General features: G+C 62.6%; 40 protein-coding genes and 1 tRNA gene. 23 read left to right on the forward strand and 18 right to left on the reverse strand.

What is annotated here, in order from left to right; all coding sequences use genetic code 11:
- Nucleotides 1-365 precede the first annotated feature (365 nt).
- Nucleotides 366-2,255 carry an esterase EstP gene (gene estP / locus TZ03_RS05035; protein ID WP_051096144.1) on the forward strand — a complete coding sequence of 630 codons (1,890 nt, stop codon included), beginning with the start codon at nt 366-368 and terminating at the stop codon, nt 2,253-2,255.
- A 373-nt stretch (nt 2,256-2,628) separates the two neighbouring features.
- On the opposite strand, the gene trpE is transcribed toward estP, so the two are convergent.
- The 9 genes from trpE to TZ03_RS05080 all read right to left on the reverse strand — a co-directional run bounded on the left by trpE (nt 2,629) and on the right by TZ03_RS05080 (nt 13,758).
- Entirely contained in the window at nt 2,629-4,110 is a 1,482-nt protein-coding gene (gene trpE / locus TZ03_RS05040; RefSeq protein ID WP_051096145.1) for an anthranilate synthase component I, read from the reverse strand.
- A 69-nt stretch (nt 4,111-4,179) separates the two neighbouring features.
- Nucleotides 4,180-4,998 carry a phosphoglycolate phosphatase gene (locus TZ03_RS05045; protein WP_051096146.1) on the reverse strand — a complete coding sequence of 273 codons (819 nt, stop codon included), beginning with the start codon at nt 4,996-4,998 and terminating at the stop codon, nt 4,180-4,182.
- Complete coding sequence (gene rpe, locus TZ03_RS05050; RefSeq protein WP_027917448.1) at nt 4,995-5,669, reverse strand: ribulose-phosphate 3-epimerase; 675 nt, start codon at nt 5,667-5,669, stop codon at nt 4,995-4,997. The genes TZ03_RS05045 and rpe overlap by 4 nt, the downstream gene beginning before the upstream one ends.
- Nucleotides 5,670-5,889: 220 nt before the next feature.
- Entirely contained in the window at nt 5,890-6,717 is an 828-nt protein-coding gene (locus tag TZ03_RS05055) for an ABC transporter permease (protein WP_051096147.1), read from the reverse strand.
- Nucleotides 6,718-6,728: 11 nt separating this feature from the next.
- The gene (locus TZ03_RS05060) at nt 6,729-7,976 is read right to left on the reverse strand and encodes an ABC transporter permease (RefSeq protein ID WP_051096148.1); all 1,248 of its coding nucleotides are present in this window, start codon (nt 7,974-7,976) and stop codon (nt 6,729-6,731) included.
- A gap of 261 nt (nt 7,977-8,237) precedes the next feature.
- Nucleotides 8,238-9,272: an ABC transporter substrate-binding protein gene (locus tag TZ03_RS05065; RefSeq protein ID WP_051096150.1), complete on the reverse strand. Its 1,035-nt coding sequence runs from the start codon at nt 9,270-9,272 to the stop codon at nt 8,238-8,240.
- Nucleotides 9,273-9,312: 40 nt separating this feature from the next.
- Nucleotides 9,313-10,437: an ABC transporter ATP-binding protein gene (locus TZ03_RS05070; protein ID WP_051096152.1), complete on the reverse strand. Its 1,125-nt coding sequence runs from the start codon at nt 10,435-10,437 to the stop codon at nt 9,313-9,315.
- 293 nt (nt 10,438-10,730) lie between these two features.
- Nucleotides 10,731-11,363 (reverse strand): response regulator transcription factor, encoded by a 633-nt coding sequence (locus TZ03_RS05075; RefSeq protein WP_177328436.1) that lies wholly within the window; start codon nt 11,361-11,363, stop codon nt 10,731-10,733.
- 7 nt (nt 11,364-11,370) lie between these two features.
- Nucleotides 11,371-13,758, reverse strand: a complete 2,388-nt coding sequence (locus TZ03_RS05080) for a PAS domain S-box protein (protein ID WP_051096156.1) — start codon at nt 13,756-13,758, stop codon at nt 11,371-11,373.
- Nucleotides 13,759-13,853: 95 nt separating this feature from the next.
- Here TZ03_RS05080 and TZ03_RS05085 point away from each other — a divergent pair, with 95 nt between their 5' ends.
- Nucleotides 13,854-14,852: an alpha/beta hydrolase family protein gene (locus tag TZ03_RS05085; protein WP_051096157.1), complete on the forward strand. Its 999-nt coding sequence runs from the start codon at nt 13,854-13,856 to the stop codon at nt 14,850-14,852.
- A gap of 225 nt (nt 14,853-15,077) precedes the next feature.
- Here the strand turns inward: TZ03_RS05085 and TZ03_RS05090 are convergent, their stop codons facing one another.
- Genes TZ03_RS05090 through TZ03_RS05100 form a run of 3 tightly spaced genes read right to left on the reverse strand, consistent with a single transcriptional unit; the run spans nt 15,078 to nt 17,534 of the window.
- A complete protein-coding gene (locus TZ03_RS05090; protein ID WP_051096158.1) occupies nt 15,078-15,845 on the reverse strand; it encodes a TerB family tellurite resistance protein in 768 nt (255 codons plus the stop codon).
- Nucleotide 15,846: 1 nt separating this feature from the next.
- On the reverse strand, nt 15,847-16,518 hold the full coding sequence (gene murU / locus TZ03_RS05095; protein ID WP_051096159.1) for an N-acetylmuramate alpha-1-phosphate uridylyltransferase MurU: 672 nt from the start codon (nt 16,516-16,518) through the stop codon (nt 15,847-15,849).
- On the reverse strand, nt 16,515-17,534 hold the full coding sequence (locus TZ03_RS05100) for an aminoglycoside phosphotransferase family protein (RefSeq protein WP_051096161.1): 1,020 nt from the start codon (nt 17,532-17,534) through the stop codon (nt 16,515-16,517). The genes murU and TZ03_RS05100 overlap by 4 nt, the downstream gene beginning before the upstream one ends.
- Before the next feature lie 130 nt (nt 17,535-17,664).
- Between TZ03_RS05100 and TZ03_RS05105 the strand changes: the two genes are divergently transcribed.
- The 11 genes from TZ03_RS05105 to TZ03_RS05155 all read left to right on the forward strand — a co-directional run bounded on the left by TZ03_RS05105 (nt 17,665) and on the right by TZ03_RS05155 (nt 31,712).
- Nucleotides 17,665-20,472, forward strand: a complete 2,808-nt coding sequence (locus TZ03_RS05105) for an LPS-assembly protein LptD (RefSeq protein ID WP_051096163.1) — start codon at nt 17,665-17,667, stop codon at nt 20,470-20,472.
- Nucleotides 20,453-21,772 (forward strand): peptidylprolyl isomerase, encoded by a 1,320-nt coding sequence (locus TZ03_RS05110; protein WP_051096221.1) that lies wholly within the window; start codon nt 20,453-20,455, stop codon nt 21,770-21,772. Before TZ03_RS05105 ends, TZ03_RS05110 begins: the two co-directional genes overlap by 20 nt.
- Nucleotides 21,769-22,758 (forward strand): 4-hydroxythreonine-4-phosphate dehydrogenase PdxA, encoded by a 990-nt coding sequence (gene pdxA, locus TZ03_RS05115; protein ID WP_051096165.1) that lies wholly within the window; start codon nt 21,769-21,771, stop codon nt 22,756-22,758. Before TZ03_RS05110 ends, pdxA begins: the two co-directional genes overlap by 4 nt.
- On the forward strand, nt 22,755-23,555 hold the full coding sequence (gene rsmA, locus TZ03_RS05120; protein WP_051096167.1) for a 16S rRNA (adenine(1518)-N(6)/adenine(1519)-N(6))-dimethyltransferase RsmA: 801 nt from the start codon (nt 22,755-22,757) through the stop codon (nt 23,553-23,555). Before pdxA ends, rsmA begins: the two co-directional genes overlap by 4 nt.
- A 186-nt stretch (nt 23,556-23,741) precedes the next feature.
- Nucleotides 23,742-24,122, forward strand: a complete 381-nt coding sequence (gene apaG, locus TZ03_RS05125) for a Co2+/Mg2+ efflux protein ApaG (protein ID WP_051096169.1) — start codon at nt 23,742-23,744, stop codon at nt 24,120-24,122.
- Entirely contained in the window at nt 24,122-24,988 is an 867-nt protein-coding gene (locus TZ03_RS05130) for a symmetrical bis(5'-nucleosyl)-tetraphosphatase (protein ID WP_051096171.1), read from the forward strand. Before apaG ends, TZ03_RS05130 begins: the two co-directional genes overlap by 1 nt.
- Before the next feature lie 14 nt (nt 24,989-25,002).
- Complete coding sequence (gene glpE, locus TZ03_RS05135) at nt 25,003-25,332, forward strand: thiosulfate sulfurtransferase GlpE (protein WP_051096174.1); 330 nt, start codon at nt 25,003-25,005, stop codon at nt 25,330-25,332.
- Nucleotides 25,333-25,616: 284 nt separating this feature from the next.
- Nucleotides 25,617-27,539 (forward strand): PrkA family serine protein kinase, encoded by a 1,923-nt coding sequence (locus tag TZ03_RS05140; RefSeq protein ID WP_051096176.1) that lies wholly within the window; start codon nt 25,617-25,619, stop codon nt 27,537-27,539.
- A gap of 177 nt (nt 27,540-27,716) precedes the next feature.
- Entirely contained in the window at nt 27,717-28,988 is a 1,272-nt protein-coding gene (locus TZ03_RS05145; RefSeq protein ID WP_051096178.1) for a YeaH/YhbH family protein, read from the forward strand.
- The gene (locus TZ03_RS05150; protein ID WP_051096183.1) at nt 28,985-30,553 is read left to right on the forward strand and encodes a SpoVR family protein; all 1,569 of its coding nucleotides are present in this window, start codon (nt 28,985-28,987) and stop codon (nt 30,551-30,553) included. Before TZ03_RS05145 ends, TZ03_RS05150 begins: the two co-directional genes overlap by 4 nt.
- A gap of 52 nt (nt 30,554-30,605) precedes the next feature.
- A complete protein-coding gene (locus tag TZ03_RS05155; RefSeq protein WP_051096185.1) occupies nt 30,606-31,712 on the forward strand; it encodes a multifunctional CCA addition/repair protein in 1,107 nt (368 codons plus the stop codon).
- A 173-nt stretch (nt 31,713-31,885) separates the two neighbouring features.
- On the opposite strand, the gene folK is transcribed toward TZ03_RS05155, so the two are convergent.
- Nucleotides 31,886-32,395, reverse strand: coding sequence for a 2-amino-4-hydroxy-6-hydroxymethyldihydropteridine diphosphokinase (gene folK / locus TZ03_RS05160; protein WP_051096187.1), 510 nt, complete (start codon nt 32,393-32,395; stop codon nt 31,886-31,888).
- Nucleotides 32,386-32,742, reverse strand: a complete 357-nt coding sequence (gene folB, locus TZ03_RS05165) for a dihydroneopterin aldolase (RefSeq protein ID WP_051096189.1) — start codon at nt 32,740-32,742, stop codon at nt 32,386-32,388. Before folB ends, folK begins: the two co-directional genes overlap by 10 nt.
- Before the next feature lie 74 nt (nt 32,743-32,816).
- Here folB and plsY point away from each other — a divergent pair, with 74 nt between their 5' ends.
- A complete protein-coding gene (gene plsY / locus TZ03_RS05170) occupies nt 32,817-33,386 on the forward strand; it encodes a glycerol-3-phosphate 1-O-acyltransferase PlsY (RefSeq protein ID WP_051096192.1) in 570 nt (189 codons plus the stop codon).
- A gap of 16 nt (nt 33,387-33,402) precedes the next feature.
- Here plsY and tsaD read toward each other — a convergent pair whose 3' ends face one another.
- Entirely contained in the window at nt 33,403-34,428 is a 1,026-nt protein-coding gene (tsaD, locus tag TZ03_RS05175) for a tRNA (adenosine(37)-N6)-threonylcarbamoyltransferase complex transferase subunit TsaD (RefSeq protein ID WP_051096194.1), read from the reverse strand.
- Between the two features lie 204 nt (nt 34,429-34,632).
- On the opposite strand from tsaD, the gene rpsU reads away from it, so the two are divergent.
- The 7 genes from rpsU (at nt 34,633) to TZ03_RS05210 (ending at nt 44,014) form a co-directional block, all read left to right on the forward strand.
- Nucleotides 34,633-34,848 (forward strand): 30S ribosomal protein S21, encoded by a 216-nt coding sequence (gene rpsU, locus TZ03_RS05180; RefSeq protein ID WP_003255575.1) that lies wholly within the window; start codon nt 34,633-34,635, stop codon nt 34,846-34,848.
- 303 nt (nt 34,849-35,151) lie between these two features.
- Nucleotides 35,152-37,134, forward strand: a complete 1,983-nt coding sequence (gene dnaG / locus TZ03_RS05185; RefSeq protein ID WP_051096196.1) for a DNA primase — start codon at nt 35,152-35,154, stop codon at nt 37,132-37,134.
- 67 nt (nt 37,135-37,201) lie between these two features.
- Nucleotides 37,202-39,052, forward strand: coding sequence for an RNA polymerase sigma factor RpoD (gene rpoD / locus TZ03_RS05190; protein ID WP_051096199.1), 1,851 nt, complete (start codon nt 37,202-37,204; stop codon nt 39,050-39,052).
- Between the two features lie 291 nt (nt 39,053-39,343).
- Nucleotides 39,344-43,087: a bifunctional diguanylate cyclase/phosphodiesterase gene (locus tag TZ03_RS05195; RefSeq protein WP_051096202.1), complete on the forward strand. Its 3,744-nt coding sequence runs from the start codon at nt 39,344-39,346 to the stop codon at nt 43,085-43,087.
- A gap of 17 nt (nt 43,088-43,104) precedes the next feature.
- Nucleotides 43,105-43,181: transfer RNA gene (locus TZ03_RS05200), tRNA-Ile, on the forward strand.
- Nucleotides 43,182-43,449: 268 nt separating this feature from the next.
- Nucleotides 43,450-43,704, forward strand: coding sequence for a type II toxin-antitoxin system RelE family toxin (locus TZ03_RS05205; protein WP_051096204.1), 255 nt, complete (start codon nt 43,450-43,452; stop codon nt 43,702-43,704).
- Nucleotides 43,688-44,014: a helix-turn-helix domain-containing protein gene (locus TZ03_RS05210; protein WP_051096206.1), complete on the forward strand. Its 327-nt coding sequence runs from the start codon at nt 43,688-43,690 to the stop codon at nt 44,012-44,014. The genes TZ03_RS05205 and TZ03_RS05210 overlap by 17 nt, the downstream gene beginning before the upstream one ends.
- Nucleotides 44,015-44,430: 416 nt before the next feature.
- Here the strand turns inward: TZ03_RS05210 and TZ03_RS05220 are convergent, their stop codons facing one another.
- Together TZ03_RS05220 and TZ03_RS05230 are read right to left on the reverse strand one after the other, a co-directional pair.
- Nucleotides 44,431-45,114, reverse strand: a complete 684-nt coding sequence (locus tag TZ03_RS05220; RefSeq protein ID WP_051096209.1) for a glycosyltransferase family 25 protein — start codon at nt 45,112-45,114, stop codon at nt 44,431-44,433.
- Nucleotides 45,115-45,453: 339 nt separating this feature from the next.
- Nucleotides 45,454-46,032 carry a serine acetyltransferase gene (locus TZ03_RS05230; protein ID WP_051096213.1) on the reverse strand — a complete coding sequence of 193 codons (579 nt, stop codon included), beginning with the start codon at nt 46,030-46,032 and terminating at the stop codon, nt 45,454-45,456.
- A 273-nt stretch (nt 46,033-46,305) separates the two neighbouring features.
- Here TZ03_RS05230 and TZ03_RS05235 point away from each other — a divergent pair, with 273 nt between their 5' ends.
- Nucleotides 46,306-46,767 carry an Lrp/AsnC family transcriptional regulator gene (locus tag TZ03_RS05235; protein WP_051096215.1) on the forward strand — a complete coding sequence of 154 codons (462 nt, stop codon included), beginning with the start codon at nt 46,306-46,308 and terminating at the stop codon, nt 46,765-46,767.
- Between the two features lie 12 nt (nt 46,768-46,779).
- Here the strand turns inward: TZ03_RS05235 and TZ03_RS05240 are convergent, their stop codons facing one another.
- Nucleotides 46,780-47,070 (reverse strand): hypothetical protein, encoded by a 291-nt coding sequence (locus tag TZ03_RS05240; RefSeq protein WP_051096217.1) that lies wholly within the window; start codon nt 47,068-47,070, stop codon nt 46,780-46,782.
- A 623-nt stretch (nt 47,071-47,693) separates the two neighbouring features.
- Here TZ03_RS05240 and TZ03_RS05245 point away from each other — a divergent pair.
- Nucleotides 47,694-48,423, forward strand: a 730-nt coding sequence (locus TZ03_RS05245) for a flavin monoamine oxidase family protein (protein ID WP_051096219.1), incomplete at its 3' end; no start/stop codon positions are given.

Consider the following 48,423-nt stretch of genomic DNA (forward strand, 5'->3'; position numbering starts at 1 on the left):
GGTTAAACCTCTTGAATCTACTGACTTCAGAATTCGAACCTTCCTGTACCAGCCGCAGGCGTGGCTTTGCCACAAAGGGCGGTAAACGGGAAGGCAAACGGGGGCGGGCCGGGCGGGCCGGCAGGGGATAAAGTCAGGCGCGCCAACGCCAACGGGCGTGGGCCTTGATTACGCGCATCAAGAGTTTGCTGACGATCAACACAGGATAGGTCTCGCTCATACGTCCCGGCACAGTAGCCTACCGGCGCGGCGGGCGCAATATGCCCGTAAACACTGGGAAACGAATGGACTTGGAAGGGATGCCCTGCGATTTGCTAAGGTCGATCGGGTTGTCCTTATAAAAACAAAGAAAAGGATGTTCCCTGATGCGAAAAGCTCCGCTATTGCGCTTTACCCTCGCCTCATTGGCCCTCGCCTGCAGCCAGGCGTTCGCCGCACCGTCGCCCTACTCCACGCTGATCGTGTTTGGCGATAGCCTCGCCGATGCCGGGCAATTTCCCGACCTGACAGGCGGCACCCCTGGGGCAAGGTTCACCAACCGTGATGCCAACGGCAACTTTGCACCGGTGTCGCCGATGATCCTTGGCGGGCGGCTGGGCGTAGCCCCAAACGAGCTGAACCCATCTACCTCGGTGGGCATTCAGCCCGACGGCAACAACTGGGCAGTGGGCGGCTACACCACCCAGCAGATCCTGGATTCGATCACCAATACATCCAAGACCGTCATCCCGCCAGGCAACTCCAATGCCGGGCTGGTACTGCGAGAAAAGCCGGGCTACCTGGCCAACGGCCTGCGCGCCGACCCTAACGCGCTGTACTACCTGACTGGCGGCGGCAACGACTTCCTTCAAGGCCTGGTCAACAGCCCGGCCGACGCCCTGGCCGCCGGAGCCCGCCTGGCTGCCAGCGCCCAGGCCCTGCAGCAGGGTGGCGCCCGCTACATCATGGTCTGGCTGCTACCCGACCTCGGCCAAACACCGAACTTCAGCGGCACGCCGCAACAAAACCCCCTGTCATTGCTGTCCGGCGCGTTCAACCAGTCGCTGCTCAGCCAGTTGGGGCAGATCGATGCCGAGATCATTCCGTTGAACATCCCCGTACTACTGAGCGAGGCATTGGCCAGCCCCGGCCAGTTCGGCCTGGCCACTGACCAGAACCTGGTCGGTACCTGCTACAGCGGCGAAAGCTGCGTGGAAAACCCGGTATACGGCATCAACGGCGCCACGCCAGACCCGACCAAGCTGCTGTTCAACGACTCGGTGCACCCGACCATCGCTGGCCAGCAACTGATTGCCGACTACGCCTATTCGATCATCGCCGCCCCCTGGGAACTGACCCTGCTCCCGGAAATGGCCCACGCCAGCCTGCGCGCCCACCAGGATGAATTGCGCAACCAGTGGCAGACACCCTGGCAGGCGGTGGGCCAGTGGCAAGCCTTCGTCGCCAGCGGCGCCCAGGACCTGGACTTCGACGGCCAGCGCAGCGCAGCCAGCGGCGATGGCCACGGCTACAACCTGACCCTGGGCGGCAGCTATCGCCTGAACGACGCCTGGCGCGTGGGCCTGGCTGGCGGCATATACCGACAGAAACTGGAAGCCGGCCAGCAAGACTCGGACTACAAGCTGGACAACTACCTGGCCAGCGCCTTCGCCCAATACCGCCAGGACCGCTGGTGGGCCGATGCGGCGCTGACCGCCGGGCACCTGGACTACAGCGACCTCAAGCGCACCTTCGCCCTCGGTGCAGGCGAGCGCAGCGAAAAGGGCGACACCGATGGCGAGGCCTGGGCAATGTCCGCACGGCTGGGTTACAACCTGGCGGCCGATAGCAGCACCTGGCAGGTGGCGCCATTCATCAGTGCCGACTATGCGCGGGTCAAGGTGGATGGCTACGACGAGAAGAGCGGGCGCTCGACGGCGCTGGGCTTCGATGACCAGGAGCGCACTTCACGCCGCCTGGGCGTGGGGTTGCTGGGCAGCGTGCAGGTGCTGCCGAGCACCCGATTGTTCGCCGAGGTGGCGCAGGAGTATGAGTTCGAGGATGACCAGCAGGATGTGACCATGCACCTGACCAGCTTGCCGGCAAATGACTTCACCCTGACCGGGTATACGCCACACAGCGACCTGACCCGGGCGAGCCTGGGGGTGAGCCATGAAGTGGTGGCGGGGGTGCATTTGCGCGGGAACTACAACTGGCGCAAGAGTGATGAGTTGACGCAGCAGGGGGTGAGCCTGGGAATTAGCCTGGATTTCTGAGCCAGCCTGTACCGGCCCTATCGCCGGCAAGCCAGCTCCCACAGGACCACAGGCTTCAGGCCTTTGTGTGACATGCCAGTGGGAGCCAGCCCCCACAGGAGTACCACAGGCTTCAGGCCTTTGTGCGACATGCCAGTGGGAGCCAGCTCCCACAGGAGTACCACAGGCTTCAGGCCTTTGTGCGACATGCCAGTGGGAGCCAGCTCCCACAGGAGTACCACAGGCTTCAGGCCTTTGTGACATGCCTGTGGGAGCTGGCTTGCCGGCGATGAGGCCAGTCCAGGCAATACAAGACAGTTGCTCCCACGCCAATCCCCTGTGGGAGCGGCCTTGTGTCGCGATGGGCTGCAAAGCAGCCCCAGAGGCCCGCGATTTACTTGGCGGAAGTCTGCTCAGCCAACGCCACCGCACGGAACATCGCCCGGCGCTTGTTGATGGTTTCTTCCCACTCCAGCGCCGGCACCGAGTCGGCAACAATGCCGCCACCGGCCTGCACATGCAGCTCACCGTCCTTGATCACCGCCGTACGAATGGCAATCGCGGTATCCATGTTGCCGTTCCAGGCGAAGTAGCCCACGGCACCTCCGTAAACCCCACGCTTGACCGGCTCCAGCTCGTCGATGATCTCCATCGCGCGAATCTTCGGCGCCCCGGAAAGCGTACCGGCCGGCAGGATCGCCCGCAGTGCATCCATCGCCGTCAGCCCTTCACGCAGCTGGCCGGTGACGTTGGAGACGATGTGCATGACGTTGGAATAACGCTCGATCACCATCTTCTCGGTCAGGCGCACGCTGCCGGTCGAGGACACCCGGCCCACATCGTTGCGGCCCAGGTCGATCAGCATCAGGTGCTCGGCGATCTCCTTGTCGTCCGACAGCAGGTCGTCTTCCAGCGCGCGGTCGGCCTCTTCGGTGGCGCCACGCGGGCGGGTGCCGGCAATCGGGCGCACGGTGACCAGGTTGTCCTCGACCCGCACCAGTACTTCGGGCGAGCTACCGACCACGTGGAAGTCGCCAAAGTTGAAGAAGTACATGTACGGCGTCGGGTTGAAACAGCGCAGTGCACGGTACAGGTCGATGGGCGCGGCCTTGAAGTCGATCGACATGCGCTGCGACGGCACCACCTGCATGCAATCACCGGCCAGGATGTACTCCTTGATGCGGCCGACGGCGTTCTCGTAATCCTCGCGGGTATAGCTGGAGCGGAATTCCGGCTCGGCAGCCAGCGGGCCGCTCAGGTCCAGGCCACGGCGCGGGGTGATCGGCTGGCGCAAGGTTTCCAGCAGCCCTTGCAGGCGTGCCTGGCCCTGTTCGAAAGCCTGCTCTTGCGCCGGGTCGACCAGCACGATGGCGTGCATCTTGCCCGCCAGGTTGTCGAACACCACCACCGCATCGGACACCATCAGCAGGATGTCCGGCACACCCAGCGGGTCCGGGTTGGGGCTGGCACCCAGGCGCTTTTCCACATAGCGCACGCAGTCATAGCCGAAATAGCCCACCAGGCCACCGTTGAAGCGTGGCAGGCCGGGGATGTCGGCGACCTTGTAACGGTCCTTGAAGGTTTCGACGAAGGCCAGCGGGTCTTCGACATCATGGCGCTCCACCTCGACCCCATCCTGCAGGATGCTGACGTGGTAGCCATGCACACGCATCACGGTGCGCGACGGTAGGCCGATCATCGAGTAACGGCCCCACTTCTCGCCGCCCTGTACCGATTCGAGCAGGTACGAGTTGGGCTGGTCGGCCAGTTTCAGGTAGATCGACAGCGGCGTGTCGAAGTCGGCCAGGGTTTCGCAGGCCAAGGGAATGCGGTTGTAGCCGGCAGCGGCCAGGCGCAGGAATTCTTCGCGGGTCATGGGTAGCCTCGTGGCAAGCAGCAATAGGTCAGGCAAACGGACGGGCCGGCACGCGCCGGCAGGCAGAAGTCAGGCGCGCCAACGCCAACGGGCCAGGGCCTTGATGACTTTCATCCAGAATTTGCCGGTAACCGCCACGTTGGACTCTCTGTCTTGTGAGGCTTGAAGGTCCGCCAACGTTATCCCAGTGGCCGGGTCTGCGCAACCGGGCAACAACGCGCGCAGGTCGTCGATTACCAGGCTGGGCGATTCATCGTTGATCGGCCGGCCATGGTTGTAGCCGTAGGTCAGGCCCACGCACTGCACACCTGCCGCCTTGGCCGCCAACACGTCACTGCGTGAATCACCGACGAACAACGCCTGTTGCGGGGTGACGCCGGCCATCTGCATGACGAACAGCAGCGCCGCTGGGTCGGGCTTTTTCTGTGGCAGGGTGTCGCCACCGATGATCCAGCGGAAGTAATTGCCGATCTTCATCTGGTCCAGCAACGGGCCGACGAAGCGCTCGGGCTTGTTGGTGATCAGGGCCATCTCCACGCCCTGCTTGCGCAGCCAGCGCAAGGTGTCCCGTACACCCGGGTAGACCACGGTCAGCTCATGGCTTTCGGCATAGGCGTCCATGAACAGCGCCAGCGCCTGCTCGGCCAGCGCATCGTCCACGGCAGCGTGGTCTATGCCGCCCGCCAGCGCCCGGCGCACCAGCACCTGGGCGCCGTTGCCGACCCAGTGGCGTACTGCCTCCAGGCCAACGGGCGGGCGCCCCAGTTCGAGCAGCATGCGGTCCACGGCGGCGGCCAGGTCTGGCACGGAATCGATCAGGGTACCGTCCAGATCGAACATCACCAGCCTGGGCAGCGCCCCCGGGAACAGCTGCTCGAAGCCGCTCATGGGCGGGCCTGGGCCAGTTCGGCGCGCATCTTGGCGATGACTTCCTGGTAGTCCGGGGCGTTGAAGATCGCCGAGCCGGCCACGAAGGTGTCGGCACCAGCGGCAGCGATCTCGCGAATGTTGTTGACGTTGACGCCACCGTCGATTTCCAGGCGGATATCACGGCCACTGGCGTCGATCAATGCACGTGCCTCGCGCAGCTTGTCGAGGGTACCAGGGATGAACTTCTGCCCGCCGAAGCCTGGGTTGACGCTCATCAGCAGCACCATGTCGACCTTATCCATCACGTACTTCAGGGCATCCAGGCTGGTGGCCGGATTGAACACCAGGCCGGCCTTGCAACCGCCGTCCTTGATCAGTTGCAGCGAGCGATCGATATGCTGCGAGGCTTCCGGGTGGAAGGTGATGTAGGTGGCGCCGGCTTCGATGAAGTCGCCAATGATGCGGTCGACCGGGCTGACCATCAGGTGCACGTCGATCGGCGCGGTGACGCCATACTTGCGCAGTGCGGTGCAGACCATCGGGCCGATGGTCAGGTTGGGGACGTAGTGGTTGTCCATGACATCGAAGTGGACGATGTCGGCACCCGCCGCCAAGACCTTGTCGACGTCCTCGCCCAAGCGAGCGAAATCGGCGGAGAGAATGGAGGGGGCAATAGCGTAGGGCTGCATGGCGCACCTGTTGGCAGAATCACGGTGGCGCGCATTGTAACTCAGGGAAAGGGATGAGGGCTGATTGGTATCAATTGGTGTCGAGCGGTTGTTTCAACCTGTGCAGGCCTCTTCGCGGGCAAAGCCCGCTCCTACAACGGTTTGCGCACGGCCTGAATCCTGCGCTGTCGTTGTAGGAGCGGGCTTTAGCCGCGAAGAGGCCGGTACAGGCAACCCATCATCAGGCAGGCTGCTGGGTTCTCAGCTTCTCGCTACGCCCGCGCAACCACTCCAGGGTCAGCAGCAATACCACCGAGAAGGCAATCAGCAAGGTCGCCGCCGCGGCAATGGTCGGGCTCAGGTTCTCGCGAATACCACTGAACATCTGCCGCGGCAGGGTGGCTTGTTCCGGCCCGGCCAGGAACAGCGTGACCACCACTTCGTCGAACGAGGTGGCAAAGGCGAACAGTGCCCCCGAAATCACCCCGGGCGCGATCAGCGGCAGGGTCACCCGGCGGAAGGTCAGCAGCGGCGAAGCACCCAGGCTGGCAGCCGCCCGTACCAGGTTGTAGTTGAAGCCCTGCAGGGTCGCCGACACGGTAATGATGACGAACGGCACACCCAGCACCGCATGCACCAGAATCAGCGAGATGAAGCTGTTGCCCATGCCCAGCGGGGCAAAGAACAGGTAGCTGGCCACGCCAATGATCACCACCGGCACCACCATCGGCGAAATCACCAGGGCCATCACCAGCGACTTGCCGGGGAAGTCGCTGCGGGTCAGGCCGATGGCGGCCAGGGTGCCGAACACCATGGCCAGCACGGTGGCCGCCGGAGCGACGATGATGCTGTTCTTCAACGAACGCATCCATTCGGCAGATGCGAAGAAGTCCTCGTACCACTGCAATGAGAACCCTTGCAGCGGGTAAACCAGGAAACTGCCGCTGTTGAACGACAACGGCACGATCACCAGCACCGGCAATACCAGGAACAGCAGGACCAGGCCACAGAAGATTCGCAGCGTGTAGAACCAGGCCCGCTCCACGGGTGACATGTAAGGACTCAGCATGGCAAGGCTCCTCAGCTCAGGCGCAGGCGGCTGGCGCCGACCAGCCAGCTATAGATCAGGTACAACACTACGGTCGCCAGCAGCAACAGCCCGCCCAGCGCAGTGGCCATGCCCCAGTTGATGCTGGTGTTGGTATAGAAGGCAACGAAGTAGCTGACCATCTGGTCGTTCGGGCTGCCGAGCAGCGCCGGGGTGATGTAGTAGCCGATCGAGATGATGAACACCAGCAGGCAGCCTGCACCCACGCCGGCATAGGTCTGCGGGAAGTACACCCGCCAGAAGCTGGCGAATGGATGGCAACCCAGCGAGATCGCCGCACGCATGTAGCTGGGTGAAATGCCCTTCATCACGCTGTACAACGGTAGGATCATGAACGGCAACAGGATATGGACCATGGAGATGTATACACCGGTGCGGTTGAACACCAGTTCCAACGGTTGATCGATGATGCCGATGGCCATCAATGCACTGTTGATCAGCCCGCCCGACTGCAACAGCACGATCCACGCCGCCACCCGCACCAGGATCGAAGTCCAGAACGGCAGCAGCACCAGGATCATCAGCAAGTTGCTCTGCCGGGTCGGCAGGTTGGCCAGCAGGTAGGCCAGCGGGTAGGCCAGCACCAGGCAGATAGCGGTAATCACCACACCCATCCACAGGGTGCGGGCAAAGATGTCCAGGTAAATGGCCTGGTCCGGGGTGGCCTTGGCCAGTTCGCCAAGGTCGTCGATGCGGTGATCGAGCGATGCCAGCAGGTAGAACGAGGTCACCGTGCTGGTGTTGCGGCGGATCGCCTGCCAATAGGCCGGGTCGCCCCAACGCTCGTCGAGGGTCTGCAGGGCATCCTTATAGGAAGCGGGTTCGCTCTTGAACGGCAGCGCGCGTGCGGTCTTGGACAGCAGGCTGCGGTAGCCGGCCAGCTCCATGTTCAGGCGCTTGGACAGGTCGCCCAGGGTCTGGTTCTTGCGCGATTCGGCCAGGTCTTGGCTCAGGGCCTTGTACACATCTTCGCCCGGCAGGCTCTTGCCATCCCACTGGCTGATGACCTCGACCGTGCGCGGCAGGCCACCGACCACTTCCGGGTTGCCGACGCTCTTGTACAACAGCGCCGCGATCGGCACCAGGAACACCAGCAAAAGAAACAGCGCCAGCGGCGCGATCAACGCCTGCGCCTTCCAGCGGTTGACCCGCTCGGCGTGCTTGAGGCGCTGCTTGAGACTTGGACCTGCGCCTTCTTTGAGGGGCACTGCAATGGCCATGGCGAACTCCGCGATACGAACTGAAAATGGGGCTGCGGCGCAGCCCATCGCCGGCAAGCCAGCTCCCACAGGTACTGCGCTGGCTTCAGGCTTTCTAATCCCTGTGGCACCTGCACCCACCAGGTACTGCACAACCTCGGGACATCTGATCCCTGTGACAGCCACCCGGGTGGTGCACAGACCTCGGGGATGACGCGATCCCTGTGGGAGCTGGCTTGCCGGCGATGGGCCGCGAAGCGGCCCCCTTACGCTGCTGGCCGCTTACTTCTTCGCCGCCCAGGCGTTGAAGCGTTGCTCCAGCTGCTCGCTGTTGTCGGCCCAGAAGGCCACGTCGATCTGCACCTGGTTGGCGATGTTCTCAGGCGTGGTCGGCATGTCCTTCTTCACCTCGTCCGACAGCAGGCTTACAGCCTTGGAGTTGGCCGGGCCATAGGCAATGTTCTCGGAGTAGGTCTTCTGCTGCTCGGGCTGCACGCTGAAGGCGATGAATTTCTTCGCTTCGTCGGCATCCTTGGCGCCTTTCGGAATGGCCCAGGCATCGAAGTCGTAGATGCCACCGTTCCATACCACCTTGAGGTTGCTCTCTTTCTGCACCGCGGCGATGCGGCCGTTGTAGGCCGAGCTCATGACCACGTCACCCGAGGCCAGGTACTGTGGCGGCTGGGCGCCGGCTTCCCACCACTGGATGCTCGGCTTGAGCTCGTCGAGTTTCTTGAAGGCGCGATCCACACCCTCCTTGGTGCCCAGTACCTGATACACATCCTTCGGCGCCACGCCGTCGGCCATCAGGGCGAATTCAAGGGTGTACTTGGCGCCCTTGCGCAGGCCGCGCTTGCCCGGGAATTTCTTGGTGTCCCAGAAATCGGCCCAGCTGGTCGGTGCGCTCTTCAGCTTGTCGGCGTTGTAGGCCAACACCGTGGACCAGACGAAGAAGCCCACGCCGCATGGCTGGATAGCACCCGGCACGTAATCGGCCTCGTTGCCGAACAGCGCCGGGTCGAGCTCTTCGAACATGCCCTCGTCACAACCGCGGGCCAGTTCGGGCGACTCGACTTCCACCAGGTTCCACGAGACGCTCTTGGTGTCGACCATGGCTTTGACCTTGGCCATCTCACCGTTGTACTCGCCAGCGATGATCTTGCCCTTGCCGGCCTTTTCCCACGGATCGTAGAACGCCTTGACCTGGGCCGCCTTGTTGGCGCCGCCGAACGAGACCACGGTGAGGTCTGCGGCCATGGCCTGGCCAGCGGCGAACAGCCCCAGGGCCAGGGCGGTCAGTTTCAACTGCTTGCGCATTATTATTCTCTCCACAGTACAGGGTTGGTGAAGCAATCCATCAATGGGCTTCGGCAATCGGATCGAGCGCGCGGGCGTGCTCCACCTCCCAGCCCAGCGGTACCACATCGCCCACGGCCAGGGCCGGGTCGAGCTCGGCAATCGGCTGTTTCACGAAGAAGTCGCCCTTGCCGCAAACCTCCAGGCGCACCCGCACGTGGTCGCCCAGATAAATGAATTCGGCCACCCGCCCAGAGAAGCGGTTGACGCAGCTTTCGCTATGGCCATTCAGGCGTACGCGCTCGGGGCGGATCGACAGGGTTACCGGCTCGCCGGCCTGGCCGACATTCACCGCCAGCGCCTCGACCCGCTCACCGCGCGCCAGCTGCACCTGGCAGCGTTTACCATCGCTGGCCAGCAGGGTGCCGTTGATGCGGTTGTTCTCGCCGATGAAGTTGGCGACGAAGGTATTGCAAGGCTCTTCATACAGCGTGCGCGGGTCGGCGATCTGCTGGATCTCGCCCTGGTGGAACACCGCCACGCGGTCGGACATGGTCAACGCCTCGCCCTGGTCATGGGTCACGTACACCACGGTCACACCCAGGCGCTGGTGGATGTGCTTGATCTCCATCTGCATGTGTTCACGCAGTTGCTTGTCCAACGCGCCGAGCGGTTCGTCCATCAGCACCAGCTGCGGCTCGAACACCAGCGCCCGGGCCAGGGCCACGCGCTGCTGCTGGCCACCGGACAGCTGGCCGGGGTAGCGCTTGGCGAAGGCATCGAGCTGGACCATGTTCAGCACGCGCTTGACCCGCTCGCTGATATCGGTCTTGCTCAGGTTGCGCACAGTCAGCGGGAACGCCAGGTTCTCGGCCACGGTCATGTGCGGGAACAGCGCGTAGTTCTGGAACACCATGCCGATGTCGCGTTTGTGTGGCGGCACATTGTTGATAGAGCGCCCGGCCAGCTGGATCTCACCAGCGGTGGGGGTTTCGAAGCCGGCCAGCATCATCAGGCTGGTGGTCTTGCCCGAGCCGGACGGGCCAAGCAAGGTGAGGAACTCGCCCTTGCGGATATCCAGGTTGAGGTCTTTGACGATCAGCGACTCGCCGTCGTAGCTCTTCTGCACACCACGGAAGCTGACCAGCGTTTCGCTGGTTGCAGCGTTCGACTTCGCCTCGCTCATGCCTGCACCTTCTTGTTGGATGACTGCGTAGGCAAAGACTAGACAAGCGGCCAGCGCCGGGAAATCGGGGGTGCTGAGAGAATGCCATCATCCGGATGGAAGATTTGTTGTAGGGATTCCCCTACAACGATGGCGGGATTGGAATGCTCACCCAACCCACCCTCTGAACCTGTGGGAGCGGGCATGCCCGCGAAGAGGCCGGTTCAACCACAGTGTTCAGCAGGCCAGGCCCTTTCGCGGGCACGCCCGCTCCCACAAGGACCGCGACTGCCTCTGGATCACCTATGTCGCAATCAGAGCAACTTGTGCTCCATGGCATACTTCACCAGTTCCGCCAGCGAGTTCACCTTCAGCTTCTGCATCAGGCGCGCCTTGTGGGTGCTGATGGTCTTGCTCGACAGCGCCAGCTGCTGGGCGATGTCGTTGACGTTGGCGCCCTGGGCCAGGCGCTCGAACACCGAGAACTCGCGCTCCGATAGCAACGTGTGCAACGGCCGCGACTCGGTCAGGCCCACTTCGAACACCATGCGGTCGGCCAGCGCCGGGTCGATGTAGCGCCCGCCGCCTGCAACCCGGCGAATCGCGGTCAGCAACAGCGCCGGGTCGCTGTCCTTGGTGGCATAGCCGGCAGCACCGGCCTTCAGCGCCCGCGCCGCCATCTGCGCCTCATCGTGCATCGACAGCATCAGGATCGCCGGGGCATCGTGCAACGCGCGGATCCGCGGGATCGCCTCCAGGCCGTTCACGCCCGGCATCGAGATATCCAGCAGCACCACCTCGCATGGCGTATGGCGCAAGGTTTCCAGCAACTGCTCGCCATTACCGGCCTCCCCTACCACCTGCATGTCCTTGGCCAGGCCAATCAATTGCTTGATGCCTTCACGGACAATGGTGTGGTCTTCGGCCACCAGCACTCGAATCACGATCGCTCTCCTACTCCAACGGAATGGCCACGCTCAGGCTGGTGCCTTCGCCCGGCTCACTGTCCAACAGCATGCTGCCGCCCAACATCAGCACCCGCTCGCGCACCCCCACCAGGCCGAACGAGGTGGGCCGGGGCTGGTCGCGGCAAAAGCCCTGGCCATCATCGCTGACGGTCATGCGCAATTGCCCATCCTCATGCACCAGTTCAATCTCCACGCTGTGCGCCTGGGCATGGCGCATCACGTTGGTCAGCGCCTCCTGCAAGATACGAAACAGCCCGGTGGCCTTGGCATCGCTCAATGCTGGCAGATTATCCGGTACTTGTACCAGGCAGGGGATTTGCGTGCGCGCCTCGAAGCGCCGCGCCTGCCATTCGATGGCCGAGGCGATGCCGGCATCCAGGATCGGCGGGCGCAAGGCGGTGGCCACATCACGCACCAGTTGGAACAACTGGGCGATCAGGCGCTTCATGCTGCCCAGGCGCTCGTTCAGGCCCGGGTCCAGCTCGGCAAAGGCCAGCTCGCACATCGACACCTCCAGCTTGAGCACGGTCAGCATCTGCCCCAGTTCATCGTGCACTTCCCGGGCGATACGGGCCTTTTCTTCCTCACGCACGCTCTCCAGGTGGGCCGACAGCTCGCGCAACTGCTCCTGGGATTTGGCCAGCTCCAGCTCCGCCCGCTTGCCCTGGGTGATGTCCCATACCACGCCGTCCCACACTACCTGGCCGTTGGCCAGGCGCCGGGTACTGGCCTTGATGTCGGCCCAGCGCTGTTCGCCCTGGCGGGTCAGGATGCGCCCCTGCCAGGACCAGTCCTGGTCGCTGGCCAGGGCCAGGTCCTGCACCCGGTGGTAATCGGCACGGTCCTCGGGGTGGACCAGGTTGCGCAAGCCCATCTGCGGGTGCTGGATCTCGCTGGGCGCATAGCCCACCAAGGCCTCGCTGCCCTCGCTGATGTAGGGGAATTCCAGGTCGCCCTCGGCCGGGTCGCGTTCCAGGCGGAATACCAGCCCCGGCACGTTGCCGGCAATGCCCTTGAGCCGCGCCTCGCTTTCACGCAGGGCGGCCAGGGCGCGGTGGCGCTCGGTAACATCGGCGAGGTAGACCACCAGGTATTCGGCGTCACGAAAACGCAGAAAACTCAGCGACAGCTCCACCGGCAGCAGGCTGTGGTCGGCTCGTCGGCACTGCGTTTCGAACTGGGCGACGCCGCCGGCCCCGGTGCGCGCCCTCTTCCACAGTTCCAGCCAGCGGTCCATGCTCAGGCTCGGCTCGAAGTCGCTCAACGGCCGCTCCAGCAACTCGCCTTCGCCGTAGCCCAGCATGCGCTCGGCGGCGTGGTTGGCGTAGCGCACGTGGCTGTCCCAGTTGACCCAGAGGATGCCCACCGTGCTCTGGTCGATGGCGAACTGGCTCAGGCGCAGCGCTTCTTCGCGCACTTGCCGCTCCACCAGGCTTTCGCGCGTCGCCAGCAGGCTACGCTCCAGCTGGCGCTGCTGCCGACGCTGCCACACCAGGGTGGCCAGGGCGCACAACAGCAGCATGCCGCACAGCAACGCCAGGTTCCGCCAGAAGCCGGTCGAGTCGCTCAGGCGCGGGTACTTCGGCTGCAGCCAACGCTGGTGCAGTTGTTCCAGTTCCTTGGCCGGCAGCGCCTGCAGGCCGCGCTCGAGTACATCGGCCAGTAGCGGCCAGTCACGCCGCGAACCGATGCGCAGCAGTTGCGGCAGGCCGATATCGCCGACCACCGCCAGCTCACTGAACTCGCTCTCGCGCGACAGGCGGCTGAGTTGGGCTTCATCCAGCACCGCGAAACTGGCCTGGCCGCCCACCACCAGTTGCAGGGCCTCACGCTCGTCGGGCACCCCCTGCAGGTTGAGGTTGCTGTAGTTGCCACGCAAGTAGTCCGCCAGCTGGCTGGGCATGCGCACCACCACACGCTGCTCGGTTTCGAGCTTTTCCAGCTCCACGGCCATGGCTCCGGTGCGTGGCCCCACCACCAGTTGCGGCACGCGCATGTACGGGTCGCTGAACAACCACAGTCGCAGGCTGGCCGGTGTCTGGGTAAGGCCGGGGGCGAAATCGATCTCCCCCGCCTGCAGGGCATGTTCGAGGCTGGCCTGGTCGCTGAAGTTGCGCCAGGTAAGGTCCAGGCGCAGCGCTTGCGCCAGGCTGTTCACCAGTTCCACATTGGCCCCGTACAGTTGCTGCAAGCGCCGGTCGAACTGGGCATAGGGCGCCTGCAGCACCAGGCCGACGCGCAGGCTGCGATGGCTTTCGAGCCATTGCTGCTGGGCAGGCTCCAGCATCACCGTTGGCGGCACTTCCGGCCGTGCCAAGGCGATCAAGGGCAGGCACAACCAGCCGATAACCAACAGGCGACGCAATCGATTCATCTACACGCTCGTCTTGGCAAGGGCGGCCATGCCGCATGGCCGTCACGGGCAAATACCATTAGGCTGCCGGTATCATTCTGGCCCCGGGTTTACTCATGTCCACACTTTATCGCACGAAGCTGGCAATGTGCTGCCTGGCCTCGATCCTTCCACTCAGCGCCCTGGCCGCCGATGCCGAAAAACCACCCGCCACCACCGAGGCTCCTGCTGCCCAAGCCCCGCGCCCGCCACTGCTGGAGCGCAGCCAGGAGGATGCCCAGGCGCTCGAACGGCTGGTGCCCAAGGCCGAGCAGCAAACGTTACAGGCCGGTGCCGACAGCTTCCTGGCCTTGTGGAAGCCCGCCAACGACAGCGACCCGCAAGGGGCAGTCATCATCGTCCCGGGCGCTGGCGAAACGGCCGACTGGCCAAATGCCGTTGGCCCGCTGCGGCAGAAGTTTCCTGATATTGGCTGGCACAGCCTGAGCGTCAGCCTGCCCGACCTGCTCGCCGACAGCCCGCAGGCCCGGGTCGAGGCCACGCCGGCTGCCGAGCCAGAGAAAGACCAAGGTGAAAGCGCACCGGCCAAGGACGTGCCGGTCGATGCCAATGCCAACGTCGCCCAGGCCACCGCGGCCGATGCCGACACCGCGGAAAGCACCGACGCCGAACAGGCCAGCGAGCAGGCCGAGCCGGCCGATGCCGAGCGCATTTTCGCCCGCCTGGACGCCGCAGTGGCCTTTGCCCAGCAGCACAACGCCCGCAGCATCGTGCTGATCGGCCATGGCAGTGGCGCGTATTGGGCGGCCCGCTACCTGAGCGAAAAACAACCGCCGCAGGTGCAGAAGCTGGTGATGGTGGCTGCGCAGACACCGGCACGGGTGGAGCATGGCCTGGAAAGCCTGGCGCCGACCTTGAAGGTGCCGACGGCCGACATCTACTACGCCACTCGTAGCGCTGACCGCAACGCAGCCGAGCTGCGCCTGCAGACCAGCAAGCGGCAGAAAGACAGCCAGTACCGGCAGTTATCCTTGATTGCCATGCCGGGGAACAAGGCCGCCGAGCAGGAGCAACTGTTCCGCCGGGTGCGGGGGTGGATGAGCCCGCAAAGCTGAATGGCACCGGCAAAGCCGATGTCATCCACCGCGTCGCCTATTTCGCGGGCTCGCCCGCTCCCACAGGTACTGTGCTGGCTTCGAGTTAACGTTGTACCTGTGGGAGCAACTGTCTTGTATTGCCCGGACTGGCCCCATCGCCGGCAAGCCAGCTCCCACAGGTACTGCACAGGGCTTGAGGCCTATGCGGTCGAGGTGGGAGCGGCTTTAGCCGCGAAGAGGCCCTTATAGCCCCCGCCGCTTGCGGATCATGGCATAGGCCTGGTGCAACTCGCGGGTGCGCTCGGTCGCCTCACGCACCTGCGCCTCGCTGGCACCGGTGCCAGCCAGCTTGTCCGGGTGGTGCCGGCTGACCAGCCGACGATACGCCTGCTTGACCTTGTCGGCCTCGGTATCCGCCTCGACCGCCAGCAAGCGCAACGCTACCGCATAGGTCATGGCAACCCCTTCCGCTCCAGCAGCCTTGCGCGGCTCGTACTCCAGCGACATGGCCTGCAGTTGCCGCCGGCTCACGCCCAGCTTATGCCCCCAGTCCAGCAGCAGCTCACGCTCCTTGTTGCCCATCTTGCCGTCGGCCCAGACCATGCGCCAACACGCACGCAAGGTGCCTTCCGCCGCATGCGGCTGCTGGCGGATACGGCGCAAATGCGCGCCCAGCCGATCCTTGCCCGCCTTGCCGCGGTTGAACGCGGCAATCGCACGCAACCGGGCCGCCTCGGCCAGGTCCAGGCGCACCATTTCCTGGCGTGCCTGCTGGATATGCTGCTCGTCCACCCGGCCATCGCACTTGGCCAGGCGCCCGAGCATCACGAACAGCAACTCGTCGTCACGCAAGGCTGGGCGCCCTCCCAGGCGCTCGCGCATGTCTTCCCAGCCTCGCAAGCGCAAGCGGCGGTCCACGGCCTGGCCGAGCAGCGCACCGAGCAAGGCCCCCGGAATGCTGGCCACGGCAAACCCCGCACCCGCACCAATCACCGTGCCTGGCCACCACATGTCAGGCGCGCTCGCCAATCAGGCGCTCGGCTTGCGCCAGGCGCTCGAGCGTACCTACATCGACCCAGTGCCCGCGATAGTGCTCGCCACTGACCTTGCCCGCCGCCATGGCCTGGCGCAGCAGCGGCGCCAGCTTGAAGGCACCGGGCTGGCAGCCGTCGAACAGCGCGGGGTGCAGCACCGAAAGGCCGCTGAAGGTCAGCGTACCGGGCGCATCGTCGCCATCGACCACCTGCCCGTCCACCAGGCGGAAGTCCCCACGGCCGTGATGGCCAGGGTTGTCGACCAGCACCAGATGGGCCAAGCCTTGCAGGGGAGCCTGCAGGCGCGCGAAGTCGTAGTCGGTCCAGACATCGCCATTGACCAGCAGGAACGGCGCGTCACCCAGCAAGGGCAAGGCCTTGAAGATGCCGCCGCCGGTTTCCAGCGGTTCGCCTTCGGGCGAATAACGGATGCTCAGGCCAAAACGGCTGCCGTCGCCCAGGTGGTCCTCGATCTGCTGACCGAGCCAGGCATGGTTGATCACCACCTCGGTGACACCTGCTGCCGCCAGGGCGCGCAGGTGGTACTCGATCAGCGGCTGGCCGGCGACCGGTACCAACGGTTTGGGGGTATGCAGGGTCAACGGGCGCATGCGCTCGCCTTTGCCCGCCGCCAGGATCATTGCCTTCATGCACGCGCTCCGGCCTGCAACTCGGCAATCAGCTCACCCAGCTCCGCCAATTCGGGCCGGCGACCGATCACTTCTTCTATATAGGCGAAGAAACGTGGTACGTCGCCCAGGTAGCGGGGTTTGCCGTCGCGGTGGCAGATGCGGGCGAAGATGCCAATCACCTTCAAGTGGCGCTGCACGCCCATCAGGTCGCTGGCACGCTGGAACGCCTCGAAATCAGCCTGCACCGGAATGCCGGCAGCCTGCGCCTGCTGCCAGTAGTCACGCAGCCAGCCTTCGACCCGCGCCTGCGGCCAGCTGAGAAAGGCGTCCTTGAACAGGCAGGTGATGTCATAGGTGACCGGGCCGTAGACCGCGTCCTGGAAGTCCAGCACGCCGGGGTTGGGTGCGCTCTGCATCAGGTTGCGCGGCATGTAGTCGCGGTGTACCAGTACCTTGGGCTGGGCCAGGGCGCTGTCGATCAGCAGCTGGCTGACGCGCTGCCAGGTAGCTTTCTGGGCATCGGTGAAGGCCAGGCCAAGCTCGCGTCCCACATACCACTCGGGGAACAGCTCCACTTCGCGGCGCAACAGGGCGTCGTCGTAGCTGGGCAGTGGCGCGTCCATCGGCAGGCGCTGGAACGCCAGCAGGGCGTCGATGGCATCGGCGAACAGGCCGTCGGCGTTGTCGGGTTTGATGATATCAAGGTATGTCTGGTGGCCCAGGTCACCCAACATCAGGAAGCCACGCTCCACGTCCTGGGCGTGGATCAGCGGCACATGCACGCCGGCGCTGGCCAGCAGGTGGTCGATGGCGATGAACGGCCGGCAGTTTTCCTGCGGGGGTGGCGCATCCATGATGACGAAGCTGTGGCCGCCCCCCTGCCAGCGGAAATAACGGCGGAAGCTGGCATCGCTGCTGGCCGCGGTCAGGCTGCCTGCGGGCACTTCGCCCCAGGCGTTGTTCAGGAAAATATCATTGAGCTGCTCATCGAGCCAGACCGTCAGTTGTTGCAGGCGTACATCGTGTTCAGGCATTACAAGGGTCTCCGACGGCCCTAGCCGTCAAGCGGGTCATGCTTTATTATCCAGCATCTTTTTCAGACCATCGAGAGGCGTGCGGCCCCACACGCGGGCAGATGGCACGCAGGAAGCCCGGACTAATAAGATGGCATTGAAATCCCCCGCGTTTCGTAGAAAGTTTCCGTTGCTGGTAACCGGCGGTCTGCTGGCCCTGCAACCTCTGGCCACGTCGTACGTGGTGGCCGCCGAACAGTTCGACTGCCAAGTGTCCGCCTCCGGTGGTTGGGACTGCAAGCCCAAGGCCCCAGTCAACAACCTGCCACCGCGCCCGGTGCACGAGGGTGCTGCTGTCAGCTCCGGCACTGAAGCCGCGAGCGAAGGCGAAACCGCGGACCGGCCAATGCTGGTTACCGAGGCCAAGGGCCGTGGCCTGAAGTCGCGCAGCGAAGACTACAGCCACCTGGACTGGGTGCCGCGGGAAAAACTCACCGCCGCACAGCTGGCCGAAACCGGCCCGTACTGCGGTGGCGCGTATATCGAGCCAAGCCGCCCAGGCATGGCCGACACCACGCCGAAGGACGAGTCACCAACCTACATCAACGCCAAGGTGTCCAAGTACCAGCAGGAGCAGCAGATCGCTACCCTCGCCGGTGACGTGGTAATGCGCCAGGGCAGCATGCAGGCCGAAGCCGACGAGGCCAACCTGTACCAGGCCGAAAACCGGGGCGAGCTCAAGGGCAACGTCAAGATCCGTGACAACGGCTCGCTGGTGGTCGGTGACGAGGCACAGATTCAGCTCGACACAGGTGAAGCCCAGGTCGACAACGCCGAATACGTGATGCACAAGTCACATATCCGCGGCAACGCCCTGTACGCCAAGCGTGGCGAAAACGCCATCATCCGCCTCAAGGACGGTACGTACACCACCTGCGAACCGGGCAGCAACGCCTGGCAATTGAAGGGCAACAACATCACCCTGAACCCGGCCACCGGTTTCGGTACCGCGACCAACGTCACCCTGCGGGTCAAGGATTTCCCGGTGTTCTACACACCGTACATCTACTTCCCGATCGACGACCGTCGCCAGTCCGGCTTCCTGCCGCCGTCGTTCAGCACCAGCAGCGACACCGGCTTCATGCTGGTCACGCCGTACTACTTCAACCTGGCGCCCAACTACGACGCCACGTTGTACCCGCGTTACATGGCCAAGCGCGGCCTGCTGATGGAAGGCGAGTTCCGCTACCTGACCAAGTCCAGCGAAGGGCAGTTCGGTGGCGCGTACCTGAACGACAAGAACGACGACCGCAAAGACCAGACTGACTACAAAGATCAGCGCTGGATGGTCAACTGGCAGCACAAGGGCGGGCTGGACGAGCGCCTGATGGCAGAGGTGGACTACACCGACATCAGCGACCCGTTCTACTTCCAGGACCTGGAGTCCGACCAGATCGGCGTGGAAAGCCGCGACCTACTGAACCAGCAGGGGGCACTGACCTACCGTGGCGACAGTTACACCGCACGGTTGAATGTGCATGCTTACGAAATGGCGACTATCTCGCAGATCACGCCGTATGATCGCCTGCCGCAGATTACCTTCAACGGCATGCTTCCCTACCACCCGGGTGGCTTCGACTTCAGCTACAAAACCGAAGCAGTGCGCTTTGATCGTGATTTGAAGACAGGCCCCGTCTTCAACGAAGATGGGGAACTGGACACCACTGCCGGAGCCAACGGCCAACGTCTTGACGAGAACATTTTTGGTCTCGCAAGGGCCAACGGTACCCGTTTGAACCTCGCGCCGTCCATCAGCCTGCCGATGAACGCCAGCTACGGCTATGTCACGCCGAAGCTGACCTACATGTACACCAATTACGACCTGGACTTGGACAGCGAAGGCAAGGGCGACTTGGCCCGCGCCTCGCAAGCAACCCGCGACCTGCGTGGCGACTTCTCGAGCACCCAGAACCGCGATATCCCGATCTTCAGCGTCGACAGTGGCCTGTATTTCGACCGCAATACCTCCCTGTTCGGCACCAACTACCGCAATACCCTCGAGCCGCGTCTGTTCTACCTCTACGTTCCATACAAGGAGCAGACCGATATCCCGCTGTTCAACACGGGCGAAACACTGTTCAGCTATGACTCGCTGTTCCGCGACAACCGCTTCAGCGGCATCGACCGCATCGGCGACGAGAACAAGCTGTCGCTGGGCGTGACCACTCGCTGGATCGAAGAAAACGGCTTCGAGCGCCAGAACTTCAGCATTGGTCAGGCGTATTACTTCAAGGATCGCAAGGTCCAACTGCCGGGTATCGACTACCGCAACCGCGCCGACTCGCAGTCCGACGTGTCGCCGTACGCGCTGCTGTACAACTACTACTTCAACCGTGACTGGCGCTTCAATTCGACCTACAACTGGGACCCGGACAGCCGCAGCCCACGCTCGGGCAGCGCGATGTTCCACTACCAGCCTGAAGACAACCCGAACAAGGTGGTCAACCTCGGTTATCGCTACCGTAACGACACCATCGCCTACGACTCCACCACCGGTACCTGGAAAGTGGGCGGCGGCGACTATGGCACCCCGGGCAGCCCTAACTATGTGAAGGACTACTACAAGATCCAGCAGCACGACTTCTCGGTCATCTGGCCGATCGTCCCGCAGTGGAGCGTCATCGCTCGCTGGCAGCATGACTACAACCGCAACCGCACCCTGGAAGCCATGGGCGGTTTCGAGTACGACAACTGCTGCTGGAAGCTGCGCCTGATCAACCGCTACTGGATCGACTACGACGACTTCAGCCAAGCCCTTCCGCAGAACGAAAAAGGCGACCACGGTGTCTTCCTTCAGATCGTCCTCAAAGGCCTCGGTGGCGTAGTTGGCAACAAGGTCGAATCTTTCCTCGACCAAGGCATTCAAGGTTATCGTGAACGTGAAGACCAAGCTTATTGATCGTCTGCGCCCAGTGTTGCTGGGCGCCGCTTTGCTGAGTGGCGCGGTGCATGCCGCGGTGCAACCTCTGGATCGCGTGGTGGCCATCGTCGACAACGACGTGGTCATGCAAAGCCAGCTGGACCAGCGTGTCCACGAGGTCCAGCAAACCATCGCCAAGCGCGGCGGTGGCGTGCCACCAACTGGCGCCCTGGAGCAGCAGGTATTGGAACGCCTGATCGTCGAGAACCTGCAGTTGCAGATCGGCGAGCGCTCCGGCATCCGTATCACCGACGAAGAGCTGAACCAGGCCATCGGCACCATTGCCCAGCGCAATGGCATGTCGCTGGAGCAGTTCCGCGCAGCCCTGGCCCACGACGGCCTGTCGTTCGATGACGCCCGCGAGCAGGTCAAGCGCGAGATGATCATCAGCCGCGTGCGCCAGCGCCGCGTGGCCGAGCGTATCCAGGTGTCGGAGCAGGAAGTGAAGAACTTCCTCAACTCCGACATGGGCAAGATGCAGATGTCGGAAGAGTACCGCCTGGCCAACATCCTCATCCCGACCCCGGAAGCGGCCAACTCGGATGACATCCAGAAGGCTGCGCGCCAGGTCGGCGATGTGTACCAGCAGCTCAAGCAAGGCGCGGACTTCGGCCAGATGGCCATTGCCCGTTCGGCCAGTGAAAATGCCCTGGAAGGCGGCGAGATGGGCTGGCGTAAAGCCGCCCAGCTGCCACCCGACTTCGCCAAGATGCTCAGCAGCATGCCGGTAGGTGAAATCACCCAGCCGATCCGCATCCCCAACGGCTTCATCATCCTCAAGCTCGAGGAGAAGCGCGGTGGCAGCGAGAACGTGCTGCGTGATGAAGTACACGTGCGCCACATCCTGATCAAGCCAAGCGAAATCCGCAGCGAGGCGGCCACCGAGCAACTGGCCGAGCGCCTGTACGACCGGATCCAGAACGGCGAAGACTTCGGCGAGCTGGCCAAGAGCTTCTCGGAAGACCCGGGTTCGGCGCTCAACGGCGGCGACCTCAACTGGGTAGACCCGAACAGCCTGGTACCGGAATTCCGCGAACAGATGGCCAACGCCCAGCAAGGCGTCGTGACCAAACCGTTCAAGACCCAGTACGGCTGGCACGTTCTGGAAGTGCTGGGCCGCCGCGCCACCGACAGCACCGAGCAGGCGCGCGAACAGCAGGCCCTTAGCGTGCTGCGCAACCGCAAGTACGACGAAGAGCTGCAAACCTGGCTGCGCCAGATCCGCGACGAAGCCTACGTTGAAATCAAGCTGCCTGGCGCCGACCAGGCCACCCAGTGAAGCCCCTGCGCTTCGCCGTCACCCCCGGCGAGCCGGCCGGCATAGGCCCCGACCTGTGCCTGCTGCTCGCCGCAGACGCCCAGCCCCACCCCCTGATCGCCATCACCAGCCGTGACCTGCTCGCCGAGCGGGCCACGCAGTTGGGGCTGGCCGTCAACCTGCTGCCGGTAGCGCCGGGCCAATGGCCCGAGCAGCCGGCGCCAGCGGGTAGCCTGTACGTCTGGGATACCCCACTGGCGGCCCCGGTAGCGCCAGGCCAGCTCGACAAAGCCAACGCGACGTTCGTGCTGGAAACCCTGACCCGCGCCGGGCAAGGCTGCCTGGACGGGCATTTCGCCGGGATGATCACCGCCCCTGTGCACAAGGGCGTGATCAACGAAAGCGGTATCGCCTTCTCTGGGCATACCGAATTCCTTGCCGAACTGACCCACACCGCGCAAGTGGTGATGATGCTGGCCACCCGTGGCCTGCGCGTGGCCCTGGTGACCACACACCTGCCACTGCGCGACATTGCCGACGCCATCACTGCCGAGCGCGTCGAGCGCGTCACCCGTATCCTGCATGCCGACATGCGCGACAAGTTCGGCATAGCCAACCCGCGCATCCTGGTATGTGGCCTCAACCCGCACGCGGGTGAAGGTGGCCACCTGGGCCGCGAGGAAATCGACATCATCGAGCCGACCCTGGCCCGCCTGCGCACCGAAGGCATGGACCTGCGCGGGCCGTTGCCGGCCGATACCCTGTTTACCCCCAAATATCTGGAGCACTGCGACGCGGTGCTGGCGATGTACCACGACCAGGGCCTGCCCGTACTCAAGTACAAAGGCTTCGGCGCCGCGGTCAACGTGACCCTGGGCCTGCCGATCATCCGCACATCGGTCGACCACGGCACCGCCCTGGACCTGGCCGGCACCGGCAAGGTCGACACCGGCAGCCTGCGCGTCGCGCTGGAAACCGCCTACCAGATGGCCGAGAACCGACCATGAACGAGCAATACCAACACCGGGCGCGCAAGCGCTTCGGCCAGAACTTCCTGCACGACGCCGGCATCATCGACCGCATCCTGCGCGCCATCAACGCCAAGGCCGGCGAACACCTGCTGGAAATCGGCCCGGGCCAGGGCGCCCTGACCGAAGGCCTGCTGGGCAGCGGCGCACAGCTGGACGTAGTGGAGCTGGACAAGGACCTGGTGCCGATCCTGCAGCACAAGTTCGCTGGCCGCAGCAATTTCCGCCTGCACCAGGGCGACGCCTTGAAGTTCGACTTCAACCAGCTGGGCGTACCGCCGCGCAGCCTCAAGGTGGTGGGCAACCTGCCCTACAACATCTCCACCCCGCTGATCTTCCACCTGCTCAGCCACGCCGGGCTGATCCGCGACATGCACTTCATGCTGCAGAAGGAAGTGGTCGAGCGCATGGCCGCCGGCCCTGGCGGCGGTGACTGGGGGCGCCTGTCGATCATGGTGCAGTACCACTGCCGGGTCGAGCACCTGTTCAACGTTGGCCCTGGCGCCTTCAACCCACCACCGAAAGTGGATTCGGCCATCGTCCGCCTGGTACCGCACGAAGTGCTGCCACACCCGGCCAAGGATGCACAGCTTCTGGAACGCGTGGTGCGCGAGGCGTTCAACCAGCGCCGCAAGACCCTGCGCAACACCATGAAGGGCCTGCTCGACAGCCAGGCCATCGAAGCCGCTGGAGTGGACGGCAGCCTGCGCCCTGAACAGCTGGACCTGGCGGCCTTCGTGCGCCTGGCTGACCAGCTGGCCGATCAGCAAGCCTGATTCAGCCTGTTCCGGCCTCTTCGCGGGCAAGCCCGCTCCTACAGGACCGTGCGGTCCTTGTAGGAGCGGGCTTGCCCGCGAAAGGGCCGGCACTGACGACAAAGATCTCAAGCCCCACACCGCTGGCCCTTCCCCCTCCCAATGGCCTAGACTGCATTATTGCGTCAGTTCGCCCAAGGCCCTTGCATGTCCGACCCCCGCTATCAGATCGACGTCAGCGTCGTGACCCGCTACCTCAAAGAACAATCCGACCCGGAAAACAGTCGTTTCGCTTTTGCCTACACCATCACCGTGCAGAACAACGGCTCGCTCAAGGCCAAGCTGCTGTCGCGCCACTGGCTGATCACCAACGGTGACGGCGAGGTCGAGGAGGTGGGCGGTGCTGGCGTGGTCGGCCAACAGCCCAATATCGACCCGGGCCAAAGCCATACCTACAGCAGTGGCGCGGTCATCAGCACCCGCGTAGGCACCATGCAGGGCAGCTACCAGATGTTCGCCGAAGACGGCAAACGCTTCGACGCCGAGATCGCCCCCTTCCGCCTGGCGGTGCCCGGGGCGCTGCACTGATGGCCACCTACGCCGTCGGAGACCTGCAGGGCTGCCTGCAGCCACTCAAGTGCCTGCTCGAACGCGTCGGCTTCAATCCGGCCGTCGACCGCCTGTGGCTGGTCGGCGACCTGGTCAACCGCGGCCCCGAATCACTGGAAACCCTGCGCTTCCTTTACGCCATGCGCCAATCGCTGGTCTGCGTGCTGGGCAATCATGACCTGCACCTGCTGGCCGCCTGGCACAACGTCGAGCGCCTGAAGAAAAGCGACACCCTGCGCGAGATCATCGAAGCGCCGGACGCCGACCAGCTGTTCGACTGGCTGCGCCAGCAAAAGCTGCTGCATTACGACGAGCCCCGTGGCATCGCCCTGGTGCACGCGGGCATTCCGCCACAATGGACCTTGGGCAAAGCCCTGGAGCTGGCCGCCGAGGTCGAGGAAGTGCTGCGCGATGACGGGCGCCTGAAGCTATACCTCGACGGCATGTACGGCAATGAGCCGAACAAGTGGAGCAAGAACCTCAGTGGCATCGAACGCTTGCGGGTCATCACCAACTACTTCACCCGCATGCGTTTCTGCACCGCCGAAGGCAAGCTCGACCTCAAGAGCAAGGAAGGCCTGGGTACCGCCCCCAAAGGCTACAAGGCCTGGTACGCGCACAAGGACCGCCGTTCACGCCATGTGAAGATCATCTTCGGCCACTGGGCCGCCCTGCAGGGCAAGGTGGACGAACCCGGCATCATCGCCCTGGACACCGGCTGCGTATGGGGCGGGGCCATGACCCTGTACAACGTCGACAGCGGTGAATACCACCACTGTGACTGCACCGACGACGGCAACTTACGCCTCCCCGTGCAAACGCCTACACTCAACGATCATCCCTGAAGGAAGCCGTACCCATGAGCGAATTCAAGCGCATCCCTCCCGAGCAGGCCTTGGCCCTGCGCGCGCAAGGTGCGGTAGTCGTCGACATTCGCGACCCCCAGGCCTTTGCCGCCGGCCACATCACCGGTGCCAAGCATCTGGATAACCATTCGGTCGCCGAGTTCATCCGCAATGCCGACCTCGATGCGCCGACCCTGGTGGTCTGCTACCACGGCAATTCCAGCCAGAGCGCCGCGGCCTATCTGGTTGGCCAGGGTTTTTCGGACGTCTACAGCGTGGACGGCGGCTTTGAGCTGTGGCGCACCACCTATCCGGCCGAGACCGCGCAAGGCAGCGCCGAATAAATTTTTTCATTTTTACTGCAGCCCGCGCCCCGTGCGGGCTTGCGGCTTATCTGACGAACGGTCGTTCGCAACTTCTCCACCCCTCCCCCTTGAACTTACCGATAACCAACTATTCTTAAGCGCAGGCCATCCAGAAAAAGGGGAGAGCCGGTACACCGGCGTGCGGGTCATCGGTAGCGTTACAAGGTGTCCTGGGGGGTATACAGCAATCGGCGAACCCGGTTGCATGCCAGCATCAGCTGACTGATCCGGCGTCGTCTCCACGTATCGAGCGAGGTGACGTCATGAGTATTTTTAGCCACTTCCAACAACGTTTCGAGTCTACGCGCCAGGAAGAACTCTCGCTGCAGGAGTACCTCGAGCTGTGCAAAGAGGATCGCAGTGCCTACGCATCGGCGGCCGAACGGCTGTTGCTGGCCATCGGTGAGCCAGAGCTGATCGACACCTCTACCAACTCCAGGCTGTCGCGAATCTTCTCCAACAAGGTTATCCGTCGCTATCCGGCCTTTGCCGACTTCCATGGCATGGAAGAGTGCATCGACCAGATCGTGTCGTACTTCCGCCACGCCGCCCAAGGCCTGGAAGAAAAGAAACAGATCCTCTACCTGCTGGGCCCGGTGGGCGGCGGTAAATCGTCGCTGGCCGAAAAACTCAAGCAGCTGATGGAAAAGGTACCGTTCTACGCCATCAAGGGCTCGCCAGTGTTCGAGTCGCCGTTGGGGCTGTTCAACGCCACCGAAGACGGGGCCATCCTCGAGGAAGAGTTCGGCATCCCGCGGCGCTACCTGAACACCATCATGTCGCCCTGGGCGACCAAACGCCTGCAGGAGTTCGGCGGCGACATAAGCAAGTTCAAAGTGGTCAAGCTGTACCCGTCGATCCTCAACCAGATCGCCATCGCCAAGACCGAACCCGGCGACGAGAACAACCAGGACATCTCTGCCCTGGTCGGTAAAGTGGATATCCGCAAGCTCGAGGAATTCCCGCAGAACGACGCCGATGCCTACAGCTATTCGGGCGCACTGTGCCGGGCCAACCAGGGCCTGATGGAATTCGTCGAGATGTTCAAGGCACCGATCAAGGTGCTGCACCCGTTGCTCACCGCTACCCAGGAAGGCAACTACAACAGTACCGAAGGCCTCGGCGCCATCCCCTACTCCGGGATTCTGCTGGCCCACTCCAACGAGTCGGAGTGGCATACCTTCCGCAACAACAAGAACAACGAGGCGTTCATCGACCGGATCTACATCGTCAAGGTGCCGTACTGCCTGCGCGTCAGCGACGAAATCAAGATCTACGACAAGCTGCTGATCAACAGCTCGCTGGCCAGGGCCCACTGCGCGCCAGACACGCTGAAGATGCTCGCCCAGTTCACCGTGCTGTCGCGCCTGAAAGAGCCGGAAAACTCCAACATCTACTCGAAGATGCGCGTGTACGACGGGGAAAACCTCAAGGACACCGATCCGAAGGCCAAATCGATCCAGGAATACCGCGATGCAGCAGGCGTCGACGAAGGCATGAACGGCCTGTCGACCCGCTTCGCCTTCAAGATCCTTTCCAAAGTCTTCAACTTCGACCCACATGAAATTGCTGCCAACCCGGTCCACCTGCTGTATGTGCTGGAACAGCAGATCGAACAGGAGCAATTCCCCGCGGAAGTGCGCGAACGCTACCTGCGCTACCTGAAGGAGTACCTGGCACCGCGCTACATCGAGTTCATCGGCAAGGAAATCCAGACCGCCTACCTGGAGTCCTACAGCGAATACGGCCAGAACATCTTCGACCGCTACGTGTTGTACGCTGACTTCTGGATTCAGGACCAGGAATACCGCGACCCGGAAACCGGCGAAATCCTCAACCGTATCGCCCTCAACGAGGAGCTGGAGAAGATCGAGAAGCCGGCCGGCATCAGCAACCCGAAAGATTTCCGCAACGAAATCGTCAACTTCGTGCTGCGTGCCCGGGCCAACAACAACGGCAAGAACCCGAGCTGGCTGAGCTACGAAAAGCTGCGGGTGGTGATCGAGAAGAAAATGTTCTCCAACACCGAGGACCTGCTGCCGGTCATCAGCTTCAACGCCAAGGCCAGCAAGGAGGACCAACAGAAACACAACGACTTCGTCACGCGCATGGTGGAACGTGGCTACACCGACAAACAGGTTCGTCTGTTGTCGGAATGGTACCTGCGGGTCAGGAAATCGCAATAAAGCGGCAAGCTGCCCAGTGGCAAGCTACAAGCTGCAAGCCGCAAGCTGTTTGGCGCCGGGCGCAAGCCAGGCGCCAATATACGCGGCAGTGATGGCTGCTTTTACTTGCAGCTTGAAGCTTGCTGCTTGGGGCTTATGGCTCGTGGCTTGCAGCTGCATCCAGTCACCGGAGGGACCATGAGCTACGTTATAGACCGACGCCTGAACGGCAAGAACAAGAGCACGGTCAACCGCCAGCGCTTCCTGCGGCGGTACCGTGAACACATCAAGAAGGCCGTCGAAGAGGCGGTGAGCCGGCGTTCCATCATGGACATGGAACATGGCGAGCAGATCAGCATTCCGGGGCGCGACATCGACGAACCAGTGCTGCACCATGGTCGCGGGGGCAAGCAGACCATCGTGCACCCAGGCAACAAGGAATTCACCGCCGGCGAACATATCGCCAGGCCGCAAGGCGGCGGCGGGGGTGGCGGCCGTGGCAAGGCCGGCAACTCCGGTGAGGGCATGGACGACTTCGTCTTCCAGATCACCCAGGAAGAATTCCTCGAGTTCATGTTCGAGGACCTCGAACTGCCCAACCTGGTCAAACGTCACCTGACCGGGGCCGATACTTTCAAGACCGTACGTGCCGGTATCGCCAACGAAGGCAACCCGTCGCGCATCAATATCGTGCGCACCCTGCGTTCGGCCCATGCCCGGCGTATCGCCCTGACCGGCAGCAGCCGCGCACTGCTGCGCGAAGCGCAAAAGGAACTCGCCCGCCTGCGGGTCGAGGAGCCAGACAACTTCACCGATATCCAGGAAGTCGAGCAGGAAATCGAACGCCTGAAGGCACGTATCAACCGCCTGCCCTTCCTCGACACCTTCGACCTCAAGTACAACCTGCTGGTCAAGCAACCCAACCCCAGCTCCAAGGCGGTGATGTTCTGCCTGATGGACGTGTCCGGCTCGATGACCCAGGCCACCAAGGACATCGCCAAGCGCTTTTTCATCCTGCTGTACCTGTTCCTCAAGCGTAACTACGACCGCATCGAAGTGGTGTTCATCCGTCACCACACCAGCGCCCGTGAAGTCGACGAGGAAGAATTCTTCTACTCGCGGGAAACCGGCGGCACCATCGTCTCCAGCGCGCTCAAGCTGATGCAGGAGATCATGGCCGAACGCTACCCGGCCAGCGACTGGAATATCTACGCCGCCCAGGCCTCCGATGGCGACAACTGGAACGACGACTCGCCAATCTGCCGCGAAATTCTCTCCAAGCAGATCATGCCGCATGTGCAGTACTACACTTACGTCGAGATCACCCCCCGTGAACACCAGGCGCTGTGGTACGAATACGAGCGCATCGGCGAAGGTTTCCCTGACACGTTCGCCCAGCAGCAGTTGGTCTCGGCCGGCGATATCTACCCGGTCTTCCGTGAACTCTTCCAGCGCAGGTTAGCCACATGACCGCCAGAGCACAGAGACGCCAACCCATTTCCACCGGATCAGAGTGGACGTTCGAACTGATCCAGACCTACGACCGGGAAATCAGCCGCCTGGCTGAGCGTTACGCCCTGGACACCTACCCCAACCAGATCGAGGTGATCACCGCCGAGCAGATGATGGACGCCTACGCTTCCGTCGGCATGCCGCTGGGCTACCACCACTGGTCCTACGGCAAGCAGTTCCTCAGCACGGAAAAATCCTACAGCCGCGGCCAGATGGGCCTGGCCTACGAGATCGTGATCAACTCCGACCCGTGCATCGCCTACCTGATGGAAGAAAACACCATGTGCATGCAGGCACTGGTGATCGCCCACGCCTGCTACGGCCATAACAGCTTCTTCAAAGGCAACTACCTGTTCCGCACCTGGACCGACGCCAGTTCGATCATCGATTACCTGGTGTTCGCCAAGCAGTACATTGCCCAGTGCGAAGAGCGCCATGGCATCGATGCCGTGGAAGACCTTATCGACTCCTGCCATGCCCTGATGAACTATGGCGTGGACCGCTACAAGCGCCCCTACCCCATTTCCGCCGAAGAGGAGCGGCGGCGGCAGAAGGAACGCGAAGAACACCTGCAACGGCAAATCAACGACCTGTGGCGCACCATTCCGAAAAGCGCCGAGAAGGGTAGCGAACGCGATGATGCGCGCTTCCCCGCCGAACCGCAGGAAAACATCCTGTATTTCATCGAGAAGAACGCCCCACTGCTCGAGCCCTGGCAGCGCGAAGTGGTACGCATCGTGCGCAAGATCGCCCAATACTTCTACCCGCAGCGCCAGACCCAGGTGATGAACGAAGGCTGGGCAACGTTCTGGCACTACACGCTGATGAACGACCTGTACGACGAGGGGCTGATCACCGAAGGCTTCATGATGGAGTTTTTGCAATCGCACACCAGCGTGGTGTTCCAGCCCGGCTTCGACAGCCCTTACTACAATGGCATCAACCCCTACGCACTGGGCTTTGCGATGTACACCGACATCCGCCGCATGTGCGAAAACCCGACCGAGGAAGATCGCCGCTGGTTCCCCGACATTGCCGGCAGCGACTGGCTTTCTACCATCAAATTTGCCATGAGCAGCTTCAAGGACGAGAGCTTCATCCTGCAGTACCTGTCACCCAAAGTGATGCGCGACCTCAAGCTGTTCAGCATCCTCGATGACGACCAGCGCGACGACCTGCTGGTGCCTGCCATCCATGACGAAGCCGGCTACCGGGTCATCCGCGAGCAACTGGCGGCACAGTACAACCTGGGCAACCGCGAACCGAACGTGCAGATCTGGAGCGTCGACCGCCGCGGCGACCGCTCGCTGACCCTGCGTCACCAGCAACACAATCGCAAACCGCTGGGCGACTCGACCGATGAAGTGCTCAAGCACCTGCACCGCCTGTGGGGCTTCGATATCCACCTGGAGACCGTACAGGGCGAGCAGGTGATGAAAACCCACCACATGCCCCCACACGGCGAGCACGGCGAAAGCGCCGACTACGGCCGCATGGACCTGGCAGTCATCCACCACCTCTAGGGCGCCATAACTGCCGACAGGGTATCCTGTCGGCAGTTATGGAGAGCTGCACATGCACATCTACAAAGTCGGCGGCGCCGTGCGCGATCGCCTGCTCGGCCGCCCCGTCAGCGATATCGACTGGCTGGTGGTCGGCGCCACGGTCGAGGAAATGCACGCCAAGGGTTATCGGCCGGTCGGTGCCGATTTTCCGGTGTTCCTGCACCCGAAAACCGGCGAGGAGTACGCCCTGGCGCGCACCGAGCGCAAGAGCGGGCGTGGCTATGGTGGTTTCACCTTTCACGCCAGCCCGGACGTAACCCTGGAAGAAGACCTGATCCGTCGCGACCTCACCATCAATGCGATGGCCGAGGATGAAGCGGGCAAGGTCCACGACCCCTACCATGGCAAGGACGATCTCGATCAGCGCCTGTTGCGCCACGTTTCACCGGCATTCGCCGAAGACCCCTTGCGCGTGCTGCGCGTTGCCCGCTTTGCTGCCCGTTATGCACCGCTGGGTTTCCGGGTCGCTGACGAGACCCTGGAATTGATGCGCCAGATCAGTGCCTCGGGCGAGCTGCAGGCACTGACCGCCGAGCGCAGTTGGAAGGAAATCGAGCGAGCGCTGATGGAAGCGCAACCGCAGGTGTTCTTCCAGGTGCTACGCGCATGCGATGCCCTGCAAGCGCTGCTACCCGAGCTTGCTGACAGCCCCCAGGCCTTGCCAGCGCTGGAGCAGGCTGCGTTGCACCAGCAGCCCCTGCATGTACGCTGGGCCTGCCTGTTGCACGAGCTGGCCCCGGCCTCGATCAAAGCCGTCAACCAGCGCCTCAAGGCGCCACGGGAATGCCAGGAACTGGCACTGCTGACGGGTGAGTGCCTGACGCGGGGCAATCAGGCGCGGGAGCTGCCGGCCACGGCACTGCTGGAGCTGTTGCAGCGGTTCGATGTGTACCGCCGGCCGCAGCGGTTCGAGGATTTCATTGCCGCGTGCGAGATGGTGGCGCTGGGCGCTGGCAAGTCGGGTTATCCACAGGCCGAGTATCTGCGTGGTGCAGCGGCGGTAGCGCGAGCGGTGGATGTGAAGCCGCTGGTGCAGGCCGGGCTGGCAGGCCAGGCACTGGGCGAAGCGCTCAAAGGTGAGCGGCTAAAAGCGCTTCAGGCTTACAAGCTCGGTTGAACATACCGGCCTCTTCGCGGCTGAAGCCGCTCCCACCTCGACCGCATAGGCCTCAAGCCCTGTGCAGTACCTGTGGGAGCTGGCTTGCCCGCGAAGAATCCAACGCGGTGCATGGCACCGGCTTCGCCGGTGTTCGCGGGCACGCCCGCTCCCACAATGAACGCGAGAGCCGGTCAGGCCGGGGTCAGCTGCAACCCACGCCATTCAAAGGCGACCGGGGCCAGTACCTGGTCGATCTGCGCCTCTTGCCACAACTGCGCCATGCTCTTGCCCACCCCCGGATGCACCAGCTCAGGGGCCAGCAGCGATAGCGGCCACAGCACAAAGGCATTCTTCAGGATCTCGGCACGAGGCAGCACCAGCCCATCGAAGGTGCCGTGCAAATCGTCATACATCAGCACGTCGATATCCAGCGGCAGCCCTTTGCGGTCCGGCGCATAACGCCCGTTGTCAGCCTCGATGAACTTCAGCCGGCGGTCCAGCTCGATCAGCGGCAACGCAGTCTGCCCGGTCACCACGAAATTGATGAACGGCCCGCTCTTGATCCCGACAGCCTGGCTTTCGAAAGCCGGCGAGCAGCGCATGTCGGTCAGGATGCCCGCCAATGCATCGAGCCCGGCGCACAGGTGCGCCTCGCGCTCGATGTTGCTGCCAAGGCCCAGGTAAACCGTGCTCAGAGACATCCGCGCTCGATCTCCACGCCAACACCACCACGGGCCGCTGGCACCGCCCCCGGCTTGGTCAGCTTCAACCGCACCCACGGAATATGGAACTCTTCCATCAGCACCGCCACCAGCCGCTCGGCAAAGGTTTCCACCAGCTCGAAGCGCGCCTGCTCGGCAAACGCCTGGATGCGCGCAGACACACTGGCGTAGTCCAGCGCCAGGCTCAGGTCGTCACCGGCCGCAGCCGGGCGGTTGTCCCAGGCAAAGCTCAGGTCCAGGCGCAAGCACTGGCGAATATCCCGCTCCCAGTCATAGGCACCGATGACGGTATCGACTTCCAGGCCTTCGATGAACACTCTGTCCAAGCACTTCTCTCCACAGCACGACAAGGGCGACTGGCGCCGTTAGAATCAGGGCGTCCTCGCCCGGAATAGTTAGCATGTTTTGGTTACTGGCGTTGCTCGCCTACCTGCTCGGCTCGCTGTCCTTCGCCATTGTCCTCAGCCGCCTTACGGGCAGCCCAGACCCGCGTTCCAGCGGCTCAGGCAATGCCGGCGCCACCAACATGCTACGCCTGGCAGGCCGTAAACTGGCGATCCTGACCCTGCTTGGCGACCTGTGCAAGGGCTTGTTGCCAGTATTGCTCGCCCGCCTCGCCGGGCTGGACCTGAACGCGCAGGCCTGGGTTGGCCTGTGCGCGGTGCTGGGTCACCTGTTCCCGCTGTACTTCCGCTTCCAGGGCGGCAAGGGCGTGGCGACAGCCGCCGGCATGCTCATGGCCCTGTACTTGCCGGCGGCGCTGCTGGCCATCGGTGCCTGGCTGCTGACCTTCTACCTTACCCGTACCAGCTCGCTGGCAGCCCTGATCGCCACGCCGCTGACCTTGCCATTGCTGGCCTGGCGCGAGCCGGAGGCGCTGCTGCCGATCACCGTGCTCACGGTAATGATCGTGTGGCGCCACCGCAGCAACCTGCGCGACCTGTTCGCCGGGCGCGAACGGCACTTCTGACCTTCACGTACAAACCTTACAGCGGCGGCAACTGCTCCATTGGCCAGCGTGCCTGCACACTGATTGCCAGGTCCTGCTGCTGCCCGGCCAACAGGCGCTGGCAGCCAGCATAGGCGATCATCGCGCCGTTGTCGGTGCAGAACTGCGGACGCGCGTAGTACACGTTGCCCTTGATGCTGCCCAGCATGTCCCCGAGAGACGCGCGCAGGGCCTTGTTGGCACTGACGCCACCGGCAATGACCAGGCGTTTGAGGCCGGTCTGCTTCAGCGCCCGCTTGCACTTGATGGTCAAAGTCTCCACCACCGCCTGCTGGAATGCCAGGGACAGGTCGCAACGGGTTTGCTCACTGTCGTCGCCGGCGTCGCGGCACTGCTGCCAGGTGTTGAGGGCGAAGGTTTTCAGGCCGCTGAAGCTGAACTCCAAACCCGGGCGGTCGGTCATCGGCCGCGGGAATACGAAGCGGCCAGGCACCCCGCGCTCGGCCAGGCGGGCGATTTCCGGGCCGCCAGGGTAGTTCAGGCCGATCAGCTTGGCGGTCTTGTCGAACGCTTCACCGGCGGCGTCATCCAGGCTCTCGCCCAGCAGCTCGTACTGGCCAATACCATCGACGCGCACCAGCTGGGTATGGCCGCCCGAAACCAACAAGGCGACGAACGGAAACTCGGGTGGATTTTCTTCCAGCATGGGGGCCAGCAGGTGGCCTTCCATATGATGCACGCCGATCGCCGGGATGTCCCAGGCAAAGGCCAGGGCCTGGGCGCAGGAGGCCCCCACCAGCAATGCTCCAACCAGGCCAGGGCCCGCGGTGTAGGCGATGGCATCGATCTCGGTGGCCACGCAGCCGGCTTCGTCCAGCACCTGGCGGATCAGCGGCAGCATGCGCTTGACGTGGTCACGCGAGGCAAGCTCGGGCACCACGCCGCCGAACACGCGGTGCAGGTCGATCTGGCTGAACAGCGCATCGGCCAACAAACCGCGCTCGCTGTCATATAATGCGACTCCAGTTTCGTCGCAGGATGTTTCCAATCCCAGTACTAGCATGGGCTCGTCCCTTGTGGGGGCTGAATTCGAAGCCGCGCATGATAGTCCCCGTACCGGATGCCGACCAGCGGTTTTCGATCAGAGGCTTTGCATTCCGGCTTACTAAGGGTTAACATCCGCAACCCTTGAAAACCGACGTTCTCCAGCACACCTTTGTTTTGCCAGGAGCACGTCTACCCCGGTAATGAATTAAGGTAGCCCTGGATGCCAGCCGTCAAAGTTAAAGAGAACGAACCCTTCGACGTAGCTCTGCGTCGTTTCAAGCGCTCCTGCGAAAAAGCCGGTGTACTGGCTGAAGTTCGTAGCCGCGAGTTTTACGAGAAGCCGACCGCCGAGCGTAAGCGTAAAGCAGCTGCTGCTGTTAAGCGTCACGCCAAGAAAGTTCAGCGCGAACAGCGCCGCGCCGTTCGTCTGTACTAATACAGGCGTTCTACGCAAAGCTTCTGCCCTGCCCGGCTCACCGCCGGGCCGATGGCAGTGGTTGTTTCAAACTTGAGCAGCTAGCTCAAGGCCCTGCACAAGCTTCATGCGGACTGCAATGGGCAACCTGCCTGAAACGTCAGAGCTGGTCCTCCTTGTTGTAAGACCAGACGTGCACGTCCGACTGACGGGCCCCCAGGGGCTGGCGACGAGCACACATTCCCTCGCACTTCCCCAAGCGGCACCCGCCCCATTCGGCGCGTGAGCGATTAGACTTGCCAGTTGCCAGATGACGAGACTGCCATGGCCGGGCTGATTCCCCAGAGTTTCATTGACGACCTGATCAACCGCCTCGACATCGTCGACGTGGTGAGTTCGCGCGTCCAGCTGAAAAAAACCGGCAAGAACTACTCCGCCTGCTGCCCGTTCCACAAGGAAAAGACCCCTTCCTTCACGGTCAGCCCCGACAAGCAGTTCTACTACTGCTTCGGCTGCGGCGCCGGCGGCAACGCCCTGGGCTTCGTCATGGACCACGACAACCTGGACTTCCCCCAGGCCGTCGAGGAACTGGCCCGCGCCGCCGGCATGGAAGTGCCCCGCGAGCAAGGCCGCCGTGACCACAAGCCACGCCAGCCGACCGACTCGCCGCTATACCCGCTGCTGGACGCCGCCTCGGAGTTCTACCGCCAGGCCTTGCGCAGCCACCCGACCCGCAAGGCGGCGGTGGATTACCTCAAGGGTCGCGGCCTGTCCGGGGAGATCGCCCGCGACTTCGGCCTGGGCTTCGCCCCGCCGGGCTGGGACAACCTGCTCAAGCACCTGGGTGCCGACACCCTGCAGCAGAAAGTGATGATCGATGCTGGCCTGCTGATCGAGAACGCTGAAAGCGGCAAGCGCTACGACCGCTTCCGCGACCGCGTGATGTTCCCGATCCGCGACAGCCGCGGGCGCATCATCGCCTTCGGTGGCCGGGTGCTCGGCGACGACAAGCCCAAGTACCTGAACTCACCGGAAACCCCGGTGTTCCACAAAGGCCAGGAACTGTACGGGCTGTATGAGGCACGCAAGCACAACCGCAACCTCGACGAGATCATCGTCGTCGAGGGCTACATGGACGTCATCGCCCTCGCCCAGCAGGGCCTGCGCAATGCCGTAGCCACCCTCGGCACCGCCACCAGCGAAGAGCACCTCAAGCGCCTGTTCCGCGTGGTACCCAGCGTGCTGTTCTGCTTCGACGGCGACCAGGCCGGGCGCAAGGCCGCCTGGCGCGCCCTGGAGTCGACCTTGTCGAACCTGCAGGATGGCCGCCGCGCGCGCTTCCTGTTCCTGCCCGAGGGCGAAGACCCGGACAGCCTGGTACGCGCCGAGGGCACCGACGCCTTCAGGGCCCGCATCAACCAGCACGCCCAGCCGCTGGCCGACTACTTCTTCGAGCAACTGGGCGTTGAAGCCGACCCACGCTCACTGGAAGGCAAGGCGCACATGGCGACCCTGGCCGCACCGCTGATCGAAAAGATCCCCGGGGCCAACCTGCGCCAGTTGATGCGCAACCGCCTGAGAGAAATCACCGGCCTGGACCCACAGCAGGTCGAGCAGCTGGCGCAACAAGCTCCAGCGGCCAGTAACGTGCCGGACTACGACCCTGGCTACGACTACGATGCCATGGCCAGCTACACCCCCGACTACGGCGACATGCCGCAGCACGACTATGCCCCCGTTCATCAGGAACAGGAGTGGAAGCCGAACAAGGGGGGTGGCAAGAAACAGTGGAGCGACAAGCCCTGGGACAAGAACCGCAAGGGCGGCAAGCCTTGGCAGCAGCGTGACGAAGCGCCACCGCGCGTGCCGGCGCCGGTCGAGCCGCCCACCCTGGCCGCCCTGCGCACCTTGCTGCACCACCCGCTGCTGGCCGGCAAGGTAGAAGATGCCAGCCACTTCGCCGACGAAGACCACCTGTATAGCCAACTGCTGGTGGCACTGATCGAAGCCGCGCAGAAAAATCCTGGGCTAAGCTCAATGCAGCTGATCGCACGTTGGCATGGCACCGAACAAGGCCGCCTGCTACGGGCACTGGCAGAAAAGGAATGGCTGATCGTGGCCGACAACCTTGAACAACAGTTTTTCGACACTATAACTAGCTTGTCCGCCCGCCAACGCGAGCGCAGCCTGGAACAACTGCTCAGGAAATCACGTCAAAGCGAATTGACCAGCGAGGAAAAAACTCAGCTCCTCGCCCTGCTGAGCCGGAATGTTCCCGCACAAACGCCGACCTCATCTGGCGCGTGAGGCCCATGCTCGGGTATAATCCTCGGCTTGTTTTTTGCCCGCCAAGACCTTCAGTGGATAGGGTGTTATGTCCGGAAAAGCGCAACAGCAGTCTCGTATCAAAGAGTTGATCACCCGCGGTCGTGAGCAGGGCTACCTGACTTACGCGGAGGTCAACGACCACCTGCCTGAGGATATTTCAGATCCGGAACAGGTGGAAGACATCATCCGCATGATCAACGACATGGGGATCAACGTATTCGAGAGTGCTCCGGATGCGGATGCCCTTCTGTTGGCGGAAGCCGACACCGACGAAGCCGCGGCCGAAGAAGCCGCTGCTGCGTTGGCGGCAGTTGAAACCGATATCGGCCGCACGACCGACCCGGTGCGCATGTACATGCGCGAAATGGGTACCGTCGAGCTGCTGACCCGCGAAGGCGAAATCGAAATCGCCAAGCGTATCGAGGAAGGCATCCGTGAAGTCATGGGCGCCATCGCCCACTTCCCGGGCACTGTCGACTACATTCTCGGCGAATACGACCGCGTCACCAGCGAAGGTGGCCGTCTGTCCGACGTCCTCAGCGGTTATATCGACCCTGACGACAACATCGCCGCGCCGACCGAGGAAGTGCCGATCCCCGGCTCCAAGGCCGCTGCCGCGAAGGAAGAGTCCGACGACGAAGAAGAAGAGTCCGAAAGCGGTGACGACGAGGAAGAGACCGAGAGCGGCCCGGACCCGGAAGTTGCCCGCCAGCGTTTCGGTGCGGTCTCCGACCAGCTTCAGGCGACCAACAAGGTCCTGAAGAAGAACGGCCGTGGCCACAAGGAAAGCATCGAGGCCCTTCAGGCCCTGGCCGACCTGTTCATGCCGATCAAGCTGGTACCCAAGCAGTTCGAAGTGCTGGTCGAGCGTGTTCGTGATGCCCTGAGCCGTCTGCGCCAGCAAGAACGCGCCATCATGCAGCTGTGCGTACGTGACGCTCGCATGCCTCGCGCCGACTTCCTGCGCATGTTCCCGAGCAACGAAACCGACCAGACCTGGAGCGGTGACCTGGCCAAGCGCAACACCAAGTGGGCTGCCGCCCTGGGTGAAAAGGACGCTGCCATTGTCGCTTGCCAGCAGAAGCTGATCGACCTTGAGAGCGAAACCGGCCTGACCGTTGCCGAGATCAAGGAAATCAACCGTCGCATGTCGATCGGTGAAGCCAAGGCCCGCCGCGCCAAGAAAGAAATGGTCGAGGCGAACCTGCGTCTGGTGATCTCCATCGCCAAGAAGTACACCAACCGTGGCCTGCAATTCCTCGACCTGATCCAGGAAGGCAACATCGGTTTGATGAAAGCGGTGGACAAGTTCGAATACCGTCGCGGCTATAAGTTCTCGACCTATGCCACCTGGTGGATCCGCCAGGCGATCACCCGTTCGATCGCCGACCAGGCACGCACCATCCGTATTCCGGTGCACATGATCGAGACGATCAACAAGCTCAACCGTATTTCCCGGCAGATGCTGCAGGAAATGGGTCGCGAACCGACCCCGGAAGAGCTGGGCGAGCGCATGGAAATGCCTGAGGACAAGATCCGCAAGGTACTGAAGATCGCCAAAGAGCCGATCTCCATGGAAACCCCGATCGGTGACGACGAAGATTCGCACCTGGGCGACTTCATCGAGGACTCGACCATGCAGTCCCCGATCGACGTGGCCACGGTCGAAAGCCTCAAGGAAGCCACCCGTGACGTGCTCTCGGGCCTGACCGCACGCGAAGCCAAGGTGCTGCGCATGCGTTTCGGTATCGACATGAACACCGACCATACCCTCGAAGAGGTGGGCAAGCAGTTTGACGTGACCCGTGAGCGGATCCGTCAGATCGAAGCGAAGGCGTTGCGCAAACTGCGCCACCCGACTCGCAGCGAGCACCTGCGCTCCTTCCTCGACGAGTGATGACAAAACCCCGGCCCAGGCCGGGGTTTTTCATTTCCGCCAGTTGAAACAATTGCGCCCCTTGTAGGAGCGGGCTTGCCCGCGAACACCGGCACAGCCGGTGCCATCCTCCGCGGCGCCGGTTTCGCGGGCACGCCCGCTCCCACAAGTACAGCACAGGCCTCTGGTCAGATATAACAGCCACACACCTCCAAGGCCCTGTTGTATCTGACAAAAGACCTCGTCCTCCACCGCACACCTGCAGCAATGCCCGTCTACACTCGATTCAGACCCCCTGAATGCGAGGCCGCTATGCCCCTGATGCCGGCCATTCTGTTGCTGCTCCTGGTTTTGTGGAACACAACGGCCGGCGCCCTGACCCTGACAGACGAGGAGAAAGCCTGGTTGGCTGCCCACCCGCAGTTGAACCTGGGCATAGATGCCTCTTGGCCACCGTTCGAGTTCCGCGACCAGGAGGGCCGATACCAGGGATTGGCCGCCGATTACATCGCCACGATCCAGCAACGCCTGGGCGTGACGCTCCAACCGGTCGAACCCAGCAACTGGACCGAGGTACTGGCGCAGGCACGCGAAAGCCGCATCGACCTGCTGCCCGGCATCATGTCCACCCCCGAGCGCCAGGGCTATCTGGCCTTCACCCGCCCGTACCTCGACTTTCCCATCGTCATTCTCGCCCACAAAGGCGGGGCGCAGCCGCGCAACCTCAACGACCTGTACGGCCTGAAGATCGCCGTGGTCGAAAACTACGCCCCGCACGAGCTGCTGCGCACCCAGCACCCAGACCTCAATCTGGTGGCACTGCCCAATGTCAGCTCCACACTACAGGCCTTGGCTACCGACGAAGTGGACGCAGTGGTCGGCGACCTGGCTTCGAGCATCTGGAGCCTGCGCCAGCTCAAGCTCGATGGCCTGTATGTCAGTGGTGAAACGCCCTACCGCTATCAACTGGCCATGGCCACGCCGCGTGACAAGAAGGTGCTGGTCGGTATCCTCGACAAAGTGATAGCCGACATGAGCAGCAGCGAGGTCAGCCAGATCCAGCAGCGCTGGGTGGGCAATGTGGTCGACCAACGGATGTTCTGGTCCGACATGCTGGTCTATGGCCTGCCAGCCGTGCTGTTGCTGATGGCAGTACTGGCCGTGGTCATCCGCATCAACCGCCGGCTCAGCTCGGAAATTTCCCGGCGCATAGCCCTTGAACAGGAGCTGCGCAGCAGTGAATACCACTACCGTGGCTTGGTCGAGAGCCTGTCAGCCATTGCCTGGGAGGCCGACGCCAATGACTTCACCTACAGCTACGTCTCACCGCATGCCGAAGACCTGCTCGGCTACTCACTGAGCGAATGGCTCAAGCCCGGTTTCTGGCGCAGCATCCTGCATCCGGAGGATGCACTCTGGGCCCAGGCCTACTGCGACAGCGAGACCGCGGCTGGGCGTGACCACAGCCTGGACTACCGAGTGATCCGGGCCGATGGTCAGCCACTGTGGGTACGCAATATCGTCAGCATGATCGAGCATGGCCACCAACCGGTGATGCGTGGGCTGATGATCGACATCAGCGAAACCAAGCGCACCGAAGACGCCCTGCGCCTGTCGGAGCAAAAGTTCGCCTCGGTGTTCCAGCAGTGCCCCGATATCCTGCTGATCGCCCGGCACAGCGACGGCTGCCTGCTGGAGGTGAACGAAGCCTTCGAAGAGCAGATCGGCCTGGCCCCGGGCCAGGTGATCGGCCGTACCGCCACCGACCTGGGCCTGTGGGGCGTCGAAGGCTGCGGCCCACAGCTACTCGAACGCCTGCACCAGGGCGGCATCCGCAACCTGGAAATGAGCTTCCGCCGCAGCAACGGCCAGCTGTTCACCGGCTTGACCTCGGCTGAAACCTTCGAGCTCGACGGCACCCCCGCTCTGGTGGTGGCGGTACGCGACATCAGCCAGCTCAAGGAAACCCAGCAGCAGCTGCAAACCTCGGAAGAAAAGTTTGCCAAAGCCTTCCACGCCTCGCCCGACGGCCTGCTGCTGTCGCGCCAGAGCGACGGTTTGCTGCTTGAAGTGAACGAAGGCTTTTGCCGCCTCACCGGCTACGACCTCAACCCGACCATCGACCAGACCTCGCTGGACCTGGGCATCTGGGTCGACCTCAACGAACGCAAGCGCCTGGTCGACCAGCTCAACCGCGACGGTTTCGTGCGCGATTTCACCTGCCACATCCGCCGCAGCGATGGGCAGATACGCCTCTGCGAGCTCTCCGCACGGCCCTTGCCGATTGCCGGCATCGACTGCATGCTGACCATCGCCCGCGATATCACCGAGCGCCATCTGATGCAGGAAAAACTGCAACTGGCCGCCACCGTGTTCGAGAACACCGCCGAGGGCGTGCTGATCACCGACATCGACCAGCGCATCACTGCCGTCAACCGCGCCTTCAGCGAAATCACCGGCTACAGCGAGCTCGAAGCCCTCGGCCAGACCCCACGCCTGTTCGCTTCCGGCCAGCACGACAGCGCGTTCTATGCGGCCATGTGGCACCAGCTGACCGATGAAGGCCACTGGCAGGGCGAGATCTACAACAAACGCAAGGACGGCGAGCTGTACCCCAGCTGGCTGACCATCAGTGCCGTGCGCAACAGCGAGCGCGAGGTCACCCACTTCGTCGCCGTGTTCGCCGACATTTCCAGCCTCAAGCACGCCCAGGCCAAGCTCGACTACCAGGCCCACCACGACCCGCTCACCGGCCTGCCCAACCGCACCCTGTTCGAGAGCCGCCTGCAAGCTGTGCTCACCTGTACACAGCTGTCGAACCGCCAGGGCGCGGTGCTGTTCCTCGACCTCGACCGCTTCAAGCACATCAACGACAGCCTCGGCCACCCAGTCGGCGACCTGCTGCTCAAAGGCATCGCCCAGCGCCTGAAGGAGCAGGTACGTGACGTCGACACCGTGGCCCGCCTGGGTGGCGACGAGTTCATCATCCTGCTGCCCGGCCTGCACAAGCCCACTGACGCCAGCACCATCGCCAACAAGCTGCTGGCCTGTTTCAACGCGCCGTTCCAGGCCGGCGAGCACGAGTTCTTCACCAGCGCCAGTATCGGTATCAGCCTTTATCCACAGGACGGCACCGACGTTTCCACACTGATCCGCAACGCCGACGCAGCCATGTACCGCTCCAAGGCCAAGGGCCGCAACCGCGTCGAAGCCTACACCCGCGACCTTACCGCCCAGGCCAGCGAGCGCATCGCCCTGGAACACGAACTGCGCCGCGCCATTGAACGCAACGAGATGAGCTTGTGCTTCCAGCCCAAGCTAAGCCTCAAGACCCAGAGCCTGGTCGGCGCCGAAGCGCTGGTACGCTGGAGCCACCCAACCTTTGGTGAAGTGCCACCGGAGCACTTCATCCACCTGGCGGAAGAGAACGGCACCATCCTCCAGCTCGGTGACTGGGTACTGGAACAAGCCTGCCGGCAGATGCAGCTCTGGAAGTTGCACTACGAACCCTTCGGCCCACTGTCGATCAACCTCGCAGGCGCCCAGCTACGCCACCCACACCTGGCCCGGCGCATCGAACAGTTGCTCAAGCACTACCAACTCAAGGCTGGCGACCTGCAGCTGGAAATCACCGAAAACTTCATCATGAGCCAGGCCGAAGAGGCCCTGGCCGTGCTGTACCAACTGAAAAAACTGGGCGTGCAACTGGCTATCGACGACTTCGGCACCGGCTATTCATCGCTGAGCTACCTCAAGCGCCTGCCGCTGGACATTCTCAAGATCGACAAGTCGTTCATCCGCGGCCTGCCCGACGACCCTCACGACGCCGCCATCGCCCGCGCGATCATCGCCCTGGGCCGCAGCATGCAACTGACCATCATTGCCGAAGGCGTGGAAAACCAGGCCCAGCAACGCTTCCTGGCGGCCGAAGGCTGTGAACAGATCCAAGGCTACATCGTCAGCCTGCCCCTGCCGCCGGAAGAATTCGCGGCAACGTTTCTTCGCATAGCACTATCCGATCTTTCGGATGGCACAGGTGCGAAACCCTCGTTATAATCCGGGCCACTTACTGAGGGCCTATAGCTCAGTCGGTTAGAGCAGAGGACTCATAATCCTTTGGTCCACGGTTCGAGTCCGTGTGGGCCCACCAACCTTGAAGCCGCGTATTACGCGGCTTCTGTCTTTCTGATGGCTAGCAAATGGACGGTTCACAAAGTCCACTGGCTGGTCACGTCCACGGAACCAGCCCTACGCCCAGCAACTTGGGAACATTCACCACCGCCAAGGCTTTGGGGATGCAGCTCGAATCCATCACCGCATAAGACGAGGGTGCCAATCGGCGCCCTTTTTGTCGCCCCTATTTCGGCTTGCAAATGCTTATACAATGCTTATAATTTGCTTATTGAAACGGGTCGAACATGAACACGATCAACTGGTCACGCAAAGCGGTGAAGCAGCTCAGGAAGGTCAATAAGGCTGATCAGCCCAAGATCTACGATGCAGCCCAAGCACTGGCTCACATGCCGAACGTTCAGAACATCAAGACGTTAATCAATCACCAGTACGGCTACAGGCTTCGCGTAGGGAACTACCGCATCCTGTTCGATTGGGATGGCGGCGTGAAGATCGTCAACATCGAGGAGGTCAAGAAACGCGATGAACAGACCTACTAACGTACAGATCATCAACGGGGCGGATGGCCGCCCCGCCTTTGTTGTGGTGCCTTACGCCGACTATATTGCCAGTCGCCCCCAAGACGACCTGGTGCCTAACGAGGTCGTAGGGTACATGGTGAAAGAGGGAATGACCGCAATAGCTGCCTGGCGTAGGCACCTGGATCTGACTCAGGCGGAGGTGGCTGAACGCCTGGGAATCTCCCAGTCCGCCTATGCCCAGCAGGAGGCTGCCGAGCGCCCGCGCAAGGCTACACGCGAGAAGATTGCCACGGCACTGGGTATCCCGGTGCAGTCACTGGACCTGTAGCCCAAGTCTCCTTGGCCTCCCAGACCCCGCCACCGGCAACGGTGTGCGGGGTTTCATGGTGCGCCAGGGTCTCGCCTGCCGCCAAACAACGCGGGAGCATTCAGCGTTGCAGGTAATTCAACCTTATCGATAGCCACGAAGATGAAGGCACTCAATAAAAAGGCCCTGGAAAATCCAGGGCTTTTCACATTATTTCTTGTGCGTCAACACATCGGACCAAAGCCAATCGGAAAACATGAGCGGCACCCAAACCAGCAGGACTAGCAGTGAGCTGACGAATGATAGGGTTTGCATAGACAGTTGTCTGGCGAAACTCTCAGCCGTGTCCTGAAGGGGCTGGTTCCTGTCCTTGTGTGATATTTCCCTTCTCCTCCTGCTCACCATCTTTATCTCTATAGCGTATGGCAATGCGCTAATCACATATCGCGATACAGCACTGTTTTCCCAATATTCTTAAATGCCTGGGTGTATTGTTTGCGCCAGTTTTCCTTCCAGAATTTTGCATCGGGAAATGTGCCGTCAGTCGACCGGGCGGCAAGTACATCACTTGCGACTACTTCTTCAGGTTGCTGCTGGCTCAGCATTGGGAAGGACATATAGGATTTGAAGTGCTTTGAGTACACTTTATCAATCGCCACACCAGAGTAGGGGGCGTGGCGCAGCAAATGCTGGCACCCCTTGCGAGTAAGGATGTAAGCGTGAGTCCCCTTGGCTCGAACCCTTGCGATCCCTTTGCTCCAGGTGAGCCAGACCTTTCCGAGATTCGCCCCTAGATAGAGCTGTTCAGGGTCGCAACGATTCATGAACGAATTGATCTGTTGCACTTGGACCGGTTCGAACTCCATCAGTGTTGCATCGTCCTCGAGGATGAGAACGCGTTGATAGTTACGCTCCATCGCTAGCGTCGCACATTTGACGTGGGAGTCGAAGCACCCGCGCTCTGAGTTCCCGCTATCGCGTTCAACTACCAGAAACTCAATATGCAAACCACTACCTTCAAATTCCTTTTCCAGCAGCTCACGGCGATCTGTGCGTTCCTTGAGGCTTATACAGAAAACACCGTCAATTTTCAGCTGGCTAAGATCCTTGCTTTTAGGCATACCGAGTAACGCTCCATTATTTATCCAATATGCCCAATCCCCATGGGCCTGCCAGGTGTAGGGACTGGATCCGATTATTGTCCGATAAATGATGGCATTCGGCTACCCGCGCAGCATTCATGGTCTCATGGCTAGCGCGACCGTCTTCGGCACGGGTTTTTCGCGACTACGGTAATAGGCCAACATGCGCCTGCTCAGCCCCAACTCCTGAGCTGCGCGGTCCAAGGTCAGCCCATGCTTGGCCATCCAGTTCCAAACAAGCTCATGTGAACACTCCCCAGCCTGCTCCACCGCCCGTGCGCGCAGGTTGTCGGCAGCAAGCTCCAAATACAGCAGGGCTTAATCGTTAGATTTTGTGATCCCCTGCTGCCCCCTCGGCCGCATCTCGATCTGCCGCTGGTTGTAAAACGTCATACCAGCCGGAATATCCCGCGTAACCAGCGACATCGCGCCAATCACCACGTCATCGCCAATGTCAATACGGTCAGCGACGATGCAGCTGTTAGCGCCCATGCTCACATTGTCGCCAATGCGCAGCGCGTATTCCTCCAACCCCAGGGTCTTGATGCCGATAGAGCAGTTCTGGCGAACGAAGAAATTGCGTCCGATGCGCACATGCCGGGTAATCACCACCCCTGGCAGGTGCGCGATGCGCAGACCGGGAGCGATCTGTGCGCCGATGTCGATGTCCACGGCATACTTGAGATTGAGCCGCTGCTGCATGCGTCGGGCGTAACGCCGGGCCAGGCCGCCGCGGGCGTCGAAGTACTGGGCCAGGCGGAAGGCGAAGAGAAAACGCAGCTTGTTGTCCTTGCGTGCGCGGCGCAGCACGTTGAACAACAGGCTGATGCGGCGTCCGGACCTTTTCTTGTTGGAGACTTCCAGTCGCCAGCATTCGAGCAGGTGGTCGAGGTTCACGCGAGGGTACTCGTTGGACTAGCGGTTCATCATGCCGAAGGTAAAGCCATCGGGCCAGCGCGGTCGTTGTAGGAGCGGCCTTGTGTCGCGAAAGGGCCGCAAAGCGGCCCCGGGATTTCAGCGGCGATGCTGATAATGCTGGGGCTGCTTTGCAGCCCTTTCGCGACGCAAGGCCGCTCCTACAGGGGATCGCGTCGCAGGGCCATCTGTGACTGCCCTTGCCCTGATTGGCACTGGCTGGCTAGGCTAGCGGGCCAACCGTAGAGACTCGCCATGTCGGACTCCCGCTCCATCACGCTGGATGAAATCGATCGCCAGCTGATCGCCCTGTTGCAAATCAACGCCCGTGAAAGCGTCGCCACCCTCGCCCGCCAGCTGGGCATCGCCCGCACCACTGTCAATTCGCGCCTGGAGCGGCTGGAGAAGAACAAGGTCATCTCCGGCTATGGCGTGCGCCTGGGCCAGAGCGTGATCGGCGGCGGGCTGCAGGCGTATGTAGGGATCAAGGTGCAGCCGCGCTGCGGCAAAGAGGTGGTGCGGCGCCTGAGTGCCATGGGCCAGGTGCAGCAGCTTTGCGCGGTGAGCGGCGAGTTCGACTATGTGGCCTGGCTGCGCACCGATTCGCCCGAGCAACTGGACCAGTTGCTCGACCAGATCGGTAGTGTCGACGGCGTGGAGAAAACCACCACGTCGATCATTCTCAGCAGCAAGGTGGACCGCGGGCAGCCGCTCTGAGCTGGCTGGCGGTCAGGCTTCCTGGCCGTCGAGCAGGCCCTCCAGGATTGCCGACAGGCTTTCGGCGGAATGCTGCATTGACCAGACGATGTCACGGCTGCGTTCGGGGGCGTGATGTTGGGCGTAGTCGGTGGCGATCTGATTGAGACCACGAGCCAGCAGGCAGGCGTGGACCAGGGCGTCTGCGGCGTCGATGCCGGGGCGTATGGCGAATAGCGGCGGGTGGCTGGATTCGCAGTTGCAGAAGAGCTTTTCGGCGGTGGGTTTCAGTTTTTCGGGTTGGTCGGAATCAGTTTTCTTCATGATGCAATTTCCAAATTGATTTGAGGAAACCGCCTACCAACTCCTTCTCACGGGAAATAGGTGGCAGCCATGCACGGGGTGAGAAACCGGCCAACTTGGAAATCCGGCCAGGCCAAAGCCTGCCCGCGCACGGCTGCCATGACATAGCCTTGGTGCGAAGTTGGAAGCTGGGTTCTCACACCCAGTCGCCCTAACAATGGCGACCCAGTGAAGGTAACGCCGGGGAGTTTTCCACGCAGCCAGACCGCGGCTATAGCGGGCGTAGGGTAATTCTTTATTTCAAACCATGGGTGTAGGAACAGTCTGAACACACCTGCTCTCATGCACTTCACGGCCCCCTGTGGGAGCGGGCGTGCCCGCGAACACGGGCGCAGCCCGTGCCATATACCGCGCCGACTTCTTCGCGGGCTCGCCCGCTCCCACAGTACCCGGCGTTTGTCTTGACAATCACTGCCTCCAGATCGTCAAAATATCTTGTTATTTTCTCATTTCGACGAAAAAATCGACATTAAGACAACACTCTGAACCTTAATAACGAACCTGCCATTCCCTAAAATGCCCCCCAGGCATCTCCTATACTCAGGCTCCGCTCCCCCGCGCAGCCTCTCTGGCAAGGTCACTTCATGAACAAGAAAAACCGCCACCCCGCCGACGGCAAAAAGCCCATCACCATCTTCGGCCCGGACTTCCCCTTCGCCTTCGACGACTGGCTGGAACACCCCGCAGGCCTGGGCAGCATCCCGGCTGAACACCATGGTGAGGAAGTGGCGATCGTGGGTGCCGGTATCGCCGGCCTGGTGGCCGCCTACGAGTTGATGAAGCTGGGCCTCAAGCCAGTGGTGTACGAGGCCTCCAAGCTGGGTGGCCGGCTGCGCTCGCAGCCCTTCAACGGCACCGACGGGGTCATCGCCGAACTGGGTGGCATGCGTTTCCCGGTATCGTCCACTGCCTTCTACCACTATGTGGACAAGCTGGGCCTGGAGACCAAACCCTTCCCCAACCCGCTGACCCCGGCCTCGGGTAGCACGGTGATCGACCTGGAAGGCCAGACCTACTACGCCGAAAAGCCCACCGACCTGCCCCAGCTGTTCCACGAAGTGGCTGACGCCTGGGCCGACGCGCTGGAAAGCGGTGCCCAGTTCGCCGACATCCAGCAGGCCATCCGCGACCGTGACGTACCCCGGCTAAAAGAACTGTGGAACAAGCTGGTACCACTGTGGGACGACCGCACCTTCTACGATTTCGTCGCCACCTCGCGCTCGTTCGCCAAACTGAGCTTCCAGCACCGTGAAGTGTTCGGCCAGGTTGGCTTCGGCACCGGCGGCTGGGACTCGGACTTCCCCAACTCGATGC

This window comes from Pseudomonas sp. 10-1B, assembly GCF_000935045.1.
Lineage (GTDB): Bacteria > Pseudomonadota > Gammaproteobacteria > Pseudomonadales > Pseudomonadaceae > Aquipseudomonas.

Excerpts from the sequence above, each read along its gene's own strand:
- estP (WP_051096144.1), top strand. The coding sequence starts at position 366 with ATGCGAAAAGCTCCGCTATTGCGCTTTACCCTCGCCTCATTGGCCCTC.
- trpE (WP_051096145.1), bottom strand. The coding sequence starts at position 4,110 with ATGACCCGCGAAGAATTCCTGCGCCTGGCCGCTGCCGGCTACAACCGC.
- TZ03_RS05045 (WP_051096146.1), bottom strand. The coding sequence starts at position 4,998 with ATGAGCGGCTTCGAGCAGCTGTTCCCGGGGGCGCTGCCCAGGCTGGTG.
- rpe (WP_027917448.1), bottom strand. The coding sequence starts at position 5,669 with ATGCAGCCCTACGCTATTGCCCCCTCCATTCTCTCCGCCGATTTCGCT.
- TZ03_RS05055 (WP_051096147.1), bottom strand. The coding sequence starts at position 6,717 with ATGCTGAGTCCTTACATGTCACCCGTGGAGCGGGCCTGGTTCTACACG.
- TZ03_RS05060 (WP_051096148.1), bottom strand. The coding sequence starts at position 7,976 with ATGGCCATTGCAGTGCCCCTCAAAGAAGGCGCAGGTCCAAGTCTCAAG.
- TZ03_RS05065 (WP_051096150.1), bottom strand. The coding sequence starts at position 9,272 with ATGCGCAAGCAGTTGAAACTGACCGCCCTGGCCCTGGGGCTGTTCGCC.
- TZ03_RS05070 (WP_051096152.1), bottom strand. The coding sequence starts at position 10,437 with ATGAGCGAGGCGAAGTCGAACGCTGCAACCAGCGAAACGCTGGTCAGC.
- TZ03_RS05080 (WP_051096156.1), bottom strand. The coding sequence starts at position 13,758 with ATGAATCGATTGCGTCGCCTGTTGGTTATCGGCTGGTTGTGCCTGCCC.
- TZ03_RS05085 (WP_051096157.1), top strand. The coding sequence starts at position 13,854 with ATGTCCACACTTTATCGCACGAAGCTGGCAATGTGCTGCCTGGCCTCG.
- TZ03_RS05090 (WP_051096158.1), bottom strand. The coding sequence starts at position 15,845 with ATGTGGTGGCCAGGCACGGTGATTGGTGCGGGTGCGGGGTTTGCCGTG.
- murU (WP_051096159.1), bottom strand. The coding sequence starts at position 16,518 with ATGAAGGCAATGATCCTGGCGGCGGGCAAAGGCGAGCGCATGCGCCCG.
- TZ03_RS05100 (WP_051096161.1), bottom strand. The coding sequence starts at position 17,534 with ATGCCTGAACACGATGTACGCCTGCAACAACTGACGGTCTGGCTCGAT.
- TZ03_RS05105 (WP_051096163.1), top strand. The coding sequence starts at position 17,665 with ATGGCATTGAAATCCCCCGCGTTTCGTAGAAAGTTTCCGTTGCTGGTA.
- rsmA (WP_051096167.1), top strand. The coding sequence starts at position 22,755 with ATGAACGAGCAATACCAACACCGGGCGCGCAAGCGCTTCGGCCAGAAC.
- apaG (WP_051096169.1), top strand. The coding sequence starts at position 23,742 with ATGTCCGACCCCCGCTATCAGATCGACGTCAGCGTCGTGACCCGCTAC.
- TZ03_RS05130 (WP_051096171.1), top strand. The coding sequence starts at position 24,122 with ATGGCCACCTACGCCGTCGGAGACCTGCAGGGCTGCCTGCAGCCACTC.
- glpE (WP_051096174.1), top strand. The coding sequence starts at position 25,003 with ATGAGCGAATTCAAGCGCATCCCTCCCGAGCAGGCCTTGGCCCTGCGC.
- TZ03_RS05140 (WP_051096176.1), top strand. The coding sequence starts at position 25,617 with ATGAGTATTTTTAGCCACTTCCAACAACGTTTCGAGTCTACGCGCCAG.
- TZ03_RS05145 (WP_051096178.1), top strand. The coding sequence starts at position 27,717 with ATGAGCTACGTTATAGACCGACGCCTGAACGGCAAGAACAAGAGCACG.
- TZ03_RS05150 (WP_051096183.1), top strand. The coding sequence starts at position 28,985 with ATGACCGCCAGAGCACAGAGACGCCAACCCATTTCCACCGGATCAGAG.
- TZ03_RS05155 (WP_051096185.1), top strand. The coding sequence starts at position 30,606 with ATGCACATCTACAAAGTCGGCGGCGCCGTGCGCGATCGCCTGCTCGGC.
- folK (WP_051096187.1), bottom strand. The coding sequence starts at position 32,395 with ATGTCTCTGAGCACGGTTTACCTGGGCCTTGGCAGCAACATCGAGCGC.
- plsY (WP_051096192.1), top strand. The coding sequence starts at position 32,817 with ATGTTTTGGTTACTGGCGTTGCTCGCCTACCTGCTCGGCTCGCTGTCC.
- tsaD (WP_051096194.1), bottom strand. The coding sequence starts at position 34,428 with ATGCTAGTACTGGGATTGGAAACATCCTGCGACGAAACTGGAGTCGCA.
- rpsU (WP_003255575.1), top strand. The coding sequence starts at position 34,633 with ATGCCAGCCGTCAAAGTTAAAGAGAACGAACCCTTCGACGTAGCTCTG.
- dnaG (WP_051096196.1), top strand. The coding sequence starts at position 35,152 with ATGGCCGGGCTGATTCCCCAGAGTTTCATTGACGACCTGATCAACCGC.
- rpoD (WP_051096199.1), top strand. The coding sequence starts at position 37,202 with ATGTCCGGAAAAGCGCAACAGCAGTCTCGTATCAAAGAGTTGATCACC.
- TZ03_RS05195 (WP_051096202.1), top strand. The coding sequence starts at position 39,344 with ATGCCCCTGATGCCGGCCATTCTGTTGCTGCTCCTGGTTTTGTGGAAC.
- TZ03_RS05205 (WP_051096204.1), top strand. The coding sequence starts at position 43,450 with ATGAACACGATCAACTGGTCACGCAAAGCGGTGAAGCAGCTCAGGAAG.
- TZ03_RS05210 (WP_051096206.1), top strand. The coding sequence starts at position 43,688 with ATGAACAGACCTACTAACGTACAGATCATCAACGGGGCGGATGGCCGC.
- TZ03_RS05220 (WP_051096209.1), bottom strand. The coding sequence starts at position 45,114 with ATGCCTAAAAGCAAGGATCTTAGCCAGCTGAAAATTGACGGTGTTTTC.
- TZ03_RS05235 (WP_051096215.1), top strand. The coding sequence starts at position 46,306 with ATGTCGGACTCCCGCTCCATCACGCTGGATGAAATCGATCGCCAGCTG.
- TZ03_RS05240 (WP_051096217.1), bottom strand. The coding sequence starts at position 47,070 with ATGAAGAAAACTGATTCCGACCAACCCGAAAAACTGAAACCCACCGCC.